The organism is Clostridium sp. AF32-12BH (assembly GCF_003477935.1).
GTDB lineage: Bacteria > Bacillota > Clostridia > Lachnospirales > Lachnospiraceae > Brotaphodocola.
Window position 1 is genome coordinate 164,414 of sequence record NZ_QUEH01000007.1, and the last position, 45,856, is coordinate 210,269.

Here is a 45,856-nt window from a genome sequence, read left to right on the forward strand (position 1 = left end):
AAATTCTGAAAATCCAGAAAATCCATGGCTCTGAAAATGCTCATCTAGTTATTGGTGAGGTTCTATCAGGATTGATCCATAATAACTTGCGCTTACAGAATAATATGGATTTAATGGAACAGTTCAAACTTGTTTCTGAATTAATTTCTGGAATGTTATCTTGTCTCGCAAATCATTTTAATCAGGTTCATGTGTATGTCACACCTGGAAACCATTCTCGAATCAGCCCGAAAAAAGAAGATGCGTTAGACGGTGAGAATATGGATCTCTTGCTACCTTTTTATCTGAAGGCGAGAATGCAGAACTTTGAAAATATTTCAATCCATGATAACACAATCGAGCCTGAAATTGCCATGTTTAGTATTCGTGGGACAAAGGTATTTGCGGCACATGGGCATAAGGATTCTCCGAGCAATGTAGTGCAGAATTTCACGTTACTTTTTGGAATGCGTCCAGACATCATACTTCTTGGTCATCGTCACACCAATGGAATGACTACGGTTGCTGATTGCAAAGTCTTAGAGTCAGGATGTATGTCGGGAGCAGACCAATTTGCAGTTTCTATTAGAAAAGCAAATAAACCAGAACAGACTGTATCCGTTGTAAATGAGAACGGATTAGTATGTCTGTATGATATTCAGTTGGATAATTAGCGCCAAAACGATCAAACTCTCAAACCCTGTATTGGCGCTTTTTATATTTTGGCTAATGAAGCCAACATACAGAGGGAGTAGACTCAGTGCGAGCTACTACCCTCTTTCTGTTACAAAAAAACTTAGTTGAGATAAAGGAGCATTTTTATAAATGAAGAAAGTAGATTTAATTAATTGTCTTGTCGAAGACATTAAAGATACCGAATTTGCGGAGAAATTAGACGGTAAATCATTCTCTAAAAAGGACGCAACCGAGATTGTAGAGAAAGTTCTTGATGCTATGCAGGCCGGTTTAAAGAAGGACGGCGTACTTGATGTGCATGGATTCTTCAAAATGCTTGTCGAGGATAAACCTGCTAGGGAAGCTAAAAATCCGCGTACAGGCGAAATTGTACAGGTTGCTGCTAAAAAGGCGATCAAGTGTAAATTTGCTAAGGCAATTAAGGACTATGTAAACGAGTAACTTCGTAAGGAGAGATAGGATTATGAGAAATAAATATAGAGACATTGATATCATCGAGGTGGATGACTACGCCGATATTGCTGATGTTTTCATGGGCGCTTGCTACCACACTGATAAGACAGTTGGAGTAATTGCGGACTATGACTTAATTGCTCATATTGTAGATGTGGCATTGGAACATGATGATGTATCTGTAAAATATATTGATCTGCTTGAAGAGGTTGATCGCCCGTATTTTGTGAGCATCAATGATGACGGAGATCTGCTTGCAGCCCCGGTAGAAATGGACGGATTCTTATGGAATATCGATGTTGTTTATATCAATATGGACGGCGAAGTACGCCAGGAAATCATTGATATGTTTGTTGACAATGACGCAGATGTAACCTTGTTTGGTTATGCCGATGAGGAGCCAATTTGCAACCCGAAAGAATGTGGAAAGTCCTGTGATTGTGGACTGTTTGACAAAGTCGACAAAGATTCAGATAAGAAGCTCAATGTGAAGCCCGGCGTAAAAGTAACTAAGGATAAAGACGGTGATATGAATGGTGTTAGTTTCTCTCGCACTGATAATTCTGGTGGATATGAAAGTTGGTCTGTATACAGCAATCGTGAGTTACCAATCGAGGCACTGAGCAGACTGTTTCCACATTTATTTAAATAATAAATTCCAGCAATGGAATGTAACTAATTAACTATTTTTTTCAGAAAATATGGAGGATAAAACTATGATTTACGATTACAAGAACAGAAAAATTTCTTTTGAGTCAGCATCTGAGGAGGCAGATTATAATGCACATGCCGCACAGTTTGGCCCGGCAACTGGCAAGTCTCATCCGGATGATTGTCCGTATTGTGCAGCTAGAGGTTGGAAGACCTGGCCTGGTACTAACTTCGACGAGGCTTGTGACAAGTGGGCTGAGGAGCATCCAGACGAGGTTGCTGACGTACAGTAAAATGTGAATCGGCGCAGGTGTAAAAGCCTGTGCTGATATTCGTACAACTTCTCCTAGGTTGTACACCTCATTTTTTCATAATAACTTTTCCTTCAAGGCGCATGGGTGTAACAGCTTATGCGTCTATTTTTAGGTGGGTGGCAGAGCGGTCGATTGCGGCGGACTGTAAATCCGTTTCTTAGGACACGTTGGTTCGAATCCAACCCCGCCTATTTGTTGCTCATTTTATAATTCTCCGTTTGGAGAATAACAGAGTAAACATATAACTGGTCAAACTGTTTGATTGTTAAAAGAAATTATACAAAGATTGTATTCTGCTATGAAATAAAATTGTTCAAGAAGCGGCTTAGTTTACTACTATCTCGCTTCTTTTGTTTTGAAAGGAAGTGAGAAAATGCCAGAACGAAGTCCACGAATATATTTATATGATAAAGATAAAATGGAACATATTAATCCAGAAACATTAAAATTGTTTCAGAAGTATCAGGTTGATATGTCGCTAAGAGATTTATCAGAAAATAGTATACAGCAGTATAATTCAGATTTAAAACAGTGGTTTATCTATATGTATAATCAGCAATTCAATTTATCTGTATTGGAAGCAACCGAGGATGATATTACGGAATATTATTATTTCAGAAAAATGAAAGGTAATAACGTAAATCGCATGAAGCGTGTTATGGCTTCCGTTTCTGCTTTCTATAAATTTCTCAGAAAGAAAAGATTAATTACAGAAGCTCCAACAGAATTCATTGATAGACCAAAATCAGGTCAGCCTATTGCAGTGCAGACATTTTTAACTAAAGAACAAGTGCAACTTATGCGTGAGAAACTAGAAGAATATGGAGATGTGCAGCTACAGGCATACGCTTTTCTGTCTTTGACTACAATGGCGAGAGTTCACGCTATCGCAAATTTGCGCTGGAAACAGGTTGATCTTGACGAAAGAATTTGTTCCAATGTGGTCGAGAAAGAGGGAAAGATTGTAGAATTGAGCTTTTCTTTAGAAACAAAAAGTTATCTTGAAAAACTAATTGAGTACAGAAAAGAAAATAACATTGATGATCATGGTTGGCTCTTTATTACTCCATTTGTTACGGAAGATAAAGCGATTCGTGATAGCACCTTGAATGATTGGTGTAAGAAAATCGGAAATATGATTGGCGTTCCAACACTACATCCGCATGATTTTCGGCATAGTTATGCAACCTTACTGAAGAATGAAGGTGTTGCTTTGGAAGATGTTTCTGAAATGCTCAACCATTCTGGGACCGATGTGACGAAGAAGTACTATATCAAAAGCGATTCTTCTAAAGTTAGAAAAATTAAGGATAGTATCAATATCTAATTTTCTCCCACTAACATCAAACCACCCTATCCAGGTTGTAAGGACGGCGTTGCGACGGCGCGCTAGTTTGAGGACATGACTGCTGGGCGTTCTGACGCTGGAAAGACAGACGCGAGAAACTGAGTTACGGGAATTTCTGTGCGTACAGAGACAACCGTGAGTGGGTCATTTCCACTCTCTTGCTTTCGAGGAGCTAATGTCTGTATTAGTTTCTTATATGCTGAATTGCTGGGTGCGTACTTCCAAAATTGCCAGATTCATCAAGCGCATGGCGTGCTTCTCTATGATAGTGAGAACCATTATATCGCGAGTATATTCCTCGCTTATGCCAGTATGACGACAACATGCTGAGTAAGTTTGGCAGCTAGTCACTGTCTTTTACGTCGGAATAGAGACGGTAAACCTATTCCATTGGACTTTCATTATGAGTCCGAAAACAGAAAAAGTGCCTTGAGAGTATCACTGCAAATGTCCTCTCATAAAAACCTATGTCTAAGTTGTATTTTTGTGCAGGAAGAATACAAAGTGTTGGATAAAACATGGACAGGTTTGGCTTAGAGTCACCAACACAAAAAATGCCGTGCGTCCGATTGGTCGAGGAAGCTGTCTTGAAAACAGTCTGGTCTTATGGCTTCGGGGTTCAAATCCCTGGTACGGCGCTTCAAAATCGTCATTTCATGGGCGGTTATTTTAAAGGAAAATAGAGGAGAATCATAATGTACGAAAAATATATTGGAAAATATTATATGATCAAAAATTCTGAATGTGATTATCATTATTTTAAGATTACGGGATATAACGGTGCTGACTTCATTACCACTTCATACCATATGTACTTAAATTATTGCCAGAAAACAATTAATGAAGTTATTCGTCCATGTTTCTTATCAATGGATGGGTATGTTGAAATTTCCAAGGGCGATTTTGATTTAGCAGTCTACTCTTGCTTAAATCCAATTGTTGATATTTATGACTTAATTGGTGGATATATCACTGTACCACAGAAATTAGAGAGAAGAAATATCGAGTAATTTTAGGAAGTCGATTACAAATACAATCGGCTTTTTTGAATTAAAAGGAGGTGACGTTGTGCCAACAAAAAGAACCGCTGGCACTACTACGCCAGCCAACAAACAAAAAGGAAAGAAAATTTGCACTTGTTGCAAAACCGAAAAAAAATTAGTGGACGGATTTTATATTAGTAAATCTCCACTCTTTTCAGTCGATGAAAGATTGCCTGTTTGTAAAGACTGCATAGCTGATATGTGCGTGGATAAAGAAACAGGTGAAATCAATGAAGTAGAACTAAACAAGACCCTACGAAAATTCGATAAGCCTTATTATAAAAATGATTTAATGAGTGCTTATGAACAGTTTGAAAGAGAACATGCTTATATTGACAAAGAAGATATTAAATCGTATGGCAGAGACATTATTAAGTTGTATTTTAAAAATATTAGTATGCGCCAGTGTATAAATAAGAGTTATGAAGACTCTGAAAAAGACGGTTTTATACATAGGAATACAAACGCTAGTAAAAGCAAAACACAACAAATTAACGCTGCTTTTGCTGATGTTAATAGACCTTCATCCGTTGCGCCTGATGATGATTCTGTCACAGTTTCCGGCTCTATCAAATGGACAAAAAAGGATAAGCAAAACATGAAATATGTAATATCCATTGTTGGATATGATCCATTTGAGGATTTAAACTTGTCGGAACAAGATAGAAAATATTGCTTTAATATTTTGTCTGGCTATTGTGATGCTGAGGGCATATCGGAAGACGGTCATAAAATTCAGTGTGTTATTCAGCTTTCAAATTTATATTGCCAATGCAGAAAAATTGACGAGACAATCAATCTTGAACTTTCTAAGGATAATGTTGATGAAAGCAAGGTGGCGAAATTAACTTCTTCCAAATCTTCTATCTTATCTTCTATTGCTACTATCGCAAAAGATAATAACATTGCCTCTAACTATAACAAGAATTCCACGCAAGGTAAAAATACCTTATCAGCAAAAATGAAAGAAATTGTTGCTGACGGTTTTGAAGAGATGAAAGTGAATTTGTTTGATATAAACACTTCTGCCAGTATGAAGCAAATTGCTGATTTAAGTAATCAAAGTATCATGGATCAGCTGACTTTTGATTCAAACGAATACACAGAAATGATCAAAGAACAGCGCGAAATGATTGTTAGATTTCAGAATGAAAATGAACGATTAGAGGAAGAAAATCGGATTCTGAAAAATAAAGTTGAAGATTTAGAAAGTAAGAAAAGGTAGGTGTCTATATGGATATATATATACCTACTTCTGCTAAGGAATTTAGCCAAAGAAAACTTGAAGAATACGCGAAATACGAGAAGATAATCAATGAGGGGCGACGCTCTCCTATTTGGTTTATGGAAACCTTTTTGGGTGTTAAGCTCATGGATTACCAGGCGTGGATGTTTATGGAAACATGGAACAAACCATTCGCTTTATGGTTATGTTCTCGTGGTGCCGGAAAGACAACATTGGCAGCTGTGTATCTACAAACAAAAATGATGCTGATCCCGGATTACAAGGTCTACATTTCCACAAACTCCGCGGCACAGTCCATAGAGGTTTTCAAGAAAATTGAAGATATAGCACTACAAAGAATTCCGTCATTTAAAACATGTACGGATATTTTTATGCACGAAATTGAGAATCATGGAAGTTCCGAAACTGGTTTTATACACGACCCGGCAGGACATCATTTTAGGTTATTTAATAACTCAGAATTGGTTACTCTTTCGACCAACCTCAATGCGATTCGAGGTAAACGTGGATCTGTACTATACGATGAGACGGCATGGCAAACAGCTGAACAAATGGCTGTTACCGAAAACTTTATCAACGTAGACACCAGCTTTGGTCTGGGTACAGAAAAGGTAAAACATTATGACCCAAAACAAATGCCATTACAGCTACTATACGCTTCTTCTGCTGGTGATGTTACTTTCCCATTCTATGAGAAATATAGAACATTTGCAAAGAAAATGTTTATGGGTGATAAAAACTATTTCTGCTGTGATATAAATGCCTATACAATATTAGACCATTCAACCGTAAATGGTGAGCCAATTAAATCTCATCTTACCAGAGAACAGATTGAAAAATCAATAGAGGAAGATCCGGATTTAGCTGACCGAGAATTGTTTAATAAATTCCGTAAAGGTGGCGGTCAGAACGCTGTCGTATCTATGGATACGTTAATTAGGAACTCAGAAGTACGACCACCGTTACTATATAACGATACAGGTAAAAAGAAATTCATTTTCTGTTATGACCCGGCTCGAAACTTCGATGGAAGCGTATTGAGTATTTTTGAAGTTGTGAACGATAAAATAGTTGGCTATAAATTAAGACTCGTTAATGTTGTTTCTATGGTTGATGAGGAGTCAAAAAATAAAACTCCATTACCAATGCCACAACAGTTAAAAATAATCAAAAAATTAATGATTGAGTATAACGGTGAACGCTCTGCCGAATGGGAAAATATTGAATTTTATATTGATGCAGGTGCAGGTGGAGGCGGTGTAAGTGCCGTTGCCGATCAGTTAATGGACGATTGGATTGGTGAAGACGGTTTGAAACATAGGGGTATTATCGACCCTGAGCATAAACAATACGAAACCGCACGAAAGAAATATACCAATGCCATGCCGATAGTTCATCTGATTGACCCGCAAGGTTACAAAAAGGTGATTTATGATGCACTTGGTAAAATGACCAAACTCAATCTGATTTCATTTACAGACTACGATAATAAAGATTTTATTATGCTAGACCAAGGCAAAGGCGAATTTGAAACATACGAATTATCTTTCGAGGAAAAACTTGCACTCGTTAACATTAACTTACTGAAATTGGAAGTTTCTTATATGTGTAGATACGAAACTCCAAATGGCGGTGTACAGTACGAATTGTCAAAAGATAAGAAAAACAAGATGCACGACGATAAAGCTTATACGTGTGCCATGGGTGCTTTTGCGTTGGCAGTACTTCGTCGAGAAGACTTGTTGAAAGACAATAAGAAAAAGACTGATTACTCTTCTGCTCCATTATTTTCTTCAAATATATCATTTTAGGAAGGCGGTGATTGAAATGGGAAATAAAATTCAAAGTTCAGAAGATTTTTACAAGCACAATGAAGCGTCTGATTTTGATGTTATCTTTGCGTCAAAGACAGATGACGGAACTATTATTGCAACTACACCAGAAGATTTCAATCAGCGTAGATTGTCATATGCATTAAGTGTATATGACCCTAAAAATGATAATTATTCTGTGTACTTAAATGACGGTTCTGTTTCTACTGCTTCTCTCACAGTGGATGTAATAGATGATCTCCTTACCAATACTCAAAATAACCTCACAAAGGTTATGAGGATAAATACCTACAATAGAAAACTTATTAACAAGAATGACATTGTTGGCAAAACGGTTGAGTCTATCGACACGAATATTAATACAGAAATTAAGATTACTTATGGCAAGGCAGAAGAAGGACGAAACAAAAAGAAGCATCTTCTTCAATGCAAACAGCTCATAGAAGACGTGAATGACGGTATCAAAACAAAACAGTTGACCAGAAATGCGATCACTACGGCATATATTGAGGGAAACTGGATCTCTTATTTGCGCCATGATAATAAGGATAATTACACAGTGGATGTTTATCCATTAGGTGTATGCGAAATATCCGATTATAATGTTAATGGTGATCCTATAGTTCTTTTTGATGTATCTGCACTTCGTTCCAGATTGAATAAAACCTATAAGAAAAATAAGAAAAACCAAGCACTCTTTTTTGCCAATATGGATGAAGAGGTAAAAGCAAATTATCCTAAAGAAGTATACGATGCTTTTATCGCAAAAGAGCGATATGCAAAACTTGACCCGAAATATACAGGGGTAATTAGGATTAATAACCTGAATAGAAAATACGGTGTGTCTCCTATTACAAGAGCTTATACAGATCTAAATATGCTGGACACTTTTGCAAATACTGACCGTATCAACAGCAAAGCAAAAGGAAAGAAAATTATTCATCAAAAAATGAGAAAAGAAGTTATGGGTCAAGATTATAATAAAGACTTCTTTTCCGAATTGGCTTATGCTCATCAAAACTTCATGTCTGCATGGAGACAATCAACTGTTGTGGTAACTTCACCGCCAACGGTAGAATCCATTGCTTATGTTGAGCCGTCCGTAGAAATGACCTCAAAGGATACCTATAATATTTACAGGTCTAAAGTTCTTTCTACTCTTGGAATTCAGTTCTTAATGGATAGCGGATCTCAGTCCGTGTCAACCGCTTCTATTTCTGTTACTCAGCTTATGCGTACTATTAATGCAATCTCTGAGCAGTTGGAATCTATTTTGAAGAAATGGTATCGGCAAATATTGATCGATAACGGTTATCCAGTTGAATACACTCCCAATGTTAAGGTAATTGATACTGAACAGTTGGAAATGTCAATCAAAAAGGATTTAGCTTCTTTATGCTACAGCACATTAAATGCTTCCTTAGAGACTTGCTTCGGATTGATTGGTCTTGATGTAAGAGACGAAGCCGAAAAGCGAAAATCCGAGAAGGAGCTTGGTTATGATGATATTTTTGCTCCGAGACTGACAGCTTATACAAATTCTGGTAATACGACAGATAATCAAGGCGGTCGCCCGGCTGGTGATGATCAAACTACGCAAGGAAAGCAAAATTATGACAACGAGTACAATAAAAATGCGCGAGGTAATAAATAATGAATAGTTACTTTGTAAATTGTCCTTGTTGCGGAGAGAAAATTAAAATTGTGATTAATGACAGTGGTAATGCCACTGCTTTTTTATTACATCAAAAAAAAATATCTCAATCTGAGTTATTTGAAAAATTCGGTATTACGTTAGGTGTAGAAAGCGAGGTGAACAAATAAATGAATTCTGAAACGATTTGTTTATCGAGCCAAACTATAGATATTGCTGAGAATGATTTGTATCTGGAATTAACAAATAGAATGTGCTATTTCGATGATGAAAACCTGAACCATATATTGCTTCCATATAAAGATAATGAGGAACATGCGCTTCAATGCGCACAAACTCTTATCAATATGCCAGTCCAGGCAAAATATAGGAAGATTAATGGCGTTGATGATTTAGGATCTCACGAAATGCATGTCACACCGGATGGTGAAGTTGTTTTCGATACAGATAGTGTTGGAGTTCATACGGATGTATGGATCGAAGATACAGAAGTTGTTACGGTGCATGGTGAAACAAAGACTCTTCCATGTTTATACGCAAAGAAGAGAATTTGGAAAAGAAATAAAAATTTAATTAATGCCATTAAGAGACTGTATGAATCTGAAAGTGGATTAGGTAGTTCATGGGAAATTCAAACTCTATCCTACACTTATGACAGAGGTGTAAAAACATTAACCGATTATGTTTTTATGTCTGATTGTTTATTGGGTTCTACTACAACTCCTGCATATTCTGGCACGGCAAAAGCAATTTCTTTGTCTGCAATTTCTGAACAAGAACTAATGGTTGCAGACGCTTTATCTCAAGATATTTTAGCAAATGGCTTGAGCAATAACAATCAAGAAAAGGAGGATACCAATTTGAAAGACAATGAAAACAAAGAGTTATCTACTGAAAATAATGTAACTGTAGAAAACTCTGAATTAGAAAACTCCGAAGCGAAAAATCAGGAAGTGGCTAGTTTAGAAAATAAAGAGCCAGGGACAACTGATACTGCCGAGGAGAATGAAAACACTAGCGAGGAACAGAAGGTTTCAACTGAAGTTTCTGCTCTTACATCTTATGATTTAAGAAGAAAAGTCAACGATGCTTGCAGAGCAAAATACAATAACTGGTGTTGGGTTTCTTATTTATTCCCAGAAGATCACGAGGTATGGTGTGAATATGATGGTGAATCAGAATTAGATTTTCTGAAATTTACCTATTCTGTTGAAGGAGATAATATTACTGTTTCTGAACCAGAAAAGGTTTCCTTAACTGTATCTGTTAAAGAAGTAAACAGTGCTATTGCCGAATACGAAAAAACTATTTCTGAAAAAGATGAGCTTATTGTTCAGTCCAGTTCTGAAATTAATACTTTAAAAGCTGAGAATGCGGAATTAGCTGAATATAAGGATAAATTTAATCAGTTGGAGCAGGAAAAGATTACAGCGCAATTAAATCAGAAGAAAGAAAATCTGATTGCTTCTGTTGTTAAATCTGGTCAGATTACCAGAGAGGAAATCGAGGCTTCTGAGGAGTTTACTTCTTATGTAAATAACTTAGATAAGAAGTCTTTAATGGCAATCGTCGGTGAAAGACTTGCTGCTTCTTTTGATAAAAAGGACGAGTCTAATGTTGAGGTTTCTGCTGTTAAAGAAGAGACTCACGTAGCGTCTAATTTGAACAACGAAGATGATGAAGTCGTAGATAAGGCTTCAATTATGAGAAACTTTTTAAGAAAGTAAGGAGGACAAACAATTATGTTAAGAGAATTACAGGTAACTAAAGATAAGCCAGCAAATTCCATGTACAAGGCTGGTGAGGAAACTATTATGACTGGTTCCCCGGTTGTGAAGGATGAAACCAACAAAACTTTTAAATTCGTTGATGCAGAAACCGCAGCAGATATCTTTTTCGTAGATAAAGAGCGTGTTCCGAGCGGAATCAACTGCACTAGAGGCGATATGTCTGATTATGAAGCAGATTTTACCACTCTGAAAGAGAATGAGTTTGGTAAACTGATTGCTTATTTTGTTGGCGAGAGATTTGCAGTTGATCAGTTTGTAAAAGCTGGTCTGGAAGCTGGTGTTAGAGTTGCTGCAAATACCGAGGGAAAACTTGTAAAAGCAGGTTCTGGTGTAGCTTCTAAGTATGTATTCAAGAGTTTTTACGATGATAATGGTCACGAGCTTGCACTGATCGAGGTATCCGATACCGCTGTTGCAAACGCTTAATTAAAGAAAACTAAGGAGGATTAGATTTATGTCTTTAAAGATTGAAGTTGCTGAGCTTATGGAAAAGCCTGGCGTAATGTATGATGTCGCTGAAAAAGTTGAGTATAAAAGAAATTTATCCAATGAGGAAAAAGAGATTTTTGAGATTTCTGATGCTTGGTGCCGCGAGATCGGTAAAACCGGAAAAGATAACGACCACGAAATCGCTGCATTCGTAAATCGTGTAGTGAATGAGGAAATTTACAATGCACCGGATGAGCTGCTTGATTCTATGTTTGATAGAGGCTCTATTGGTGAGTTTGATGACGAGGAGTTCATTAAATCTCCGAAGAACACTCTGGAAGCTCACGAAGCTGCTAAGGGTGGTACTGTAGATCGTTCCTACATTGATTTCAGTGCTGTAAAGCCGATCGTAAAGAACCGTCAGATTGAGACTGACCTTTCTTATGTTGATTTAAGAAAGAACGGCTTTAAGTCTGTTGCCACCTTAACTACTTATGCAAAGGAAGCTTTACAGAACGCACTCTTCTACGATGTATTCTCCATGGTTGATAATGCAATCGTTGGTGGTGAGCAGTTAATTACCGCTGGTGGTAAAGTACCGACCCAGAACGCTATTGACGCATTCAACCTGTATCTGTTAGATCGTGATCCGTCTGCTGTTGCTGTATGTCTGAGCAAATATGCACAGGCTCTTGGTCGTATGAGCGGTAGAACTCAGTATATGAGTGATGCAATGAAGGACGAGTTCAATAGATATGGTCTTGTTAATTTCATTGACGGTGTAAGAATCGCTTCTATCTCTGGCGCAAAGAAAACTGGTAAAGGTCAGCTGATGCTTCCGGATCTTAGAATCTTTGGTGTAGCTGGCAAGGTTGGCGCTCTGGATATGAAGGGTGAGTTACATACCTATGAGGATATGGATAACTCTAACGAGAAGGTTATCATCAGAGTTAAGGACTTCACTTACTCTGTTGGTATTACCAATATTGAGAATTGCGCAAAGATTGTTCTTACCAACTAATCTGGCAATTAGAATATGTTAAAAATAGGAAATAGTGTCGCTCACGATAAGGCAGTTTACCCGGCTGCCTTTTCCTATTTTTTTATAAATGGGTATAACTTTGGGTAGGTTAATTGGATATGTATTATCCAACCTACAATATCAGAAAGGATGGATGATTCGTGTCTAAATTAGATACTCAAAATATTAATGTATTAAATTACAACGAAAATGAAGTTTTTGTTGATAGTTCCAAGGAGCATTATAAATTCAATGCTTCTCGCGACGGTAAAACTCCGTCAGTTGTCCCGATGACCTTAAATGAATTGCAGTATATTGCAAGCAACACGGATGTTATTGTGACTGGTTGGCTGACATTCGATGAAGATGTTAAGGAAGAGGTTTTCAAAGAGCTGCGTATTGCTAATTGGAAAGATATTCTGTCCAATAGTGATATTGAAGAGATTCTGTTAAATCCAACTTTAGATGGATTGCAGAAAATCGTTGACATTGAAAATCAGACCTACTTTGACAGAGTTAGAATTGCTATGTTTAAGCTGAACAGCGAAGGTATTGATGTTAGCAATAAAGTTGTTCGCATCGTAAATCAGAGATACGATGAACTGAGAAAACGGCAGAGACATAGTTCTATTGTTTTAACAAAGAAAGACACTCAGAATTATGCAACTCCTGATGAAGTAAAAGAATTATCCGCACAGAACGCTTCTCTTCAGGCTCAGATTGAGGAGATGAGAAAAATGATGGAGCAGATGATGACCTCTCAGAATAGCAATGCTGCTCCAACTTCTGAATCAGAACCTGCAACGACTACCACAAGAAAAACTGGTAGACCTAAAAAGACTGTATAATAAGGAGGTGCTTATGGGACAGACCACATCCTTTGATTTGGTTATTGAACGTCTGCTTCATAAAATTGAAAAGGATAGAGATTTCTTTGAACATTATAATCTTTCTGTCTCGCAAGTACAAGAACTTGTTACGGAACAGGCAACTGGTTATCTGTATGATGCAATAGATTTATTGACATCGAGATGTGAACCGGAAGTTGATTTTTACGATTATGATATAGAAGTAAGACGATTTAATTTTGAATTAACTCAACGTGAAGTTGGACTCCTCGCTTCTATTATGTATGAGGTGTATTTTGAACGAGATGAAGCTTTATTAAAAGCATTTAAAATCAGAATGACTCCTTCTGACTTGAATCAGTTCTCTCCCGCTACGGAAAGAAAAACATTTGAGGATATGCTTTCTCGAATAAAGCAGGAAAACATCAATAAAATCTCAAAATATATATCAACTGATAGAAAAACTGGACAACGAAAAACGATTGATCATAGTCAGTATGATTATTCGTAGGAGGTGCTTATGGATATAAGGTACTTCCAAAAGATTAATGATACTTATAAATCTAGCAGCAAACAAGAGACGGATTTATATTTATTAAACAGGCAAGTGAATAGGTATTTTGATGATACAATTGACTATCATACGGTACTTAAAAACGGTGAACCATTTGAACTTTTGATTATAAAAGATACGGATGGAAATACTTTTAAAAAGAAAATTAAATCCAAACATGAATATCCATTTAATTTAGGAGACTATGTTATGTTTGGAAATCAATGTTGGATTGTATATTCTTTAGATCCAGATGATAAAACATATCATAATGGGTATATGTATTTGTGTACCACTACTTTGAGGTGGTTGAATGATAACGGAGAACTGGTTGAACGACCATGTTATACGGAAGATTTTACCAAATACAGTTCCGGCGTAGACGGAAATCAGACAATTATTGTAGGTGATAATCAATACGGCTTAACGCTGCCAGTTGATAATGAAACCAAAAAATTGAGAAGAGATAAAAGATTCGTTATTGATTTAGAAGATGCGGAAATTCCAGATGTATATAAGCTCACAAACAAAAAGGTGAATTTATCAAATAATTTGTCATTTGGTCGAGGTGCATTAATGACCTTAACTGCATCGTATGATTCTTATAATGAGAAAACTGATAAGTATATCGAAAAACCAAATGGTGAGCATGTTTGGGTTTGTGACTACTTCTCTCCCACTCAACCGTCTGTTCCAGAAATTCCACCAGAAGATTCAAAAGTCACCGCTATTATTTCCGGAGGTTCTACGCTTCGTGTTGGGCGCAATAAGTCCTGGTCTGTAAAGTTCTATGACGAATCCAATAACGAAGTTCAAGACGTCTCGTTTAAATGGAATATAAAATCAGATTATGATTTAACAAAAACTGAAACTGAAAATAAGATCCAATTTAGGATTGATGATGAGAACTGCATTGGCGGTTCTTTTTTATTGCAGGTATTATCACAAAAAAAAGAAGTGCTTGCAGAAACAAACATAACTATCGTAGAGGGCTTTTTGTAAAGGAGTGATTGGAGAATGGGGAAAGCCAGAAGTTATGAAATAATTGAATATCGGAAGAAAATCTTCCAAGCGATTGTAGATTCACCGGAGTTGGTAAAACTGCTTGGCGAAGAAGATTCCGAAGACCCGGCTGAGACAATTCCTTACAATAAGTCATTTCCACATGAATTTGTCCCAGATACGATAACCAGTACCGATAAGTATGTAAACTTCGACATGGTTGCATACCTCGATACAAAAAATAATGTTTTTAAAGATATTACCGTTTATTTTTATGTTGTCTGCCATAAAGCTGTTGTAAGAATGGACAAGCATAGCCTTGATTTATGGTACGACAAAGTTACTTGCGCATTAGATGATATTTTCTCTCAATCTGATATCCTCGGCATTGGCAATACTATGCAGTTAGTATCCAATGTGCCTTATCTCCCACATAAAGATTTTAAAGGTCGTTTATTGAAATTTACAGTAAAGGATTTTAAGAACGGAGCAAAATATGGTGCTTAAACTGTTTGCTCTGTTGGAGAAGTTGGCTCTTGAACAGTATGAGAAAAAGAATGCTATTCATGAGAAGCCAGAAAAAAGAATCTATGCGGGTGACGGTCACAGTTGGCTTGAAGCTGACAAAATCTATGTTACAGACAAAATCTATATCCGCATTCCGACCGTTGGAGAAATTCTTGATAATGATCAGTCCTATTACTCTATGGCATATCACCTGACCATGTCTCCTTTTCAGTATATGGTGCAGCTTGATGATATGCATATAGATTACACGGAAATTACTGACTATGAGTTATTTCTATTGCTTTTTCCGACATTAGGGAAAGGTGACTTATCTCTTATTTTCGGAGATTTGGACACTGCTTCTTATGAGGTAAAAGTAAATGTGGAAAATAATCTTCCGGTGCTGTATTCCAAGGAAAACGGAACGATTATAGATGAGTTTGTATATAACAAAATTGCCGACACTTTGCGGAAAATTCATAATCTTGAGAAAGTGCGTTCTAAGCCAGGTAATGAAGAAGCAAAACGGTATTTGCTCGAAAAAGAGCGCAAGAAACAGAAACGAAGTGCGAAAAAACCATACTCTTCTTATTTGGAGAAGTTGGTACTTGCATTAGTAAATTCAAAAGAATTCAAGTACAACTACGAAGAAACGATGAACCTTTCGATTTATAAATTAAATCAAAGTTTCAAGCAATCACAGGTTCGAATTGCCTTTGATAACACGATGATTGGAGTTTATGCCGGGACGGTAGATACTTCAAAGTTGGCAGATAAATCCTGTCTGTCTTGGATTCAATTAGATTAAAGACCTCATTGTAGGTCTTATTTTTATACGCAAAAAAGGAGGAATAAAAATGGCAGATATTGATGTTAGCAAATTAGTCATGGTCTCTATGGATCAGATTACTACATTCAACAATGCAAATGAACTTGAGTTCGTCATGGATGAAATTACAGAAGGTTCTATCAGCAACACTGAGGAAAAAGTTGATGTAACTGGTAAGGCAGGTCGTAAGATCGGTTCCTTAAAGAGAAACAAGGCAGTTACCGTTACTGCTACCAACGGTGTTATCGTAGGTGGTGCTATGGCTGCACAGACTGGTTCTGAGATTGAGCATGGCACCTTCAAGGTTCGCAAGACCGAAATCGCAACCGTAAAGAGCAACAAGGCAACTATCGAGGGCACTCCGGTTGGCACTACTGGCGCAGAGATTGGTTACGCTTATGTGAAGAACGCAAGCGGCACTCTTGGTAAGAAGTATGAGCAGGCTGCTGATGCTGAAACTGCTGATAAGTTTGCTTTTGCAGGAAAAGATTTAACTTTCCATACTGGTGATATCGAGGACGGTACTGAGATCGTTGTGTTCTACGATGAGGAAGTAACCTCTGCAAAGATTACCAATGAGTCTGATGTATATAGCAAGACTCTTAAAATGTATATTGATGTTACTTGCCAGGATATGTGTGACAAGGTTTACCATGGTCAGTACATTATCAACAGAGCTGATTTCAGTGGCGAGTTTGAGTTCAGTTTCGGCAATGATCCGGTAGTTCATTCCATTACTGCTGAGTCTCTCGCTGGTGGTTGCGGCGGCAAGTCTAACCTGTGGGAGTTCATCGTTTACTAATTTTAGTAAGTGTTCCATTCGGGAGGGTTTCACGCCCTCCCATATTCTTGTAAAGGAGCGATACCGATGTACAAAGTACAAAAACAGTGTAAAGCTTGCGGAAAATGGTATACTCCATGTGCAGACTGTGAAAACGACAACACTGCTTTTCATTGGCGCACAGTAGCATGTTCTCCTGAATGTGGCAGAAAGTATTTTGCCATGGTGGATGCCGCAAGAAATAAAGAGAAACAGGCTGATGATTTTTCGGCTTGTATGAATGCTCCGGTTGAGGATGTGCCGGAAGTTAAAGAAGAGAAGACGGTTTCTAAAATTGTTTACAAGAAGAAACCAAAGAATATTGAAGAAAGAGAGCAGATTGGATAAGAGGTGGGGTATATTAAACACTCTTGCAATCTGGGGTTGCTAGTTTAGTATATCCCATTTTTTTACGATTGACGTGTTTGTGTATGGAAAGAAAATATAAATGGGACAAAGAGTATCACACTTCTTTTCTCGACGAATATTTATTTTTGAAACGCAAAGGCATTCGGTATGAATGGGTTTATACAAATGAAGACGGGATTTCTGTCTGGAAATATAAGAAAACCCGTACATTATGGCTTGCCTTAGCGGAAATGTATAGAGATAAAAAATACGAAAGTTAGGTTGGTGGAGATGACCACCGTAAAAATAGATGACGTACTGGTGATGAGGTGTCAGACATAGATGACGAAAAATAGTCCAGCAAGTCTACTGTTTTCCTTACATCTGTGGAGGTAGCTTTATGAATATCAACTGGAAAGTCAGATTTAACAGAAAGAATATTATGTTTTTGGCACAGGTAGTTATTTCTGTATGTGTACCTGTACTGACCTATTTTGGTTTACAGGCAAGTGACCTAACTACTTGGGGTGCTGTCTGGAATACGTTCGTTCAGGCAATCAGTAATCCGTATGTTGTTATTATGGCACTCGTTTCTTTATTTAACGCAGTAACCGACCCGACAACGAAGGGCGTGAGCGACAGCAAAGACGCTTTAACTTACGACCAGCCAAAGTAAAGGTAGGTGGCGTATGGAAGCGATCACTGAACTGTTTGGATTAAATTATCAGACTATCCTTTTAGGATTCTTCGCTATTCTGGTAGCTGTGAAAGAATTTTTCGAGATTCGTGATTGGTACAAACATAAGTTTGGCATAAAAACGGCGGCTGATGAAGCAAAGGAATCTATTGAGGGACGTATCGCCATGTTGGAAAAACATGACAAGTGGCAGTACGAGGAAATAACAAAAATTGCTCAGGGTGTTGAAGACATTCGTAGAAGCCAGTTAGACTCAACGATTGATCAGCAGCGTTGGGAAATCTTAGACTTCTCTTCCGCTCTTATGGGTGGAAGAAAATACAATCGAGAAAGCTTTGACCATGTGTACCGGATTTATGAGAAATATGAAAATGTTCTCCGAGAAAATCACATGACCAATGGTTTTGTAGATGATTCTATGAAAATTGTGGCTGAGTATTATAAGGCTCAGTTTACGGAAAATTTGAAAGAAAATTAAAACTGGAAAGGACGGTTTCTATATTGGAATCGTCCTTTTCTTATGAGGAAGTGAATCAGAAATAGCAAAAACTAGAACAAAATTCAAGGTATCAACAACGGCCAAAGGAATTAAAGATAGGCAGTCTGCTGATTTCAAAACTGGCGAAACTCTGACATTTATGAGCAAGTTAGAGAAGAGGTATTACGAAGAAGTTGTTGTGCCGGGAATGAAAAGTGGTCTGCTCACGGACTACAAACTACAGGTAAAATACAAACTACAAGAATCTTTCAAATACAAGGGAAAGACAATAAGAGAAATAAATTATATCAGTGATTTTGATTTATACTATGCCGACGGTCATTTCGAGGTAATTGATACTAAGGGAATGAGTACGGCAGATGCCAGAATAAAAAAGAAAATGTTCCACCATGAATATCCAGACATCGACTTTAAGTGGTTATCCTGGACGAAAGCAACTGGTTGGATTGAATACGACGAGCTACAGAAAATGCGTCGTGATGCCAAGAAGAAAAAGAAAGCTAAGGAGTGATTGAGTTATGATGATTATTAATTATTTTAAAATGAAAGCGGCAGAAATTAGATTAAAACTGATGTTCTATACCAAAATTGAAACACTGATTTCAAATCAGAGTGAAATCGCAGAAACGATTCAGAAATTATATATTGCAATGCAGGGTAAGTCTGTACAGGAGTTGCAGGAAAGCTTTATCCATGAACTCGCGCAGATTATCCATGACGAAAATCAGAAAGATAAGAAAGACGGCGAGAAAAACGATGAGCCGCTTTATAAGTAATCTCGATGATTTACAGAAAGTTCTAAAACCATATTTAATCAAGGCTTTAGAACTGACCCGTGATGAGATTTTTGAAATTGTTTCTGATAAGGTAGTTGAATACTACGAGGAACCAGTGTTTCATAATTCACCGAAAAATGAGCCGGTTTATTACAGCCGTACATATCAACTTCTGGAAGAATTAACTGGTTTTCCAGTGGAACAAAATGGAAATAGTTTGAGTTTTGAAGTCGGTTGGAGTACGGATTATCTTAATTTTCAGTACGCCGGAAATCCACAATGGAAACGTAATGTTCTGGCAACTGGTTTGGACGTTTTGAAGTATATGAACAGCGGTTCTCACGGTGGAACTATTGACGGCAACCATAATTATTTTGACGAAGCTTTGGACGAAATCGAATCCAAATACGGCGGAGTCATAGAACTTTTTAAAACAAATTGCAAAAAGGTCGGAATGCCGATCAGATAACTTTGGGAGAGTCAGTGTCACAGCTACTCTCCTATTCTTGTGCCAAAAATTAGAGCGAATGGAAAGGAGAATATAATGGCAGATACAGATTTTAACATTGGGTTAGTCGCCCAATTAGACCCGGATAAATCCAAAACAGAAATCAATAGTGATATACAGGATTTACAGAAGAAATTAGATAAACTGAAACTGAATGCTGAGATTGATCAGAGTCAGTTGGACAATTTAAAAACCAAGATTGAGAATCTGAGTATGAAGTTAAATGATGTCACCATCTCCGCTTCTGCTCTTACAAATTTGGTAAATCAGGTCAATAATGCTTTACAGAGTATTCAGATTAATAATATTAATATTAGCGGTGGCGGTCGAAGTGGTGCTCAGAATGCAGGTCAACAGCTTGGCAAAATTATCTCTGATTCTGCTGAGAAAAGCATCGAAGCACTTTCCTCACAGGGCATTGATAAATATTTTAGAGTAAGTCCAAAAACATCTAATCAGTTTAAATCTGAAATGTCGAAGTTAGTTCAGGAGTGGACAAACGGAAAAGGTGAATTAAAGGATGTTCAAATACAGACTAGAACCGCCTTTGATGAGAATGTGAATGCGACATTTGAAAGACTTCACCAGGCAACAGTTACTTATACAAATGACTTGAATGAAGTTATCAGAAAAACAATTGCGTGGAGACAAATTGGTGTCACTCAAGATACGCAAGGTAATATGATTCCTATTCGTGGTTTTGTAGAAGTGGCGAGTCAGTATTCCAAGTCAATGAATACTGTTAATAAGCAGACTGATAACTTTATTAATAAACAAAAGACGGCAGTTAGTCGTTTTGAGAACGTATCAGCCTCTATCCAAAAGGGTTATTTAGACAAAAACGGTTCAAAGCCAATTAAAGACCTTGGAAACATTGCGGAATTAAATAATCAGTACGGTGAAGTTCAGACTGCTATCGAAAATCTGAAAAATGCAAATCAGAGTACATTCACCGATATGTACAATGAGGTATCTCGACAGGTAAGTATCTTAAAAGATATGGTCAAAGAATACCGAAATGCTGAAAATGTTGCTAGTAGTTTAAAGGGTACTGACTTCGTATCTGGTAAAAAGATTGCGGGCGAGAATTATAAGAAGTACAAAGCTGTTGCTGAAAGATACGACGGAACAGAAGTAACAAGATCAAGTCTTGAAACCGCTTGGAACAACATAACAGATAAAGCCAGTCTCGATGCATTTACAGATTCTCTTCGTGTTGCTAATGCAGAATTAAGCAAATTAAAAACTTCCGTTAATGAAGCGAATAAAGCTGAAAAGGTAGAGATAAAAGCCGACGGTTTAAAATCAACTTTAACAAGTTTGCAGAATCTTGATTCAGAATTCTCAACTTTTGAAGCTGATATTAATGGAGCAAAAGTATCCATAACAAGTTTGAACAATGAACTTGAAAACGTAAAAACTCCTGGTGAATTAAGTGTTATCAATGAGAAATACAAGGCGTTTGTAGAAGCTGCTAAAGCGGCTGGATTACAGGTAAAAGAATCTTCTGTTAAAGAAGCTGATGCTTATGATGTGGCATATCAAGAATTAAAGAAATTATATGATTTAAAAATTCAGTATGCTAAAATTGGCTCAAACAAGGATTCTGACTACTACTATCCTACTGCAATCTCGAAACAGGAAGAGGCTTACCGTCAAGCAAAATCACAAACTTCTACACCTGAAAACTGGGATATTCAGAAACGAATGGATTTAGAGAATCAAGAGTATCTGATGCAACAAAAATTGCAGGATGCTTATGATAAAACTAATGCCAAGTTGGAACAGATTCAGTATAATATTGATACCGAAGCTTATTCCGCTCAGATTGCACAGGTGACATCCGAAGCAAAAAAATTTGACGATTCTATATCATCAGAAAAGATTGAACAATACAAAATATCTTTGGTAGAGCTTCAAAAGGCTTATGAGAAGATTAAGTCTACTAAGGGTGATGAAAGAGTTTCTGCTGAAAAAGAATATCAAAAAGCACTTCAAACCAGTAAAAATATCCTTACTCAAGTGCGAGCAGAATATGATAAAACCAATGACCAAGTTGCTGAATTGAAAAGAACTAATCTGGCTGAGTCTATGCAAAAATGGGCTGACAATAATACAAAAGCCATGGGAAGATACGGTGAAACAATTCAGGAATGTATCAATAAACTGCGTGACCTTAGTTCTGTAATGTCAAATGCTGAATTTACTTCGATGCAGAATACTTTCGGTAGTGTCAAATCTTCCGCCAGAGATGAAGGTTTGCTCGGAATGTCAGTGTTTGATAAAGTCAAGAATGCTTGGCAGAAATTTGGTGGTTGGAGTTTTGCAACTGGTTCTCTTATGACTGCTATTAATAAGACAAAGGAAGCGGTTGTAGAATTTAAAAATCTTGACGATATTATTACAGAAATCAGTAAAACCTCAGATATGACTACTGAGGAATTGCAGAAGCTTGGGAAAGCTGCTTTTAATTCTGCAAGTGATTATGGTAAAAACGCGTCTGATTATTTAAGAGGCGTTATGGAAATGTCCCGTTCTGGTTTCTATGGTGAACAGGGTGAATCCATGGCGAAACAGTCATTGCTTGCACAGGCGGCAGGTGATATGACTGCTGAGTTGGCAAATAACTATGTCATTGCCACTAATGCTGCTTATAAGTTCAACGGTGAAGCAGAAAAGATTAATGATGTAATCGACGGACAAAACGAAATCACCAACCGAAACTCTGTTGCCATGCAAGATATGGCAGAAGCTATGTCGGAAGCTGGCACAGTAGCATCCAGTTACCGGGTTTCCATAAAAGATTTATCAGCAATGATTGGTACTATTGAAGCTGTTACCAAATCTGGCGGTTCAGAAGTCGGAAACAGTATTAAGTCTATCTTAATCAACTTACAGAACGTATCTTCAAGTAAAATCGTTAAAACTCTTGATAAGGCAAATGCTTCTATGACCGAAATGGTTAACGGAGCAGAAAAACTTAGAAATCCTATTGAGATTTTGAGAGACTTGGCTGATACATTTACAAAACTTGATGAAGACGATCCATTAAGAGCCGAAATTCTTACAAATGTAGCGGGCAAATACCAGGCTTCGAAGCTGGCAGCATTGCTTCAGAACATGACAATGTTTGATAAGATGCTTGGTGATTATGGCGACGGTTCTGGAAGTGCCATGGTCGAGGCTCAGAAGTCTGCTCATAACTTAACTGGTGAGTTAAATACGCTTGGCAATACATGGAAAAGCGTTGTCAATGATTTCGTAGATGCTGAATTTCTGACAGATTTAACTCGCATTTTAAATGATTTGTTATCTGTCGTAAAATCATTTACAGGTATTTTCAAACAGGGAACAATTTTCTCTGTTTTAGCCGGAATAGCCGGAGCAAAAGGTTCGGGGTTAACTAAAGTTTACCAGCCTATTTCTATGAGATTATGTAATAATGCCATATAATCAAAATAGAGATATATTGCGATTTGATGCCGTTCATCGAGCAATCCGTACCTAGAATTTTATATTCTAAAAATGTTGAATATCGGGGGAAGCCGTAGCCTAGAAATAGGTCGTCGCACACTGCAATAAAAGCTTATGGAAACATAGGTGTGTGTTTACTTAGGAAACGAAAACGGTAGTCCCGACACGTTATAAATGCTAATCGAAAGTGTGATTTCGAGATGTTATATCGTGCGAGAGGCTGACAAGATACGATCGGATATAGGCGTAATTATATTCGATTGCAATATACATGATCCACCTGGGAGAAATTCCTGAGAAGCGAATAGGGATACGGAAAGTAGTTAATACTACTGCCCTACTTAGTACATATCACACAACTTTATATGAAGCTTGGAAATTCATATAGAGAATAAAAGAATGGAGCCGCCATAGAGACGACTCCATGAATAAAGAAACTTTAAATAATGAAGAAATTGATTTAGCCGATGATTGGATTTAGTGATTGTAGTTATTGCTTGTCATAGAAGTTCGCTTCGAACTCAATAGTTGTAGTGACTGGGTTCAGTGCAATGTGGATGCGCTGTACGTCGGCACAAACAACTATCACGATTGAGATAGAAGTTATACTCACAAGACTTGCAATATATTTGATTAGTTTGGTTTTTCTCTTCATTTTTCACCTCCTTCCTGTACGTGACATACAAGAAAGGCGTGAAAATGGGAGAATACCCTAGAAGTGAATTAATCACTTAGAAACGTCCTTTCTGGCACATGATGTACCATCTTTCGGCTCATGTAAAACACTACCACCGGCTCCACACCGACCGAATTACCGCAAGTACATTCATTTGGTGGTCTTATGAATATAATTCAGATGAACTTATTCTACTATAATTTGCCAATTTTTGCATTCAGAACATTTGTTCAATATTTACAAAACTGGCAGTATATGCTAATCTATTCTTGTCAATAATATTCTTCAAAGAAAGGAATGAATGATAATGGCAAGAGGACGTAAAAATTATACTTTGGAAGAACAGTTAGATAAAATCACAGCTGAAATTAACAATATGGAATCATCTCTCACTGAGTTAAAAGCAGCGAAAAAGGAAATTGAAAAGGAGATAAAAACTAAAAGACTCGAAGAGCTGAATGACTTAATTGAAGCAAATGGAATGACTTTCGATGAAGTCAAAGAGTTATTGAAAAAAGACTGACAATAAAGTTTAAGAGAGCCTTAACTGGCTCTCTTTCGTTTTGTTAAGCGTATTTGATTACCAGAATCAAAATAGTTACTGCAATAACAAACCAGATGTTAATATCATAATTGCCTTTCATAAGAATTCATCCTCCTTCTTTTGTATTTTTAAAAAATTGTTACATTTCTATTTATCCTCCTTTTTCAGCTTCAAGTTTTTTTGTTCCATTAACATCATTTTCGTTTTACCTCCTGTATATCGTTCTATTATTATTATACTAAACATGTGTTCGATTTCTCCACAGTTTTTGATAATTTTTTAAAATATCGAATATATGTTCTGATAGTATTATTATCATCATTGGAGTATAATAATGATAATATACAAAAGATCGGAGCGTAATATGGCGAATTATTTTTTATTTCTTGATGAATTGAAGTCAAATAAGGAGTATAAACATTTCTGTATTGGTGGATGCTTTGTGGAAGAAAATTATTATAGAACGGAACTTGTAAAGCGAGTAAATGCATTCAAAAGTCATATTTTTGGAAATACATCAGTTGTATTGCATGAAAATGAAGCCAGGGGTAAAAAAGGTGCTTTTAGAAAATTAGGAACATCAAAAGAAAAAGAAGTTCAATTTTGGACTGAACTTGGTAATATATATGCCGATAGCGATTTACATACTTTGTGTGCTGGTGTAGAAATGGAAAATTTGACAAAATACTATCCTACAAAAACAGAAAAGGATAGCGAATATTATATTACATTACAAATTGTTTTAGAAAATTTCGTACATTTCCTAATTGATGTTAAAGGAACTGGAAGTGTTTATCTTGAATCAAGAGATATGAATGTAGATTATGAATTGGAAAAACATTATAGTATGATAAAAGAAAACGGAACATTGTTTCTCAGTTCAGAATTAATGCAAAAACATTTGCGTTCCATTAGTTTTCCATTGAAAATTGATAATAATATTGGATTGCAGCTTGCGGATTTTGTATTAAATCCTGTAGCTAGAAATTTTCAAAATAAACAGCAACGAGAATTAAATATTTACACACATATTAAAAATAGTGCATATAATGGAAATATAGATAGACATGACAGATTTGGGCTGAAAAAAGTTTTATAAAAAACACTTGACAACTTTCTATTTATTTGATATTATATATTCGCATTGAAAATACATCTGAATGAGCCATAGATGCCTCTCGTTGTATTTTGTGCAGTTGCTTCGAATGACTTCGGGTCTCTTAGGCAACCATATATGATAAAAGCATACTCATTCCTGTACAGACTTTGTTTGTGCTAACCAGTCACTTTTATCATCCCTATGAATATTAACTGCTATGTGGAAACATATAGCAGTTTTTTGTATATAAAAAGAGTAGCAATGCCTCGCTACTCTTCTGTATTATCCCCCTAAAACATACACTTAACCAGTGTTTTATAACAATCGTCGTCAATACAGATTAAAGATTTCTCTCCGTCTTTCCACTGGATTGCGACAAGATACTCTTTCGACTTCTTTCCTTTTAACCCGGCAATCGCTCCGATCCCGCCGAAAAGTGCTACTTGCCTCATATCAGCTTCAGATGTATAATATATAAAACATACAAAGGAGAAAGATAATATGAGCGAGAACGGAAATAAAAACAATTCTAATAACGAGCGAATTGTAGAGATTTCTCAGAAAACACCACAATCCAGAGTAGATTTTAACAGAGGTTCTACTACTATTAAAAATCTTGATAAAGATAGCGAAACTAAGCCAAGACAACAGAATCCATAAGGAGATGATTTTATTAAAGATATTATAGAGCTAATTCAAAACATCCCACTAATCCTACAGTATTTTGTGCCTGGATGTATGGGACTTTTACTCGTAAGCAAATTCACAAATTTAAAAATTAAAGATCTTAATTTTGCGATATTAAGCATTATATATAGTTATGCTTCATATGTATGTATTGGATCTTTTTACTCTGATTTATTAACTAAACCAGTTATGATGTCAGCTGCTTCTATTATTGTATGCTTGGTCGCATCTATATTTTTGATTATCATATTTAAAAGTAAACATGTTCAGGATGGATTAATCAAGCTTTTTAATACGAACTTAAACACTACTATTTGGGATGAAGTGATTGATTACAAAAACGGTACTAATATCAAAGTATACCTTAAGGGACGAGATTATTACATTCTTGGATCGTATAAATATCACGAAGACGGAGCAGTCGACCCATTTTTTGCAATTACCTGCTATTCCAAAGTTGATCGGACAACGTGTAAAATAGATGCATATCTCGATCATAATGGTGAATATGACAGATATTTTGTCTTTAGATTAAGTGATGTGGAATACATGGAAACGTTTTAATAGGCGGATCGTAATAGTCCGCCTATTTCTATATCCTATTCGTGTCCCATAAACGGTAATGTAACAATAAATAATATTACGAATATAAGAACAAGAATTCCTAAATTTTTAATTATTCCTTCTAAGAGCGACGGATCTCCGGTGAGAGCCGCGTACAACGCCTAGCAAACCAATAAAAATACCAAAATCATCTTCTACCATCCCACTAAAAATCACTTCCACACCCGTTACAATGCCACTGCTTTCCTATCTTACCGCTGAACAGACCAAACAATCCTATTGACACTGCTTTACTCATGCCGCTGATTTTTGAGCAGTTAGTTCCGCCGCAATACGGACATTTTACAGTTGGCTGAGAAAGATAATTGGCTTTAGGTGGAATTTTCGGCATTTGCGAAATCCGGCGTTCATATTCATCTGGGTCGTGATATTTCAGTTCAATGAGTTCCTTTGTCAGTTTTGGATCTCTGGTTACATTATGGATGGCAAATACATCTTTCATTTTTACTTCACCATTACCATCTTGAATTATTTTTTCCAGCTGTTTATTGTGACAATGTCGACATTCGGTTGATTCATCAGTATTTAGTTCACAACAATTCATGCAGATCAGCATACAATACCTCCTCTAATAATTTGTCCAAGCATCTTATTAGAGATATTATACCACTTTCTTTTCTAGTAGTAAACTTTACGGAGAGTGGAAAAGTTACATCAAGTATTGTAGATTATGTTCGTGAAAAGTTTGGTGAACAAAGACAGCTGCAAGATGCTTACAAAGCAATAGGGAATATGACGCCCGATGTTGCGAATAATATCAAGAGTTGGGAAGAATGGAGTAAGCAGATTGGCACGACAAATCAACGAGCGATCCAATTCTTTAAATCTGTAGATAATGGTGGCAATTCGATTAGAGATTTAGAGTCTCATATCACAACCGTATCGTCATTGACTGCAAATTTAGGTAGGGCATTATTAAACGCAGCAACAAATTTTGGTGTTACGTTGGTTGCCGCTCTCGCATTTAGAGCTGCGTATGCAGTGTGGGATCATTTTGCTCATAGGATTGAGAATATTAAAAAGGCTTCCGATGAAGCTAAAAACAGTATCCAAGATTTACGTGATGCTTTTAATAACCAGAAACAATTAGTTTCCGATGTGGCTAGTTCTTATGAAAAGCTTTCCAAAGGTGTGAATTTAAAAACTTTGGAGAATGTTGGTCTAAGCAATGATGATTACCAGGAATTTCTTGATATCAATAAACAACTTGGCGATGCTTTCCCGCAGCTTATTTCTACCATTAATGAAAATGGCGATGCTGTTTTAACTCTTGGTCAGAATGGAAGGGCTGCTTCCGAAGACTTAAAAGAGTTATTAAAGCAAGAGGAAGAATTACAGAACTATAAGATTGCAGAAAACATTGAGGATTTGTATGCTGGCGTAAAGGTTCAGATACAGGAAACGCAAGCTGCTGCTGAAGAATTAAAGAAACAAGCCGAAGAAACCAATAAGGTAATTGAGGATTTTAAGAATCCAGACCTGAATGATATTTTCTCTTTCAATGGTAATATCGGAAATGAAAACGATCTGAAACGTCTTAAAATATATCAGGATGCTGTAAATAAGTTTTATAATGACTTATCAGCAGAGAATAAATTAAAATATCAGGATATATTATCTCCTGCTGCTCTTACTCCGACTTATAGTGGTGCGGACGGAACTGCATTTCAGTTTGTTTTAAATGCTGTTACTCTGACGGACGATGAAAAAACTACCTTGAGTGCTTTAATTAAAGATGAAGCAGGATCGGTTGCTTTCGAGTTGAAGGATTCTTTGGGAACAGCTATCGCAGAGCAAGCTTCCAATTCTAGCGCATCTGACTTAGCGTGGAAGGATTTCATTTCTTCGCTTGTATCTGCAATGAAGTCGAAATCTTCATTTAAAGAATTAGGTGATGTTGACCCAGCGCTTCAAAATATTGCCGTACAGCTTGTTCAAGGATTACAGTCAGATGTTGTAGATCAAATGTGTGATGATCCATTTAGTTATATCTATACTGAAATACTTGGGCCATTAACAGCTTTGGGCGAGAATGATGAAGTGCATCAGCAGGTTGTAAATGCTTTCAATAAATTGTTGAATTTAGACAGCAGCGACCTTGCGCCGGATGAATTAAATTCGTATGTAGATGCGCTGATTCAGCAGATTGCAACTCTGTTGAATAAGAATCCTGTAGAATTAAAAGTTCAGCTTGGTTTTGGTGGAACAGACGATTTGGCAAGGAATTATACCAATGCCGTTAATATTACCAAAACTCAATATGGCGACCAGGACAAGAATTATGACTGGGACGGTTGGTTTAAGCGTGCGAAAATTGATACACAGGAAGAAATTGACCAGTGGAATAAAATTCGTTCCGAATGTGATGATGCAACGGAAGCTAGGAAAAGATATTTTAAGCAGAACAATGTCATCAATCGCGGTGGTACTCTTGGTCAGGAACTTGATAGTATCAGTGCGTTAAGTGACGGGTTTGAAGCTTTAGAGAAGATTTATGATAAAATGAATAATAAGAAGCCATTTGACTTCTCTTCTCTCACGGATTCTAAATTCACCAAGAATTTTAATATCCCGGAACTTCAAGATGAGTACAATGATTTTATGACGACCATTGCGAAGTCGCCTAAGAATTTCGATGCTTGCAAAGCTTCTCTGGATAAGTTAGTAACTGCCTATGTCTACAATTCTGATGCAATTACAAATCTGAATGATGACAATGCGGCGGCGGCGCAGCAATATTTAGAGTTGTTAGGCATCACAAATTCCGAAGCTCTGGTTGAGACGGAATTGGCTCAGAAACACGCAGCCGTAGCGTTGGCGACTATGGATTTGACAGCCGCAACCGAAGAAGAAGGAAATCAGCTTGCAGATTCTATTTCTAAGCTGGCCGATGAAAGCGAAAGTACGGATGAAGCTAAACGGTCATTCATGTTGTATGCTGCTGAGAAATTAGCATCTAACCTTGCTATTGACCCGAAAGGCGATATTTCCGCTCTCGCTGCTATCGTAAACACTCTTGGTCTTGCTACAAACGCGTGGATTAAATATTACCAAGCGAAACGTGAAATGCAGGCTATGGACGCAGCCGGGTTGTCGGTTGATGCTTCTGGTTCTGGATATCATACGTTCTATACAGATAAAAATGGAAATACCTTGACCGATGCGGAAGCTGCTTCTCTTCGTGCAAATGGTGGATTGACCTATGCACACAGAGTCTACGGCGATGCCTATAAACAGAGAAATGATTCGATTGTTAATATGGCTGAAAATCTCGCTAAAGATTTTGAGGAACAAGCAAAGACCATGGCTGCTTATCAGCCTACTGGTGCAAAATCGTCCGGAGGTTCAAATAAAGGCTCTGGTTCTAAAGAAGGCACTGAGTTCGATTGGATTGAACGGAAAATTAATATCATTAATGAGAAAATTGAGACAACCAAATCAAACATCGAACAGCTTGTCGGCTACAAGGACAAGAATGCCGAGACTGATACTGCCCTCGATTTAATGACTCAGAAGCTCGAAATCCTTCAGCAGATGTCCGACGCTTACATGAAGTCTGCTAATGAAATTGGTCTTTCAGAAGACTACATAAATCGCATCAAAAATGGTGATGATTTTGTAGAGGAGATTGGAGACAGGGATATTGCTGACAAGGTTAAGAAGTATCAGGATCTCTATGATAAGGCACAGGACTGCACCAAGCAGATTTCCGACCTTAACAAAGAGATTAAGGAAACTGCTCTCTCTGAATTGGATAACATCATCGACCAGTATGACCAGTTAAATGATGTTCTCTCCAAACCGCTTGATACTCAGCTTCAAATTCTGGATTGGCACAAGGCTTCCGGTACCATGGAAGTTGTTGCTGATGACTATATCGCTCTTGGCGAAACTCAGAAGCAAATCGCTCAGAATGCCCGTGAGGAATATGATCGACTTGCCGAAAAGATGAAGAAGCTGAATCTGAAAGAAGGTTCGGATGAATGGAAGAAATACAATGACCAGTTGATCCAGTGTAAGCAAAACATGGTTTCCGCTGCACAGGCAGTTGAGGACTATAAGGATCAGATGAAGGATCTTGTTTACAAGGAACTCACTGATTACAAATCCAAGATGGATTCTATCAATAACACTATCTCCACTATGACCGATCTCATTGGAGATACAAAATTGGTAGATGAAACTGGTAAATTGACTGATCGTGGTCTTGCTCAGATGGCTCTGTATGCACAGCAGTTAGCCAATGCAAAACAGGAAGCGGCTGAGTATGATGAGGCAATCAAGTCGTTGGCTGATGCGCTTGATTCTGGGCTTATCACCCAGGACGAGTACAATTCCATGCTCTCCGATTACCGTTCTTCCCAGGAGTCCGCTGTAAGTGCAACCAAAGATGCTCGTGATGCTATTATCTCTCTTGCAAAGGAAGGTATCCAAGCTGAAATTGATGCTCGTAAGGAACAAACCGACGCAGCCATTGAAGCTCTCGATGCTGAAAAGGATTTGCATGACTATACCGAGTCTATCAATGAGAAACAGAAAAATATCACTACTTTGCAGAAGAAAATTGCTGCTCTCTCTGGTGCTACTTCCGGTGCGGAATTGGCACAGAGATTACAGTTGGAAAATGATTTAGCGGATGCTCAGAAAGACCTTTACAATACTCAGTATGATCATAATCGGGAAGAACAGAAAAAGATGCTCAATGACGCTTATGATGCTTACGAAAAAGAAAAGAACGACGAGATGGATGAACTCGACTCCAATCTTGCCGCTCAGGAAAAGGCAATCAATAAGTATCTGAGCGAGGTCAAAGCAAATTATAAGACCGCCTACAAGGTGTTAAACCAGTATGGTGACGAATATAATCTGTCTGCGACCGAAGATCTCACTACACCGTGGGAATCTGGTTCCAGCGCTGCAAATCTGTGTGCGGATGCAATCGGTGATGCGGTAGCAAATATCAACTATGAGATTTCCAATATTGATATTTCTCCTCTCGAAGAACTGATCTCCGCTATGCAACAGTTGGCTGACTATGGAATTTCTGGTTCTGGTGACGGAACGCAGTCATTCAAAGACGTAACTGGCGAAGGTAAATGGCACAAAGGTTCCGGCGGTCGTTATTGGTATGGTAACTCTAATGAAGATTATGTATCAGGTGGAATTTACACCATTGAAGGTCAACAGTATGGTTTCGGTGACGACGGCTATATGTTTGAAGGCTGGAATAACGAGTACGACGGTAACTGGCGCTATTTCCAGAAAAAAGACGGTTATATGGTTAAGTCCGACTGGGTACAGGATAAAGGCAAGTGGTATTATCTTGATAAGAATGGCGCAATGCTGACTGATTCGGTCGTTAAAGATAAGAACGATTCCAACAAATACTACTATGTCGATGACAATGGTGTGTATGACGGGAAAGAACTTACTTATGACCAAGTAAAGGCAATGGGTCTTAAAGTTGGATATCGCAAAGGAACGAAATCTGCTGATAAAGGTTGGCACGCTGAAGGTGAAGACGGATATGAGCTGATAGAAGCAGATGACGGAACGATGCTTAGAAATTATCATGGCGGCGAAACTGTATTCACAAAGGCTATGACTGATAATCTCTGGAACTTCTCAAAGAATCCGAATATGTTCGTTGATGATTTGAAGAGCAGTCTCGCTACTGACGTTCCTATGATTAATAACAGTATGGCTCAGAATATTAATATTAATATTCCTATTGCCGGAAATGCTGATATGAACACTGTCAACGCAATTAAAGAAATGCTTCCGGAAGAAATGAAGAAGTATGCTACTGGCCCAATGTTTAGAGATATTCAGAAGGCTGGTAGAGGTTATCGTTAAAATAAAGGGAGTCACCTGTTATTGGGTGGCTCCTATTTCTATGTAAAAATATTTGAGGAGGTGAGGAAAATGCTATCAGATTTTACTTTTAATGGTGTCGGAAACGATGAATATGGAGTCATTTGTGTGGCTTTTGATGCTCAGACAAAAAACAATTATTCTGGTCAGAAAACAGATTTAAAAACTGAACTTTCTGGTGACGGTCGCAGATTTGAAATTTATGATCAGAAATACAGTGAGCCAATGAGCTTTAATTTTCAGATCGTGAACAAAGATATGACTTCCATTACGCCGGAACAGGAACGATATATCAATAAGTGGCTTTGCAGTAAAGGTAAATATTCGTGGATGTTTATTCAGGAATCTCGTTATGCTGACATCTATTTTGAAGCGGTTATCTCTAATCCTCAAGTTATAGATGTTGCCGGGGTTTTTGGTCTTGAATATACGGTAACTACATCTTCTGCTGTCTGCTTCAGCGATGAGCATGATGATTCGGTTACGCTGACCCGTGATGATAATTCTTTTGAACTGTTCTTATTTAACGACGATGAATGTTATGTCTATCCGAAAATTGAGATTACTTTTGCCGAATCTGGCGATTTCCAGTTAAAAAATAGCATGGAGAATGAAGATTATTATTTTGAAGTAAAAGGCGTGACAGCGGGTGAAACTATTACTTTCGATAATGAAATCCCACTTATTGAATCATCTTCTACTCCCCATGACGTTTGGAATGACTGTAACAAAAAGTGGTTCCGGCTCTTCGACGGTGAGAATACCGTATCTGCAAATCTGGCATGTACCATGAATTTAAAATATAGAGAGACAAGGAGGTTGATTGTTTATTAATGAGATTTTCATATAATAGATACCAGGAACTAGAAACTCCTCAGACCTTCCTTGCGTATCCGAATAAAAAAATAATCTGTGAAATTCCTGCCACAGACAGAAAAACGGAGTTCTCTCTAGTCAATCCTTCGACTTATAACTTCTCCATTAATAAGTATAAGGACGGAGTAAAATTCAAGTATTATGACGAGATTCAGATTGGTAGATATTTGGAATTTAGAGATTGCGCCTGGTTCAGAATTACGGACGTTTCTACTGAAGGCGACGGACTGAACGAGACATTAAGTGTAACAGCTTCTTCGTTGGAAATTGAGACTTCTCAAACTTATGTCACCGCACTTGGTTCTCTCGGTACGGATGAAGACGATCAGGGTGGACTGGATATTTACTGCCTCTATAGTGAAACGGATCAAGCTCACAGTATCCTACATAAATTCTTTGAAAAGAATCCAACTTGGTCAATGGGTTATTTTGATTCTGAAATCAAGAACGAATACCGTATTGTAAGCGAAGAAAGTATCACTTCCTATGATTTGCTAATGTCAACGGCAATGGAATTATGGGAGTGTATATTTCTGTTTGATACCTTCAAGAAAACTGTATCTGCTTATAAAGTAGAGAACGTCGGTAAAGTAACATCTATCTATCTTGCGTATCGCAACCTGATCAAGAAAACGACAATCGAATACAACATTGATGATGTAAAGACCGTGTTTTATGTAGTTGGCGGCACAGATGCAACAAATACTACATTGTCCATTGCGGATGTAAATCCGTCTGGAAATGGTTATATATCGAATTACAACTATTTCTTGAAAGATATGTCCAAGGAATTACGAGAAAAATACCAGGAATACCAGAAGAAAATGGCTGATAATCTGGAACCGTATCAGAACGCAATGGCTAAGATGCAGGAGTTGTATGATACTCTTGCTAATCTCTACAATGCTCATCCAGATAAAGAGGATTCAACCGATTGGACGCAATATGGTAGTGTTGAGCTAAAGGGGCGAATCGCCACCTTTAAAAATCTGATGAGTATTTACAACGATGATTCTTCCGGAAAGACTTATCAGGAAGCATATACAAATTATACTAACGCTTCTGCTGAATTAACTAAGCGAGAAAAACAGATTGAAGATTGTAATAACCAACTTGAAGCTGCGCAAGAGTTAGCAAAAACTTATGTTGTAAATATTCAAGATTATCTTGGTGATGAACTATATAAAGAACTTTCTTTGTTCAACCGAGAAGATACATTTAGCGATGATTCATTTGTGGCTACTGATGCTATGACAGAATCGGATGTATTTAAAATGAAGAAAGCACTTTTAGAGCATTCTCAGAATGAACTTGCAAAAGTATGTTTTCCTCAGTTTACCATGACTGTAGATAGTATCAACTTCCCAAAGATTTTCCGCTATAAGAAGTATACTGACCAGTTGGAACTCGGTAATATCGTAACTATCAATATGGAAGACGGTTATGATATTGAAGCAAGAATCTTGAAGATTTCTATTAACTGGGATAATCCTAGCGACTTCTCTCTCACTTTCAGTTCAAAGACTTCACTCGAAGATAATGTATTTGAATATGAGGAAATTAAAAACGAAGTAAGCAACTTAGGAAATTCTCTTGGAATCTCCTCTTCTGCTTGGAACAACGCATCTCAATCTTCTGCTACCATTCTGACTGATATGAGTACGTTCTTGAACGCTTCTCTGCGTGAAGTTCAAAACTCCAAAGACAACGAAGTGAATATGGACGGCACGGGTATTACTATTCGGAAATCTAATGGTGACGGCACTTATGATCCTAATCAGTTATGGATGACTCGCGGCAATATCATTATGACGGATGATGGCTGGAAATCGGTTAAGATTGCAATCGGCTCTGTCGAAATCAAAGGACAGAGAATTTTTGGCATTGCAGCGGATCAATTGATAGGGCGGATGATGATAACTGAAACCATGTATATTCAGAATAAGAATAACAGTTTCACGATTGATGATAAAGGTCTTGTCGCAAAGTCATCTTCTAATAACTTCTCTCTCACCATTAATCCAGACGATCCGTCTGCAATTTTCACTATCAAAAATGGAGACAATACAATTCTTGGAGTGGATGCTTCGGTTACTCCAAATAAATTTGTGTTCAAAGGAACACTTGAATCTACGGACGGTCATATTGGTGGCTGGACTATTGGTAAGGATTCCTTAACCGCTGATAACGGATCGGTCGGATTATCTTCCGCTCTTTCAAGTTCAATAAAAATATGGGCTGGTGGAACAGATGCGAATAATGCTCCATATCGAGTAGGTTCCGACGGCTCTTTGTATACCAGTAAAATCAATGTACAGGGTGGAAATATGCAAATTGGCAATATCTTTTCTGTAAATTCATCAGGTGTTGATATTACTGGCAGAATCACGGCAACTTCTGGTAAGATAGGTGGATTTGAAATACAAGGAAACAATCTATCTGGTGCAAAAGGCGCTCAGATTCAATGGGGTGCATTGTTTATCGATGGAGACAGCGCAGAATTAAATGATCTAATGGTAAATGGAGATTTTTATGCTGGTGGACTTTATGATAGCGGCACGGACGGAGACGGAACATGGATTGAAGCAGACGGTGGAACAATTCATACACCAGAATTATATATCAAAGCTTCCTTTTGGGGTGGCATGAGTGTTACAGAAAAGGTCGAAAAATTGTGGAATACCGTATATGGTGGCGGCTGGAATCCATGTAAACGAGACTATTCATGTGAAGAAGACACTGCATGTAAATGCGAAGGTGGAGTTTGTATTTGTGACGGCAAAGGTGATGCGCCGTGTATTGGAGAAAGCGAAATCCCATGTGAAGGTTATGACGGTGACAGCGGATGCGATAAATGTTCTTGTGATAGCAATAGCTGCGATAGTCCGGTAATTTGTTCAAAAGGAGGCTGATTTTTCTTAATGGAAATTATTAAAAGTTCCAACAAAACGATTTTCAATATTCTTGGAGAACAAATTTATTATCTGAGATATGAATATAGGAAAAGTTATTATCAATATAAAACAAATTATAATGATGTTGTTTTACTTGAAAACACTTTAACTCAGCAAATTATTGCGATGTCAAAACAAGAATATGAAAATCCTACAGATGAGATTCGTTCATTTCTTGTTCGAAATTGGTATATGCTTCCAAATGATGTTGCGGAAAAAACATTGAGTCATATGGTTGAGTCCAGCTTTAAATATAGAAACAAGGCTGATTATCATGGTATCATTGATTCTTTTGTGATTTTTACAACAATGAAATGTAATGCAAATTGCCCTTATTGTTACGAAAAAGGACGCTCTCAGCCAACAATGACTATGGAGCTGGCTACTGATGTTGTAAAATTTATTGAATCCAAACATGGTGATAACCAGGTTAATCTACACTGGTTTGGCGGAGAACCTTTGGTAAACTCTGATATTATCACATATATTTGTGGCAAGTTATCAGCCGACAATGTTCCATACAAATCTCACATGATAAGCAATGGTTTCTTATTTAATTCATTAGATATGGATATGGTTGTGAATAAATGGAAATTGAAAGATGTTCAAATTACATTGGATGGAACAGAGGAAGAATATAATAAGATAAAAGCATTTAATGGTCATTTTTCAGAAGGTTTTAAGACTGTAATCAGCAGTATTCATAAACTCGTAGATAATGGTATTCAGGTGACGATTCGTATGAATCAATCGCATAAGAATTACAAGAATCTTATTGAACTCACAAACTACATTGCGAATGAATTTTCCGATAAAGTTAGTGCATATGCACATCCTTTGTTTGCCGATAAAAACAATAAATTGACAGATGAAGAATGGTCACAGACATACGAAGGTTATATCCAACTGGACAAAGCGTTGAAGGAATGTAAATTGAGAGGTATTCAAGGAGTTTCTACACTTAGACCTCATCATTGTATGGCAGATAGTGATCATATGGTATGTATTACTTCTGAAGGGAAATTGACATTATGTGAGCATTTTAGCGAAACTGAAATCGTTGGTGATATATGGAATGGGATAACTGACACGGATTTGGTAAATGAATGGAAGGAGCCTGCGCCAGAACTTGATGAATGTGCTACATGCTGGAAATATCCAAAATGCTTCAAATTGAAAAAATGCGAAGTGTCCGATGAATGTAAATATGGTGCAATTAAATTTGAGGAATATTTGGAAGACCAGGCTATTCGAATAACTTATAAGAGGTATCTGCAAAGAGTGAATGAATCATCAAAAGTTTCCACTCAACAGCAAATTAACCTAATTCCAGATAGAGTTGTAAAATTGGCTGAGTCAGAAGTAGGATACTCTCTTGAAAATCGTGACTATGGAAATGAAATATTCGGTAAACGAAGACATTCTGGTTGGTGTCTGCCGTTTATTTACGATATTTTCAAACGAGCATACAGCGGAAACTTTAATCAAGTGTTTGGTTTTAAAAGTCTCCCGGCAGTAACTCACCAACTCAAAAAATTGTTCCAGAATCAAAACAGAATTTACAATGTGCCGCAAGTTGGAGATCTTGTTTTTTATAATCACAATGGCTGGACGGATCACATTGGTTTAGTTTCAGAAGTTGATGACACTGCACAATATTTTTCCTCTGTCGAAGGAAATGTAATTATAGACAATGTATCACAAGTTGTAAAACATGAACATATCTCAGTAAATGATGAGTCTATTGTTGGATTCGGAAGACCGAACTACAGAATAGACAAACAGGAAGAAAAGGAAGTTAAAGTATGAACTGTAAAATGAAAGAAGCAATCAATATGTATGGCACACTGGACAAGCTTTCTAAAACGACTTGTCCATTCCGTGTTACATATTGGGTAACAAAGAACATCCATGCCCTCTCTCCCACTTTTGAAGCATTCTCAAAGGAACGAGATCTGATTTATGCTGATTGTCTTTACGCGGATAAGGACGGCAACAGAGCGCATCAGAACGAGAATGGAGACTATATTCTCAACGTTAAAGAGGATAAAAAAGAGGAATGGATTAAGCGATTTGATGAACTTGATAAGTTCGATGTAGAATTTGAGCCATATCTGCTTGATATTGATAAGCTAATGGAATCTGATCCAGATTTTAAAATCGAACCACAGCTTATGACTGCTCTCATGCCGTTTATTAAGTTCTAAACTAACAATAAAATTCACATAGAAAGGAGGTTGAAAATGGCACAATTAGTCAAACCTTTAAAGGTGGATTTAACTCAGGAATCTTCGTATATTTATATGAAGGTTTCTCAGTATGAAGATAATTTCAGAAAATATCAAGTTATCTTCACAGATAGAGGAATCCCGATTAATAATCTGCGAGGAGATGAATTAATCACTCTGCATTTATGTGAATCTGGTGAGGAAAAGGAATATGCAAGCCGGGACTGCGTGTGGGAAAATGGGTATCCATATATTACATTCTCTTCTAACATGTTGAGCCGCGCCGGAGATATTGATGCAAAATTCTCTATCTATTCCAAATCTGATCCGTCACTGAGTTTTTCAAGAATGTGGCATCTAAACGTGCAGAGAAGTTTGATTGATTATGAAGGCATGATTGCTTCGGATGATTTTAGTATTCTCCATAATCTAATTGAACAGGCTCTTATGATTCCAGAATTAATTGAGAAATTCAATTTGTCACAGGATCAGATTAACCAATTAATTGTAAAAATTAACGCCGATATTGCAAGTTATCAGCAGCAGTTTACCGCGATGAAGAGCCAATGGGATACATCATTCCAGGAAGCTTTAGATGCGGTAAATGCAAAGTTAGCCGAATACCAGAATACATTTTCTACGATGGAGACAACCTGGATTAAGACGTTTCAGGATACTCTCGATGGTGTAAATTTTGATATTGCCGGTTACAGAACCGATTATGCAGTTTTAAAGGGTGAAATAACAGATTGGTACACTGAAGCACAGCAATCTGAAGAAATGCGTGTTTCAAGTGAGAAACAGCGCCAAGAAACCCTTGAAAATACTATGGTTTTGGTCGATCAAAAAATCGCTGCGAGTGACAAAGCGACCGAAAATGCAAAAACGGCAACAAGTAACGCTGACGCGGCGACAGAGGAAGCAAAGAAGCAAGCTGCTCTCGCGGAAGTGGCGGCTGCAAATGCTAAAGCGGCAACAGAAGCTTTGCATTATGAATTAATTGATTGTGACGGAGGGTATGCAAGCACCGATCCAGAAAGTTATGAAAATGACTTTAATGGAGGCGGTGCTTAATTTTTGCCTAAAAATAAATTGATATAATAAGGAAGGAGTTCGATTATGGCTTTAACAAACTTTAGACCGAGAGGCGATGTAAAAGCCAACTGGGAAGCTGCTAATCCTATTATCAAAGAGCGCGAAATGTGCATTGAATGGGAAGAAGCTATTGGAGTTGGTCAGCCTAGAATTAAATTCGGTAAATCTGGCAGTACAACGCATTATATGGACTTGGACTATGCTGTGCTGCCGATCAAACATGATACTAAGGATGGTTGGTCTTCCGCCAATCCTGTACTTGAAAAAGGTGAAATTGGTGTTGAGTGGGAAACTGTTATTGGAGAAGGTGCAGTTTGTATTAAATTGGGCGATAGAGTAACTGCATGGAATGACTTGGAGTACGCTTCTACTAACAGATTAAAAGAAATTATTGAGCCGTCCAGTGATAATGAAGCACTTGCAGTTGGCGATACTCTTCCGGCTATCGCTGGTAAACTGAATAATCAGCAGGAGTTTTTAAAGACGAAACTCGGCTATGACAGATTGGATGCACTGGTTGCTAAATTATCTGGATTATCTGATCGGGATTTTACTGGTATCATGGAATTTCTGAGTGATAGAAAATTTGACAAGGCAAACGTGTACAACGGACTGGATTCTACGAATGCTAATCTCGCACTCTCTGCCGCTGCCGGAAATAGTCTGTCAACTAAGCTCGGAACAGGAAATTTACCGACAGGTATGAATAACGTTGTTGACGGACTTACTCAGCTAAATAGTAATATGAATGAAACATTAGTAAATCGTGGGATCATATCCGGTGATTTAAATAGAGGTAAAAACAGAGGAATACTCCCCGGAATTTATGCTATCCAGTCTTCATCAACTATTATCAATGGTCCATCCGGTTTTAATGGATGGAGTATTTTTATTCAGTTCCCAGATAATCTATCAACTCAAATGATATTGGATACTGGTGGTACTAAAAAAATTAATATTAGAAAATACGCAGGAAGTAATCCAGAGTGGACTTCATGGTCTTAAATGATTATTTCGCAATAGCAAGCCATGTCAATGCAGGTGTCAAATTATTTTCACTGGCATTGGCTAGTCTGATGACGAAACCAGTTTTTGATCTATTGTTAATAAATGCAGTTATCTTACCATAATTCGAATTGGCAGTATCTGATTCGATACTGACGATCACTTTGGGGACTGTATCAAAAGGTGTTTTAAATGTAATTTCTTTATCTACGATTGTTCCTGGCGCACTTTGCACCGTAACATTATTGCATTCAATATTACTATTTAGTGAAGTAACTTCCAGTAAATTTATATCTGACAATTATCAATATTGTCTGATATTTCTAGCAATAAAAATTCACGTATTTTCTCAAACGCTCACCAAATTATTTTTTCAATATCAAAACTGATACCACCACTCTTCCACTTTGATAAAACGCAAAATATAAAAAACACATACTTCTATTTTTCATCGTTTTCATTTTTACATAAATTTCCAAATCGTTCGGAGAACTACTAAACAGAAACAAGGAAACAAAATCTCAAAACGAAATTTGGAGGAAATTATTATGATGAACAATGAGAAATTTAGAAACAGTGTATTAGCAAAAGCAAAAATGGTTTGTGGCTTTACTTCTGAGCAGTTAATGATGCTGGAAAATATTCTGATTGAGGAAATGCGTGGATTCACATTGAAACAGGAAGAAACTCAACTAATGATTAGAGACAATGAAAATGAGAAGCTGCTTAACATTTTCTTGGTACGCAAGGAATTTGTAAATCTGTCCAAAGGCAGCATTAGTAATTATAAAGGATTTCTCGGTAAGTTTATCGCTGACACTCCGAAATCGTTAAAAGATGTGACTACCGATGATTTAAGAATTTATCTCAGTCTGTACAAAAAGGAGCGTGGAGTTTCTGATCGCACAGCTGACAACTACCGCTTAACTTTCAGTTCCTTCTTTGGGTTCTTGCATGATAACGGTTATATTCCGACTAATCCGACAGCTGCACTGGAACCGATTAAGTATAAGGCAAAATGCCGGGAATTCCTGACTCGTCTGGAAGTGGAGAAAATCCGCCGTAAAATTACTGATATTCGGGAAGAAGCAATGTTTGAGATGTTCTACTCTACCGGATGCCGTGTCAGCGAAATTGCAGATATGAATCTGTCTGATATTAATTTTGATAATAATTCCATTAAAGTGTGCGGAAAGGGCGATAAGGAACGTATTGTATTACTGACTGACAAGGCAAAACTTGCACTTCTTGACTACCTGAATGTGAGAGAAGACAAAAATGAAGATGGAACTCTGTCTAGTGATGCTGTATTTGTAAATTCAAAGGGAAAACATGCAAGACTAGGTAAGAGTACGTATGAATCCATGATTAAAGCTATGGCAACACGTGCCGGAATCAAGCGCAATGTGACACCTCATGTATTAAGACACACTTTTGCAACACACCTGTTAGAGACTACTACCATCGATGTTGTCCAGGCTTTATTAGGACATGTCAAGGCGGATACAACCAAAATTTATGCAAAGATTTCAATGAACAAAATTCAGCATGATTTTAATCTTGCTGTACTGTAACTTATTAACCAATTGGCTATTGGTTTAGAAATAGGAATTTGGCTGTCGTGAGATGGCTTATTAATGATGAATAAATATAAGATTTTGAATGCATAAATTTGGATGTTGAAGTTGTGGTTGGATGAGATTATGGTGATTGGTAGTAATAAGGCAGATATAAATCACAGCCATGCGTGGTCTACGATCACAGGAAAACCCAGTTCGTTTACGCCTGTCAGCCATACGCATGATGATAGATACTATACCGAAACTGAGATTAATAATAAGCTCAAAAGCATCGTAATCGTGAAATCGTTCACAATTGCTCTCAACAAAGTGACATCGCTGACGGAAAAAACCTATACAATAGATGTATCATTATCTGGTTATACTCCACTTATTGCCATAGCAACTGATTATGGAAATGTGGACAACAACATATTCTACTGCGGGATAAGCGGAAATAAAGTCAATATAGCAATTAAACAAGGTTACACTGGTAATGCTGCGATTCAAGCACATGTCGGGGTCATGTATTTGCATAACTAAATATGTAATATTTTCAACTTCACTTTAGTATCAGCGAATACAGTATTTGATCCAGCTTCTTTTATGAGAACATACAGAATTCCATTATATGTGTATAATTGGGCTGATACATTAGATCCTTTAACTCCATCAATAACATATGCAGCAATGGTATTTTCTACAGTATATCCATACTGTAGAAGGCTAATATTTGAATACTGATTTGTAGTGTTTTCTACTAAATCCACTTTTACGCTTTTCTTACTAGATTTCGCGCTGTTTCAAAATGTATAAAAATACACTTATGTTTATATGACTTAGTTTTATTCGTAGTAATAAGATGGATAAAACAACCATTACCAATAATGGATTAAATCACATTAGAGTCGTTAAGCTTGATGAAACATCTAGTGGAACTTTATCATTTCAAGTTCCAGATTGCGGCGGTCAGACAGCTACTGGTTATCTTATGTACGATACAATTTCTTGCTGGTTTTCATATATCAGCAATCAAAATAAGATAACAGGATTATCTAACGCAACCATTAAAGATAATGTTGTAACTTTAACAGGTCTGAAAAATTATATTCATGGGGCAGCAATTATTGCATTAAGATTTAGTTAATACGATCACATAGAATACGTTATTTAAGATATATAACATGAGCACACAATCCTTTGGCTCCATCAATAGAGGAATCATTGATGAAATGCTCATTATGATGTTAAACGAATATAGCCATAATCAATGCCATTCAAGTAAAATCTTGCATAAGCTCCAATACCATCTTTAGCTATTGTAATTTGCACACCTTTGATGCCAGCAATATTACTAGATTTTAACATGATCAAATGTATAATATTCGTTATTTTTGTATTTAAATGCAACAAATCTAGTAATAATGATGTGCTCAACACCAATGCGAAAAAAGTGGGTAATTTAACAGTAAAAAACATGTGCTATAACGGTGGCGGGTACGGCAGAACATTGTGTATAAATGGTGATTATTACGGTAAAACAGCTCCGACGAACATAGACTGTTATTACATCGCTATTAATGGTAGTGATTATAAATTATATATAGGGCTTCAGCAACATGGAACGTCTGTTATAACATGGCATTAAGCTGAAAAACGTCCGATTAAAACGGGATTTTTGTAAAGTACACACTTTAAAATTACAATGCATGTGCGAATAACTGACATTACACAGGAATTTTCCAAACAAGTTTACCACCGGAATAGAAAACAACGCCTTTAGTACCTTCTGTCATGAATCCGATATAACAGTGAGTCCCGTTTTCGTCCAAAAAATCCAAATAAACATTATTAAGGCCGTTTTCGCCTGATCTAACACCAAATGTTTGTACGTGACCGTCAAAATAAATTTTTTTGTTGCCAGCTGGCATCTTGGTGTTTATTAGATCAATATTACTACTTCGACTTCCATAGTGCATAAACATGCATTTCTAAAAGTTAAAAAGTTGGTATTCCTAAGAGGTTTTATATAGTATTGTAGTAATTTGCAACAGCGATTACTGGTTTCGTATGGCGGCTTATCTTTGTATAAAGACAATACCGGAAAAGTGTTATACAGTAGCGATTTTAATATGGCTACATCGATGTCTGCCAATGCTGCCAACCTCGTCAATAACACAACATGGTCTTGCCCTGGTATCGAGAGTGCATTAATATTGCCAGTCAGAGTAATGGAAGCATCAAACAACATACATATTTGTATGGGATTTTGGATTGTATTCGCTAATGGATTATATTTTGTACCTTTAGTAGCAACATCTTCTCCAACTAAAATAATCGGTAGTAATTACATCAATTAAAAAGTATGATCATTTTAGACCCAAACAATTTTACTGCTGTTCCAGTAGACCATGCCCCATTTTGGGGCAGAGTTTTCAGACATGTTAAACGCCATTATTCTGGTATATGGAGCACCGTAACTGGTGCCTTTAAATACAATAATGTAGTTTTCTGTATTTAAAAAAGGAATATCAGAAACTGTTTTATCAAACGCTGCCATATGTATACCATCAGACATTTTCTTTATGATATTTAATAGAGTACCTGATGTAAACTTTTTGCTAACATCTATACGGTTATCTAAATTACTAGATTTGCCATCGCGGCTTATCATGTATATTGTTGCATATTGCTCGTATGATTATGCAATATATTTGTGAAATCTAGTAATATTGGCAAAGCGAAAATAATTCAATCAACTAGCTTGTCGGATTTTGATTCTAAAGTGGTCGCTGATGGTTTATATATTGTATATGGTGTAATTAATAACGCTGGCTATATATCATTTGATATTAATTGGATGCGTTTGCAGTTTAAAATCGACCTAAACAAAGTTCAATATAGATCGAAATATGGCGATAGCTCTTTTACCGCATGGACTATACTTAGTGCTTAAATGATCATAGAGACTAGTTACTATTTATCTAGCAATGTATTGATAATATATATTTTTTTCTGTTCCTGGACCTATGTTTTGCTCATTGAAAGATGACAAATGAAAATAATATTTTGATCCATCGCCTGTAAGACAAATAATTGCATCAGCATCATTAGTATATGCTGATAGAATAATGTATTTTGATGTATTTACGTCTGTATATATGTTACCATTACCATCTGTTGTTCCAGTTACATAAGTTTCTTTTATGTGTTTTTTTAAATTACTACTCTTCTGCTTTCTGCATTGTATAAATATGCATAATTTTTATCAAAAATCTAGTAATATTGATATTGTTTTGGAAGCAGAAAATAATGTTA

48 protein-coding genes and 1 tRNA gene (1 of these 49 only partly in view) are annotated in these 45,856 nt (G+C 37.0%); 41 read left to right on the forward strand and 8 right to left on the reverse strand.

From position 1 onward, the window contains the following. From DWZ40_RS09065 to DWZ40_RS09190, 27 genes are all read left to right on the forward strand, one after another. Positions 1-653, forward strand: the 3' portion of a protein-coding gene (locus DWZ40_RS09065) for a metallophosphoesterase (protein ID WP_118542728.1). Its footprint begins 565 nt before the window's first position; the window shows 653 of its 1,218 coding nt (coding positions 566-1,218); its start codon lies off the left edge, out of view; it ends in the stop codon at positions 651-653. Between the two features lie 151 nt (positions 654-804). Beyond that, the gene (locus DWZ40_RS09070) at positions 805-1,116 is read left to right on the forward strand and encodes an HU family DNA-binding protein (protein ID WP_118542729.1); all 312 of its coding nucleotides are present in this window, start codon (positions 805-807) and stop codon (positions 1,114-1,116) included. A 22-nt stretch (positions 1,117-1,138) separates the two neighbouring features. Then, entirely contained in the window at positions 1,139-1,780 is a 642-nt protein-coding gene (locus tag DWZ40_RS09075) for a hypothetical protein (RefSeq protein ID WP_118542730.1), read from the forward strand. Positions 1,781-1,844: 64 nt separating this feature from the next. Next, entirely contained in the window at positions 1,845-2,072 is a 228-nt protein-coding gene (locus DWZ40_RS09080; RefSeq protein WP_118542731.1) for a hypothetical protein, read from the forward strand. A 131-nt stretch (positions 2,073-2,203) separates the two neighbouring features. Next, a tRNA-Tyr gene (locus DWZ40_RS09085) sits at positions 2,204-2,284 on the forward strand. A 182-nt stretch (positions 2,285-2,466) separates the two neighbouring features. Next, on the forward strand, positions 2,467-3,420 hold the full coding sequence (locus tag DWZ40_RS09090) for a site-specific integrase (RefSeq protein WP_118542732.1): 954 nt from the start codon (positions 2,467-2,469) through the stop codon (positions 3,418-3,420). A 716-nt stretch (positions 3,421-4,136) separates the two neighbouring features. Further along, on the forward strand, positions 4,137-4,451 hold the full coding sequence (locus DWZ40_RS09095; RefSeq protein WP_118542733.1) for a hypothetical protein: 315 nt from the start codon (positions 4,137-4,139) through the stop codon (positions 4,449-4,451). Between the two features lie 58 nt (positions 4,452-4,509). Next, a complete protein-coding gene (locus tag DWZ40_RS09100; protein ID WP_118542734.1) occupies positions 4,510-5,709 on the forward strand; it encodes a hypothetical protein in 1,200 nt (399 codons plus the stop codon). Between the two features lie 8 nt (positions 5,710-5,717). After that, positions 5,718-7,541, forward strand: coding sequence for a terminase (locus DWZ40_RS09105; RefSeq protein ID WP_118542735.1), 1,824 nt, complete (start codon positions 5,718-5,720; stop codon positions 7,539-7,541). A 16-nt stretch (positions 7,542-7,557) separates the two neighbouring features. Next, positions 7,558-9,216, forward strand: a complete 1,659-nt coding sequence (locus DWZ40_RS09110) for a hypothetical protein (RefSeq protein WP_118542736.1) — start codon at positions 7,558-7,560, stop codon at positions 9,214-9,216. Then, on the forward strand, positions 9,216-9,386 hold the full coding sequence (locus DWZ40_RS19520; protein ID WP_182431690.1) for a hypothetical protein: 171 nt from the start codon (positions 9,216-9,218) through the stop codon (positions 9,384-9,386). The genes DWZ40_RS09110 and DWZ40_RS19520 overlap by 1 nt, the downstream gene beginning before the upstream one ends. Next, entirely contained in the window at positions 9,387-10,943 is a 1,557-nt protein-coding gene (locus tag DWZ40_RS09115; RefSeq protein ID WP_118542737.1) for a hypothetical protein, read from the forward strand. It abuts the gene before it with no gap. A 15-nt stretch (positions 10,944-10,958) separates the two neighbouring features. Beyond that, on the forward strand, positions 10,959-11,432 hold the full coding sequence (locus DWZ40_RS09120) for a hypothetical protein (protein WP_118542738.1): 474 nt from the start codon (positions 10,959-10,961) through the stop codon (positions 11,430-11,432). Positions 11,433-11,460: 28 nt separating this feature from the next. Beyond that, positions 11,461-12,456: a hypothetical protein gene (locus tag DWZ40_RS09125; protein WP_118542739.1), complete on the forward strand. Its 996-nt coding sequence runs from the start codon at positions 11,461-11,463 to the stop codon at positions 12,454-12,456. 161 nt (positions 12,457-12,617) lie between these two features. Next, on the forward strand, positions 12,618-13,304 hold the full coding sequence (locus DWZ40_RS09130) for a hypothetical protein (protein WP_118542740.1): 687 nt from the start codon (positions 12,618-12,620) through the stop codon (positions 13,302-13,304). A gap of 13 nt (positions 13,305-13,317) precedes the next feature. Next, on the forward strand, positions 13,318-13,815 hold the full coding sequence (locus DWZ40_RS09135; protein WP_118542741.1) for a hypothetical protein: 498 nt from the start codon (positions 13,318-13,320) through the stop codon (positions 13,813-13,815). A 9-nt stretch (positions 13,816-13,824) separates the two neighbouring features. After that, positions 13,825-14,859: a hypothetical protein gene (locus tag DWZ40_RS09140; protein ID WP_118542742.1), complete on the forward strand. Its 1,035-nt coding sequence runs from the start codon at positions 13,825-13,827 to the stop codon at positions 14,857-14,859. Positions 14,860-14,874: 15 nt separating this feature from the next. Next, positions 14,875-15,366 carry a hypothetical protein gene (locus DWZ40_RS09145; RefSeq protein WP_118542743.1) on the forward strand — a complete coding sequence of 164 codons (492 nt, stop codon included), beginning with the start codon at positions 14,875-14,877 and terminating at the stop codon, positions 15,364-15,366. Further along, complete coding sequence (locus DWZ40_RS09150) at positions 15,356-16,174, forward strand: hypothetical protein (protein ID WP_118542744.1); 819 nt, start codon at positions 15,356-15,358, stop codon at positions 16,172-16,174. Before DWZ40_RS09145 ends, DWZ40_RS09150 begins: the two co-directional genes overlap by 11 nt. A gap of 49 nt (positions 16,175-16,223) precedes the next feature. Beyond that, positions 16,224-16,997, forward strand: coding sequence for a hypothetical protein (locus tag DWZ40_RS09155; protein WP_118542745.1), 774 nt, complete (start codon positions 16,224-16,226; stop codon positions 16,995-16,997). Between the two features lie 66 nt (positions 16,998-17,063). Beyond that, positions 17,064-17,363 carry a hypothetical protein gene (locus tag DWZ40_RS09160; protein WP_118542746.1) on the forward strand — a complete coding sequence of 100 codons (300 nt, stop codon included), beginning with the start codon at positions 17,064-17,066 and terminating at the stop codon, positions 17,361-17,363. Positions 17,364-17,763: 400 nt separating this feature from the next. Beyond that, the gene (locus tag DWZ40_RS09165) at positions 17,764-18,039 is read left to right on the forward strand and encodes a phage holin (RefSeq protein WP_118542747.1); all 276 of its coding nucleotides are present in this window, start codon (positions 17,764-17,766) and stop codon (positions 18,037-18,039) included. A 13-nt stretch (positions 18,040-18,052) separates the two neighbouring features. Further along, positions 18,053-18,538, forward strand: coding sequence for a hypothetical protein (locus DWZ40_RS09170; RefSeq protein ID WP_118542748.1), 486 nt, complete (start codon positions 18,053-18,055; stop codon positions 18,536-18,538). A 151-nt stretch (positions 18,539-18,689) separates the two neighbouring features. Further along, on the forward strand, positions 18,690-19,070 hold the full coding sequence (locus DWZ40_RS09175) for a DUF1064 domain-containing protein (protein WP_279220649.1): 381 nt from the start codon (positions 18,690-18,692) through the stop codon (positions 19,068-19,070). A gap of 7 nt (positions 19,071-19,077) precedes the next feature. Further along, on the forward strand, positions 19,078-19,335 hold the full coding sequence (locus DWZ40_RS09180; protein ID WP_118542750.1) for a hypothetical protein: 258 nt from the start codon (positions 19,078-19,080) through the stop codon (positions 19,333-19,335). Continuing rightward, on the forward strand, positions 19,316-19,804 hold the full coding sequence (locus tag DWZ40_RS09185; protein ID WP_118542751.1) for a hypothetical protein: 489 nt from the start codon (positions 19,316-19,318) through the stop codon (positions 19,802-19,804). Before DWZ40_RS09180 ends, DWZ40_RS09185 begins: the two co-directional genes overlap by 20 nt. Positions 19,805-19,879: 75 nt before the next feature. Beyond that, positions 19,880-23,296, forward strand: coding sequence for a phage tail tape measure protein (locus DWZ40_RS09190; RefSeq protein ID WP_118542752.1), 3,417 nt, complete (start codon positions 19,880-19,882; stop codon positions 23,294-23,296). Positions 23,297-23,807: 511 nt separating this feature from the next. Here DWZ40_RS09190 and DWZ40_RS19525 read toward each other — a convergent pair. Further along, positions 23,808-23,972, reverse strand: a complete 165-nt coding sequence (locus DWZ40_RS19525) for a hypothetical protein (protein WP_182431691.1) — start codon at positions 23,970-23,972, stop codon at positions 23,808-23,810. Between the two features lie 328 nt (positions 23,973-24,300). Here DWZ40_RS19525 and DWZ40_RS09195 point away from each other — a divergent pair, with 328 nt between their 5' ends. After that, the gene (locus DWZ40_RS09195) at positions 24,301-24,516 is read left to right on the forward strand and encodes a flagellar export protein FliJ (RefSeq protein WP_118542753.1); all 216 of its coding nucleotides are present in this window, start codon (positions 24,301-24,303) and stop codon (positions 24,514-24,516) included. Between the two features lie 385 nt (positions 24,517-24,901). Next, complete coding sequence (locus tag DWZ40_RS09200) at positions 24,902-25,636, forward strand: DUF3800 domain-containing protein (RefSeq protein WP_182431692.1); 735 nt, start codon at positions 24,902-24,904, stop codon at positions 25,634-25,636. A gap of 290 nt (positions 25,637-25,926) precedes the next feature. Here the strand turns inward: DWZ40_RS09200 and DWZ40_RS19530 are convergent, their stop codons facing one another. Continuing rightward, the gene (locus DWZ40_RS19530; RefSeq protein ID WP_182431693.1) at positions 25,927-26,088 is read right to left on the reverse strand and encodes a hypothetical protein; all 162 of its coding nucleotides are present in this window, start codon (positions 26,086-26,088) and stop codon (positions 25,927-25,929) included. Positions 26,089-26,137: 49 nt separating this feature from the next. Between DWZ40_RS19530 and DWZ40_RS19535 the strand changes: the two genes are divergently transcribed. Both DWZ40_RS19535 and DWZ40_RS09205 read left to right on the forward strand, forming a co-directional pair. Then, positions 26,138-26,296, forward strand: coding sequence for a hypothetical protein (locus DWZ40_RS19535; protein ID WP_182431694.1), 159 nt, complete (start codon positions 26,138-26,140; stop codon positions 26,294-26,296). A gap of 78 nt (positions 26,297-26,374) precedes the next feature. Then, complete coding sequence (locus DWZ40_RS09205; RefSeq protein ID WP_118542755.1) at positions 26,375-26,887, forward strand: hypothetical protein; 513 nt, start codon at positions 26,375-26,377, stop codon at positions 26,885-26,887. A 205-nt stretch (positions 26,888-27,092) separates the two neighbouring features. Here DWZ40_RS09205 and DWZ40_RS09210 read toward each other — a convergent pair whose 3' ends face one another. Beyond that, entirely contained in the window at positions 27,093-27,503 is a 411-nt protein-coding gene (locus tag DWZ40_RS09210) for a hypothetical protein (protein ID WP_118542756.1), read from the reverse strand. A gap of 20 nt (positions 27,504-27,523) precedes the next feature. Between DWZ40_RS09210 and DWZ40_RS09215 the strand changes: the two genes are divergently transcribed. The 7 genes from DWZ40_RS09215 to DWZ40_RS09245 all read left to right on the forward strand — a co-directional run bounded on the left by DWZ40_RS09215 (position 27,524) and on the right by DWZ40_RS09245 (position 40,979). Next, complete coding sequence (locus tag DWZ40_RS09215; protein ID WP_118542757.1) at positions 27,524-32,803, forward strand: hypothetical protein; 5,280 nt, start codon at positions 27,524-27,526, stop codon at positions 32,801-32,803. Between the two features lie 69 nt (positions 32,804-32,872). Beyond that, positions 32,873-33,655: a phage tail domain-containing protein gene (locus tag DWZ40_RS09220; protein ID WP_118542758.1), complete on the forward strand. Its 783-nt coding sequence runs from the start codon at positions 32,873-32,875 to the stop codon at positions 33,653-33,655. Further along, entirely contained in the window at positions 33,655-36,609 is a 2,955-nt protein-coding gene (locus tag DWZ40_RS09225) for a phage tail protein (RefSeq protein ID WP_118542759.1), read from the forward strand. The genes DWZ40_RS09220 and DWZ40_RS09225 overlap by 1 nt, the downstream gene beginning before the upstream one ends. Positions 36,610-36,618: 9 nt before the next feature. Beyond that, complete coding sequence (locus tag DWZ40_RS09230; protein ID WP_118542760.1) at positions 36,619-38,460, forward strand: radical SAM protein; 1,842 nt, start codon at positions 36,619-36,621, stop codon at positions 38,458-38,460. Beyond that, entirely contained in the window at positions 38,457-38,858 is a 402-nt protein-coding gene (locus DWZ40_RS09235) for a hypothetical protein (protein WP_118542761.1), read from the forward strand. The genes DWZ40_RS09230 and DWZ40_RS09235 overlap by 4 nt, the downstream gene beginning before the upstream one ends. Positions 38,859-38,894: 36 nt before the next feature. Beyond that, positions 38,895-39,953 (forward strand): hypothetical protein, encoded by a 1,059-nt coding sequence (locus tag DWZ40_RS09240; protein ID WP_118542762.1) that lies wholly within the window; start codon positions 38,895-38,897, stop codon positions 39,951-39,953. A 45-nt stretch (positions 39,954-39,998) separates the two neighbouring features. Further along, positions 39,999-40,979 (forward strand): hypothetical protein, encoded by a 981-nt coding sequence (locus DWZ40_RS09245; RefSeq protein WP_118542763.1) that lies wholly within the window; start codon positions 39,999-40,001, stop codon positions 40,977-40,979. A 4-nt stretch (positions 40,980-40,983) separates the two neighbouring features. On the opposite strand, the gene DWZ40_RS09250 is transcribed toward DWZ40_RS09245, so the two are convergent. Further along, positions 40,984-41,280 carry an H-type lectin domain-containing protein gene (locus DWZ40_RS09250; protein ID WP_118542764.1) on the reverse strand — a complete coding sequence of 99 codons (297 nt, stop codon included), beginning with the start codon at positions 41,278-41,280 and terminating at the stop codon, positions 40,984-40,986. A gap of 247 nt (positions 41,281-41,527) precedes the next feature. Here DWZ40_RS09250 and xerA point away from each other — a divergent pair, with 247 nt between their 5' ends. Next, complete coding sequence (gene xerA, locus DWZ40_RS09255; RefSeq protein WP_243035287.1) at positions 41,528-42,553, forward strand: site-specific tyrosine recombinase/integron integrase; 1,026 nt, start codon at positions 41,528-41,530, stop codon at positions 42,551-42,553. 129 nt (positions 42,554-42,682) lie between these two features. Further along, positions 42,683-43,081, forward strand: a complete 399-nt coding sequence (locus DWZ40_RS09260) for a hypothetical protein (protein WP_118542765.1) — start codon at positions 42,683-42,685, stop codon at positions 43,079-43,081. On the opposite strand, the gene DWZ40_RS09265 is transcribed toward DWZ40_RS09260, so the two are convergent. Further along, positions 43,078-43,308 carry a hypothetical protein gene (locus DWZ40_RS09265; protein WP_118542766.1) on the reverse strand — a complete coding sequence of 77 codons (231 nt, stop codon included), beginning with the start codon at positions 43,306-43,308 and terminating at the stop codon, positions 43,078-43,080. The two genes, DWZ40_RS09260 and DWZ40_RS09265, sit on opposite strands and share 4 nt — an antisense overlap. A 92-nt stretch (positions 43,309-43,400) precedes the next feature. Between DWZ40_RS09265 and DWZ40_RS19285 the strand changes: the two genes are divergently transcribed. Then, positions 43,401-43,685 (forward strand): hypothetical protein, encoded by a 285-nt coding sequence (locus DWZ40_RS19285; protein ID WP_147354172.1) that lies wholly within the window; start codon positions 43,401-43,403, stop codon positions 43,683-43,685. 92 nt (positions 43,686-43,777) lie between these two features. On the opposite strand, the gene DWZ40_RS20315 is transcribed toward DWZ40_RS19285, so the two are convergent. From DWZ40_RS20315 to DWZ40_RS19800, 3 genes are all read right to left on the reverse strand, one after another. Continuing rightward, on the reverse strand, positions 43,778-43,912 hold the full coding sequence (locus DWZ40_RS20315) for a hypothetical protein (RefSeq protein WP_279220647.1): 135 nt from the start codon (positions 43,910-43,912) through the stop codon (positions 43,778-43,780). Between the two features lie 353 nt (positions 43,913-44,265). Next, the gene (locus DWZ40_RS19795) at positions 44,266-44,469 is read right to left on the reverse strand and encodes a hypothetical protein (RefSeq protein ID WP_147354173.1); all 204 of its coding nucleotides are present in this window, start codon (positions 44,467-44,469) and stop codon (positions 44,266-44,268) included. Between the two features lie 443 nt (positions 44,470-44,912). Next, positions 44,913-45,212, reverse strand: a complete 300-nt coding sequence (locus DWZ40_RS19800) for a hypothetical protein (RefSeq protein ID WP_118542768.1) — start codon at positions 45,210-45,212, stop codon at positions 44,913-44,915. Between the last annotated feature and the right edge of the window lie 644 nt (positions 45,213-45,856).

Bases quoted from the DNA above. Each gene is read 5' to 3' on its own strand.
- DWZ40_RS09150 (WP_118542744.1), top strand. From the start codon at position 15,356: ATGGTGCTTAAACTGTTTGCTCTGTTGGAGAAGTTGGCTCTTGAACAG.
- xerA (WP_243035287.1), top strand. From the start codon at position 41,528: ATGATGAACAATGAGAAATTTAGAAACAGTGTATTAGCAAAAGCAAAA.
- DWZ40_RS09240 (WP_118542762.1), top strand. From the start codon at position 38,895: ATGGCACAATTAGTCAAACCTTTAAAGGTGGATTTAACTCAGGAATCT.
- DWZ40_RS09180 (WP_118542750.1), top strand. From the start codon at position 19,078: ATGATGATTATTAATTATTTTAAAATGAAAGCGGCAGAAATTAGATTA.
- DWZ40_RS09075 (WP_118542730.1), top strand. From the start codon at position 1,139: ATGAGAAATAAATATAGAGACATTGATATCATCGAGGTGGATGACTAC.
- DWZ40_RS09080 (WP_118542731.1), top strand. From the start codon at position 1,845: ATGATTTACGATTACAAGAACAGAAAAATTTCTTTTGAGTCAGCATCT.
- DWZ40_RS09205 (WP_118542755.1), top strand. From the start codon at position 26,375: ATGGGACTTTTACTCGTAAGCAAATTCACAAATTTAAAAATTAAAGAT.
- DWZ40_RS09220 (WP_118542758.1), top strand. From the start codon at position 32,873: ATGCTATCAGATTTTACTTTTAATGGTGTCGGAAACGATGAATATGGA.
- DWZ40_RS19795 (WP_147354173.1), bottom strand. From the start codon at position 44,469: ATGCCAGCTGGCAACAAAAAAATTTATTTTGACGGTCACGTACAAACA.
- DWZ40_RS19535 (WP_182431694.1), top strand. From the start codon at position 26,138: ATGAGCGAGAACGGAAATAAAAACAATTCTAATAACGAGCGAATTGTA.
- DWZ40_RS09235 (WP_118542761.1), top strand. From the start codon at position 38,457: ATGAACTGTAAAATGAAAGAAGCAATCAATATGTATGGCACACTGGAC.
- DWZ40_RS09200 (WP_182431692.1), top strand. From the start codon at position 24,902: ATGGCGAATTATTTTTTATTTCTTGATGAATTGAAGTCAAATAAGGAG.
- DWZ40_RS19525 (WP_182431691.1), bottom strand. From the start codon at position 23,972: ATGAAGAGAAAAACCAAACTAATCAAATATATTGCAAGTCTTGTGAGT.
- DWZ40_RS19530 (WP_182431693.1), bottom strand. From the start codon at position 26,088: ATGAGGCAAGTAGCACTTTTCGGCGGGATCGGAGCGATTGCCGGGTTA.
- DWZ40_RS09170 (WP_118542748.1), top strand. From the start codon at position 18,053: ATGGAAGCGATCACTGAACTGTTTGGATTAAATTATCAGACTATCCTT.
- DWZ40_RS09245 (WP_118542763.1), top strand. From the start codon at position 39,999: ATGGCTTTAACAAACTTTAGACCGAGAGGCGATGTAAAAGCCAACTGG.
- DWZ40_RS19285 (WP_147354172.1), top strand. From the start codon at position 43,401: ATGGATAAAACAACCATTACCAATAATGGATTAAATCACATTAGAGTC.
- DWZ40_RS09260 (WP_118542765.1), top strand. From the start codon at position 42,683: ATGGTGATTGGTAGTAATAAGGCAGATATAAATCACAGCCATGCGTGG.
- DWZ40_RS09155 (WP_118542745.1), top strand. From the start codon at position 16,224: ATGGCAGATATTGATGTTAGCAAATTAGTCATGGTCTCTATGGATCAG.
- DWZ40_RS09160 (WP_118542746.1), top strand. From the start codon at position 17,064: ATGTACAAAGTACAAAAACAGTGTAAAGCTTGCGGAAAATGGTATACT.
- DWZ40_RS09195 (WP_118542753.1), top strand. From the start codon at position 24,301: ATGGCAAGAGGACGTAAAAATTATACTTTGGAAGAACAGTTAGATAAA.
- DWZ40_RS09115 (WP_118542737.1), top strand. From the start codon at position 9,387: ATGAATTCTGAAACGATTTGTTTATCGAGCCAAACTATAGATATTGCT.
- DWZ40_RS09185 (WP_118542751.1), top strand. From the start codon at position 19,316: ATGAGCCGCTTTATAAGTAATCTCGATGATTTACAGAAAGTTCTAAAA.
- DWZ40_RS09190 (WP_118542752.1), top strand. From the start codon at position 19,880: ATGGCAGATACAGATTTTAACATTGGGTTAGTCGCCCAATTAGACCCG.
- DWZ40_RS09090 (WP_118542732.1), top strand. From the start codon at position 2,467: ATGCCAGAACGAAGTCCACGAATATATTTATATGATAAAGATAAAATG.
- DWZ40_RS09210 (WP_118542756.1), bottom strand. From the start codon at position 27,503: ATGCTGATCTGCATGAATTGTTGTGAACTAAATACTGATGAATCAACC.
- DWZ40_RS09145 (WP_118542743.1), top strand. From the start codon at position 14,875: ATGGGGAAAGCCAGAAGTTATGAAATAATTGAATATCGGAAGAAAATC.
- DWZ40_RS19520 (WP_182431690.1), top strand. From the start codon at position 9,216: ATGAATAGTTACTTTGTAAATTGTCCTTGTTGCGGAGAGAAAATTAAA.
- DWZ40_RS09120 (WP_118542738.1), top strand. From the start codon at position 10,959: ATGTTAAGAGAATTACAGGTAACTAAAGATAAGCCAGCAAATTCCATG.
- DWZ40_RS09225 (WP_118542759.1), top strand. From the start codon at position 33,655: ATGAGATTTTCATATAATAGATACCAGGAACTAGAAACTCCTCAGACC.
- DWZ40_RS09070 (WP_118542729.1), top strand. From the start codon at position 805: ATGAAGAAAGTAGATTTAATTAATTGTCTTGTCGAAGACATTAAAGAT.
- DWZ40_RS09135 (WP_118542741.1), top strand. From the start codon at position 13,318: ATGGGACAGACCACATCCTTTGATTTGGTTATTGAACGTCTGCTTCAT.
- DWZ40_RS19800 (WP_118542768.1), bottom strand. From the start codon at position 45,212: ATGATAAGCCGCGATGGCAAATCTAGTAATTTAGATAACCGTATAGAT.
- DWZ40_RS09095 (WP_118542733.1), top strand. From the start codon at position 4,137: ATGTACGAAAAATATATTGGAAAATATTATATGATCAAAAATTCTGAA.
- DWZ40_RS09230 (WP_118542760.1), top strand. From the start codon at position 36,619: ATGGAAATTATTAAAAGTTCCAACAAAACGATTTTCAATATTCTTGGA.
- DWZ40_RS09125 (WP_118542739.1), top strand. From the start codon at position 11,461: ATGTCTTTAAAGATTGAAGTTGCTGAGCTTATGGAAAAGCCTGGCGTA.
- DWZ40_RS09110 (WP_118542736.1), top strand. From the start codon at position 7,558: ATGGGAAATAAAATTCAAAGTTCAGAAGATTTTTACAAGCACAATGAA.
- DWZ40_RS09165 (WP_118542747.1), top strand. From the start codon at position 17,764: ATGAATATCAACTGGAAAGTCAGATTTAACAGAAAGAATATTATGTTT.
- DWZ40_RS09105 (WP_118542735.1), top strand. From the start codon at position 5,718: ATGGATATATATATACCTACTTCTGCTAAGGAATTTAGCCAAAGAAAA.
- DWZ40_RS09140 (WP_118542742.1), top strand. From the start codon at position 13,825: ATGGATATAAGGTACTTCCAAAAGATTAATGATACTTATAAATCTAGC.